Source organism: Cocleimonas sp. KMM 6892 (genome assembly GCF_035798195.1).
Taxonomy (GTDB): domain Bacteria; phylum Pseudomonadota; class Gammaproteobacteria; order Thiotrichales; family Thiotrichaceae; genus Cocleimonas; species Cocleimonas flava.
Genome location: NZ_JAPFBV010000008.1, coordinates 1 through 57,671 on the forward strand (window position 1 = coordinate 1; position 57,671 = coordinate 57,671).

General features: G+C 39.7%; 40 protein-coding genes (1 of these 40 running past the window's edge). 20 read left to right on the plus strand and 20 right to left on the minus strand.

Features of this window, described 5'->3' with window-relative positions; all coding sequences use genetic code 11:
* From OO007_RS18245 to OO007_RS18255, 3 genes are all read right to left on the minus strand, one after another.
* A partial coding sequence (locus OO007_RS18245; RefSeq protein ID WP_325809887.1) for a DUF7507 domain-containing protein occupies positions 1-2,162 on the minus strand: 2,162 nt, incomplete at its 3' end.
* 402 nt (positions 2,163-2,564) lie between these two features.
* Positions 2,565-3,065, minus strand: a complete 501-nt coding sequence (locus OO007_RS18250) for a hypothetical protein (protein WP_325809888.1) — start codon at positions 3,063-3,065, stop codon at positions 2,565-2,567.
* 236 nt (positions 3,066-3,301) lie between these two features.
* Complete coding sequence (locus OO007_RS18255; protein WP_243651591.1) at positions 3,302-3,814, minus strand: PaaI family thioesterase; 513 nt, start codon at positions 3,812-3,814, stop codon at positions 3,302-3,304.
* A 240-nt stretch (positions 3,815-4,054) separates the two neighbouring features.
* On the opposite strand from OO007_RS18255, the gene rplU reads away from it, so the two are divergent.
* From rplU to OO007_RS18295, 7 genes are all read left to right on the plus strand, one after another.
* Positions 4,055-4,783, plus strand: a complete 729-nt coding sequence (rplU, locus tag OO007_RS20290; protein WP_442784350.1) for a 50S ribosomal protein L21 — start codon at positions 4,055-4,057, stop codon at positions 4,781-4,783.
* Between the two features lie 193 nt (positions 4,784-4,976).
* Entirely contained in the window at positions 4,977-5,684 is a 708-nt protein-coding gene (locus tag OO007_RS18270) for an RDD family protein (RefSeq protein ID WP_325809889.1), read from the plus strand.
* Positions 5,684-6,700 carry a stage II sporulation protein M gene (locus OO007_RS18275; protein WP_325809890.1) on the plus strand — a complete coding sequence of 339 codons (1,017 nt, stop codon included), beginning with the start codon at positions 5,684-5,686 and terminating at the stop codon, positions 6,698-6,700. The genes OO007_RS18270 and OO007_RS18275 overlap by 1 nt, the downstream gene beginning before the upstream one ends.
* Positions 6,697-8,301 (plus strand): hypothetical protein, encoded by a 1,605-nt coding sequence (locus OO007_RS18280; protein ID WP_325809891.1) that lies wholly within the window; start codon positions 6,697-6,699, stop codon positions 8,299-8,301. Before OO007_RS18275 ends, OO007_RS18280 begins: the two co-directional genes overlap by 4 nt.
* Positions 8,294-9,640 carry a DUF4350 domain-containing protein gene (locus tag OO007_RS18285; RefSeq protein WP_325809892.1) on the plus strand — a complete coding sequence of 449 codons (1,347 nt, stop codon included), beginning with the start codon at positions 8,294-8,296 and terminating at the stop codon, positions 9,638-9,640. Before OO007_RS18280 ends, OO007_RS18285 begins: the two co-directional genes overlap by 8 nt.
* A gap of 84 nt (positions 9,641-9,724) precedes the next feature.
* On the plus strand, positions 9,725-10,702 hold the full coding sequence (locus OO007_RS18290) for an AAA family ATPase (protein WP_325809893.1): 978 nt from the start codon (positions 9,725-9,727) through the stop codon (positions 10,700-10,702).
* Between the two features lie 31 nt (positions 10,703-10,733).
* Complete coding sequence (locus OO007_RS18295) at positions 10,734-12,065, plus strand: DUF58 domain-containing protein (protein ID WP_325809894.1); 1,332 nt, start codon at positions 10,734-10,736, stop codon at positions 12,063-12,065.
* A gap of 221 nt (positions 12,066-12,286) precedes the next feature.
* Here the strand turns inward: OO007_RS18295 and OO007_RS18300 are convergent, their stop codons facing one another.
* The 4 genes from OO007_RS18300 to OO007_RS18315 form a co-directional block, all read right to left on the minus strand.
* Entirely contained in the window at positions 12,287-12,727 is a 441-nt protein-coding gene (locus OO007_RS18300) for a hypothetical protein (protein ID WP_131906205.1), read from the minus strand.
* Between the two features lie 90 nt (positions 12,728-12,817).
* Positions 12,818-14,167, minus strand: coding sequence for a 23S rRNA (uracil(1939)-C(5))-methyltransferase RlmD (gene rlmD, locus OO007_RS18305; RefSeq protein WP_325809895.1), 1,350 nt, complete (start codon positions 14,165-14,167; stop codon positions 12,818-12,820).
* A gap of 187 nt (positions 14,168-14,354) precedes the next feature.
* On the minus strand, positions 14,355-15,611 hold the full coding sequence (locus OO007_RS18310) for a hypothetical protein (protein WP_325809896.1): 1,257 nt from the start codon (positions 15,609-15,611) through the stop codon (positions 14,355-14,357).
* Between the two features lie 177 nt (positions 15,612-15,788).
* Positions 15,789-17,150 (minus strand): DUF945 family protein, encoded by a 1,362-nt coding sequence (locus OO007_RS18315; RefSeq protein ID WP_325809897.1) that lies wholly within the window; start codon positions 17,148-17,150, stop codon positions 15,789-15,791.
* 311 nt (positions 17,151-17,461) lie between these two features.
* Here OO007_RS18315 and OO007_RS18320 point away from each other — a divergent pair, with 311 nt between their 5' ends.
* From OO007_RS18320 to OO007_RS18340, 5 genes are all read left to right on the plus strand, one after another.
* Complete coding sequence (locus OO007_RS18320; protein WP_325809898.1) at positions 17,462-18,595, plus strand: hypothetical protein; 1,134 nt, start codon at positions 17,462-17,464, stop codon at positions 18,593-18,595.
* 11 nt (positions 18,596-18,606) lie between these two features.
* The gene (locus OO007_RS18325; RefSeq protein WP_325809899.1) at positions 18,607-19,110 is read left to right on the plus strand and encodes a hypothetical protein; all 504 of its coding nucleotides are present in this window, start codon (positions 18,607-18,609) and stop codon (positions 19,108-19,110) included.
* Positions 19,111-19,191: 81 nt separating this feature from the next.
* Positions 19,192-20,247 carry a hypothetical protein gene (locus tag OO007_RS18330; RefSeq protein ID WP_325809900.1) on the plus strand — a complete coding sequence of 352 codons (1,056 nt, stop codon included), beginning with the start codon at positions 19,192-19,194 and terminating at the stop codon, positions 20,245-20,247.
* A gap of 77 nt (positions 20,248-20,324) precedes the next feature.
* On the plus strand, positions 20,325-26,282 hold the full coding sequence (locus OO007_RS18335) for a DUF11 domain-containing protein (RefSeq protein WP_325809901.1): 5,958 nt from the start codon (positions 20,325-20,327) through the stop codon (positions 26,280-26,282).
* 276 nt (positions 26,283-26,558) lie between these two features.
* Positions 26,559-27,869 carry a hypothetical protein gene (locus tag OO007_RS18340; RefSeq protein ID WP_325809902.1) on the plus strand — a complete coding sequence of 437 codons (1,311 nt, stop codon included), beginning with the start codon at positions 26,559-26,561 and terminating at the stop codon, positions 27,867-27,869.
* 85 nt (positions 27,870-27,954) lie between these two features.
* Here OO007_RS18340 and murJ read toward each other — a convergent pair whose 3' ends face one another.
* Positions 27,955-29,538, minus strand: a complete 1,584-nt coding sequence (murJ, locus tag OO007_RS18345) for a murein biosynthesis integral membrane protein MurJ (RefSeq protein WP_325809903.1) — start codon at positions 29,536-29,538, stop codon at positions 27,955-27,957.
* Positions 29,539-29,619: 81 nt separating this feature from the next.
* On the minus strand, positions 29,620-30,525 hold the full coding sequence (locus OO007_RS18350; RefSeq protein WP_325809904.1) for an AraC family transcriptional regulator: 906 nt from the start codon (positions 30,523-30,525) through the stop codon (positions 29,620-29,622).
* A 275-nt stretch (positions 30,526-30,800) separates the two neighbouring features.
* Between OO007_RS18350 and OO007_RS18355 the strand changes: the two genes are divergently transcribed.
* A complete protein-coding gene (locus OO007_RS18355; RefSeq protein ID WP_325809905.1) occupies positions 30,801-31,370 on the plus strand; it encodes an RNA polymerase sigma factor in 570 nt (189 codons plus the stop codon).
* A gap of 57 nt (positions 31,371-31,427) precedes the next feature.
* On the opposite strand, the gene OO007_RS18360 is transcribed toward OO007_RS18355, so the two are convergent.
* From OO007_RS18360 to OO007_RS18385, 5 genes are all read right to left on the minus strand, one after another.
* Entirely contained in the window at positions 31,428-32,048 is a 621-nt protein-coding gene (locus OO007_RS18360) for a YigZ family protein (RefSeq protein WP_325809906.1), read from the minus strand.
* 149 nt (positions 32,049-32,197) lie between these two features.
* Positions 32,198-33,799: a DUF1501 domain-containing protein gene (locus tag OO007_RS18365; RefSeq protein ID WP_325809907.1), complete on the minus strand. Its 1,602-nt coding sequence runs from the start codon at positions 33,797-33,799 to the stop codon at positions 32,198-32,200.
* Between the two features lie 92 nt (positions 33,800-33,891).
* Positions 33,892-36,708, minus strand: a complete 2,817-nt coding sequence (locus OO007_RS18370) for a DUF1800 family protein (protein WP_442784351.1) — start codon at positions 36,706-36,708, stop codon at positions 33,892-33,894.
* Between the two features lie 231 nt (positions 36,709-36,939).
* Complete coding sequence (locus OO007_RS18380; RefSeq protein WP_325809908.1) at positions 36,940-37,635, minus strand: haloacid dehalogenase type II; 696 nt, start codon at positions 37,633-37,635, stop codon at positions 36,940-36,942.
* A gap of 146 nt (positions 37,636-37,781) precedes the next feature.
* On the minus strand, positions 37,782-38,627 hold the full coding sequence (locus OO007_RS18385) for a DUF3530 family protein (RefSeq protein WP_325809909.1): 846 nt from the start codon (positions 38,625-38,627) through the stop codon (positions 37,782-37,784).
* Positions 38,628-38,962: 335 nt separating this feature from the next.
* On the opposite strand from OO007_RS18385, the gene parE reads away from it, so the two are divergent.
* The 4 genes from parE to ung all read left to right on the plus strand — a co-directional run bounded on the left by parE (position 38,963) and on the right by ung (position 44,342).
* Positions 38,963-40,849: a DNA topoisomerase IV subunit B gene (gene parE, locus OO007_RS18390; protein WP_131906221.1), complete on the plus strand. Its 1,887-nt coding sequence runs from the start codon at positions 38,963-38,965 to the stop codon at positions 40,847-40,849.
* A gap of 106 nt (positions 40,850-40,955) precedes the next feature.
* Positions 40,956-42,629 (plus strand): cation:proton antiporter family protein, encoded by a 1,674-nt coding sequence (locus tag OO007_RS18395; protein WP_325809910.1) that lies wholly within the window; start codon positions 40,956-40,958, stop codon positions 42,627-42,629.
* Positions 42,630-42,746: 117 nt separating this feature from the next.
* On the plus strand, positions 42,747-43,586 hold the full coding sequence (locus tag OO007_RS18400; RefSeq protein ID WP_325809911.1) for an alpha/beta hydrolase: 840 nt from the start codon (positions 42,747-42,749) through the stop codon (positions 43,584-43,586).
* A gap of 60 nt (positions 43,587-43,646) precedes the next feature.
* Complete coding sequence (ung, locus tag OO007_RS18405; RefSeq protein WP_325809912.1) at positions 43,647-44,342, plus strand: uracil-DNA glycosylase; 696 nt, start codon at positions 43,647-43,649, stop codon at positions 44,340-44,342.
* Between the two features lie 105 nt (positions 44,343-44,447).
* Here the strand turns inward: ung and OO007_RS18410 are convergent, their stop codons facing one another.
* A complete protein-coding gene (locus tag OO007_RS18410) occupies positions 44,448-47,810 on the minus strand; it encodes a hypothetical protein (protein WP_325809913.1) in 3,363 nt (1,120 codons plus the stop codon).
* Positions 47,811-48,166: 356 nt separating this feature from the next.
* Between OO007_RS18410 and OO007_RS18415 the strand changes: the two genes are divergently transcribed.
* Positions 48,167-48,697 carry a DsrE family protein gene (locus OO007_RS18415; RefSeq protein WP_131906226.1) on the plus strand — a complete coding sequence of 177 codons (531 nt, stop codon included), beginning with the start codon at positions 48,167-48,169 and terminating at the stop codon, positions 48,695-48,697.
* A 74-nt stretch (positions 48,698-48,771) separates the two neighbouring features.
* Here OO007_RS18415 and OO007_RS18420 read toward each other — a convergent pair whose 3' ends face one another.
* The 5 genes from OO007_RS18420 to OO007_RS18440 all read right to left on the minus strand — a co-directional run bounded on the left by OO007_RS18420 (position 48,772) and on the right by OO007_RS18440 (position 53,838).
* Entirely contained in the window at positions 48,772-49,623 is an 852-nt protein-coding gene (locus tag OO007_RS18420; protein WP_325809914.1) for a D-amino-acid transaminase, read from the minus strand.
* Between the two features lie 46 nt (positions 49,624-49,669).
* On the minus strand, positions 49,670-50,650 hold the full coding sequence (gene dgcA / locus OO007_RS18425) for an N-acetyl-D-Glu racemase DgcA (protein WP_325809915.1): 981 nt from the start codon (positions 50,648-50,650) through the stop codon (positions 49,670-49,672).
* Positions 50,650-51,648, minus strand: coding sequence for an N-acetyltransferase DgcN (gene dgcN, locus OO007_RS18430; RefSeq protein ID WP_325809916.1), 999 nt, complete (start codon positions 51,646-51,648; stop codon positions 50,650-50,652). Before dgcN ends, dgcA begins: the two co-directional genes overlap by 1 nt.
* A gap of 390 nt (positions 51,649-52,038) precedes the next feature.
* On the minus strand, positions 52,039-52,806 hold the full coding sequence (pgeF, locus tag OO007_RS18435) for a peptidoglycan editing factor PgeF (RefSeq protein ID WP_325809917.1): 768 nt from the start codon (positions 52,804-52,806) through the stop codon (positions 52,039-52,041).
* Between the two features lie 105 nt (positions 52,807-52,911).
* A complete protein-coding gene (locus tag OO007_RS18440) occupies positions 52,912-53,838 on the minus strand; it encodes a LysR family transcriptional regulator (RefSeq protein ID WP_165874698.1) in 927 nt (308 codons plus the stop codon).
* Positions 53,839-54,046: 208 nt separating this feature from the next.
* On the opposite strand from OO007_RS18440, the gene OO007_RS18445 reads away from it, so the two are divergent.
* The gene (locus OO007_RS18445) at positions 54,047-55,507 is read left to right on the plus strand and encodes an NAD-dependent succinate-semialdehyde dehydrogenase (RefSeq protein ID WP_325809918.1); all 1,461 of its coding nucleotides are present in this window, start codon (positions 54,047-54,049) and stop codon (positions 55,505-55,507) included.
* A gap of 493 nt (positions 55,508-56,000) precedes the next feature.
* Positions 56,001-57,671, plus strand: the 5' portion of a protein-coding gene (locus OO007_RS18450; protein WP_325809919.1) for a putative bifunctional diguanylate cyclase/phosphodiesterase. The gene runs 291 nt beyond the window's last position; the window shows 1,671 of its 1,962 coding nt (coding positions 1-1,671); it begins with the start codon at positions 56,001-56,003; the stop codon falls past the right edge of the window.

Sequence of the window (57,671 nt, forward strand, 5' to 3'; positions counted from 1 at the left end):
GGCGCACTCATGCTCGGTGTATCGGAGCTCTTTGCCATCGTGTAGTTAGCCGTTTGAGAAACGCTGGTCGATGTAGAGTTATCGTTTGCCGTATCATCTTCGGTCACTGGCGTGGTGCCATCCGGACCGGTCGCACTTGGAATGGCCGTATTGGTTAGATCCGCACCCGCATCAATCTGCGTTTGGTCGATCGCACGTGTGGCCGTACAAGACGCACTTGCACCAACCGCTAAGGTCGCAATTGGACAACCTGTGAGTGTGCCACTGTCGATATTGGTATCGGCAACTGTTAGGTTGGTTAATGCGACATTACCTGTGTTTACAAAGTCAAAGGTATAAGTAATCGTTCCTGGCGCACTCATGCTCGGTGTATCGGAGCTCTTCGCCATGGTGTAGTTTGGACTCTGAGTAATAGGAGTAGCTACAGTATTATCTGCTGTGTCATCTTCTGTTACTGGATCGTTGGCTGGGTCTTCAGCAGAAGGAGTAGCCGTGTTACTAATATCTGTACCAGCATCTACTTGAGCCTGTGTAATAGTTCTTATGCCAGTACAACTTACACTGGCACCTACGGCAAGTGTAGCTATTGGACAACCAGAAAGCGTTCCGGTATCAATATCTGGATCTGTGACTGTTAAATCATTTAAAGCAACATTACCTGTATTATTAAATGTAAAAGTATAGGTCAGTGGTCCTGCTGCTGTAATAGGGCCATTAGATGTTTTTACCATATTATATGATGGTGACATCGGATCTACGACTACACGGTAATCTTCAACTTCACCGCCGGTTATAGAACCACTGTAACTAACACCTGTAGAACTACTAAATCTGAATCTTAGATAGGTATCTCCACCGGTTGCTGTATACGGTACAGGTAAAATCAAGCTTGTATTTTCAACAGTTGTACTGTTGATGAAAACATCACTCAGTAATTTTTCCCCTGGATCAGCAAAATTATCATTAATATTCAAATCCATCCAGGCACTTAAATAGCCTGTACCGAACGTTGTCACATCAATGGATACATTTTCTGAAGCTGCTACATGTTGACCATCCAGTAAAACACCGTTTCTTCTAACCGCATCTTCATCATCGTAATAAGGATCGCCCGAACTGCCATCGTTATCATCACCTAATGCATTAGTAGAAGGTTGGTTTGCAGAATCATGGTCTGCTCCCAGACCATTACCCAGGATAGTATCTAATGATATAGAATTATGACTCGCTGCTCCGTAACTAGCTGGCGCATCACCATAATCAGTGTTAGGACCTAAAATTTCTTCAGCATGCGCATCAACTAATGATAATTGTAATAAACGATAGGCTCCATTATTAGCGGTATCATAATACCCATAAGCATTATCATTTTGAAAACGAGCGTTTATTGTACTTATACTGTTTATTCCTGTTCCACCAGTCCAACTAGCCGCTGAACGACAAGAGATAACAGGTGTAGTTGGTGTATCTGCACAGTTACCGTTAGTTAAACCCTGACCTTTAAATTTAACATTATGACCACCAGCAAATGAACCTGTGCTATAGGTAACATTAGTATTGCTCGATACATAAGCAGCACCAGGACCCGTAAGATAAATATCATCTGTGTCAGTGGAACTTGTATTAGGAGAAGCAACACCGTTATGGTCCAAATCAAACCCTGTTGCTGTCACTCTGTCTATAAACACAGGTGTCGTTGTACCCTGAGCAACAATAGTTATCGTTGTATCGACAAATGCAACATCATCACCAGCGTCTTTATCACGCAGGTTAACACTAAGAATTCCACCACTGGCATACACACAGCTTCCACCACCTGTGGTTGCACCTAAAACATAGTCATTATCTTCAGAATTAACCGTTACGATAATATCTAAAGGTGTACCTTGCCATGATGCAGTAGTACCAAAACGATAAGTAGTTGGAGCAGAACCACAGTCTGTACCAGATAACACTGTTCTAGTGCCATCAAGCGCGATACTGAGTGCGTTGACTGATGTCGACCCTAGAAAAAAAGCAATGAATAACACTGATATTTTCAGAAAACCAAGAATCCATTGAATAGATTTTTTAGAATACCTTGAAGTAGATTTTTGATAATTAATCGCATTATCAAATATGGTAGTAAATAACTTATAGTTATTTAAAAACTGAAAATTCATTGTTTATGCCTATTATTTTTATTTTTTATCTAGGTTAAATTTGCCTAGTTCCGTAATACAGCGAGCTTGCCTCAGGTAAATATCACGAAAATCCCCTTAAGTGCTTGTTATAAATATACTTTTTATGCAAAATATATTTATTCACGTATACTCTGATACTAACAAGCTATACCTTAATCAGGAATGAACACTTATCGTAAAATCTAAGGATATTAATCATTTACATTTTTTATAAACATGTTCGTAGTAGTATTGTTGGACAGAAAATTAATAGTTAGTCAAAAACGGTGACTTAAAGAGGTGATTCAATTTTGAAGCCACCCCCCACCTTATGGGCACATTTTTAATGTGCTAAGTCTTTAGATGAATCTCTTATTTTTATTATATTTAAGTATTCACAAATTAATTAAAAAGGAAATTATTAGAAATTTCCGAACTACCGAACCAAAATCCATCACTTGCAGAAACAGAATACTGTGATACTGGTGGCAATTTCATGACAAAGCGTGTCTTTAATCCATCAGTAACTTGATCGTAAGTCATTGTAATTTTACCTACTTTAGCGCTTCCGACTGTTATTTCAGTTTCTTCGGAGCTTATAGTAAGACTGTCAGAAAAAACGGTGATGCCAGAGTAAGTCTCAACAACGTTATAAAAAATGGTAAAATTACCTAATCCTGCAAGACCTGAATTTTCAAAATTAGCACTCATTACTAGCCTTGGAGTTGAAGAACCATTCAAATCTACATTATTTATTCCAACGTTATAATCTACTTCAAATGCATTCACTGAAGTCGAAACAAAATAAAATGTGAGGGTTGCCATTAAGGATATAAATCTATACATATTTTTCTCCAAGATGTTTGGTAAAAAACCATTTACACAAACACATATTGTTTGCATGCAAATTACATTACTCTATTTATCTTGAAATAACCAATTTATTTACAGTATCAATTTAAATGAATAAAACGTTTATGGAGAGTTACTATTCAAACCATGTATTAAATGTAATATGGAGATATTGAAGAAATTGTTTTCAATATGATTAAAAAAAGAACGTCCCAGACTTCTGTTTATTGGCGATTACTTTAAGCCACCCCCCTACTTTCAGGCACTTTTTTTAAATCTTAATTATTTTAATTAGTTAGATTTCTTTTTACATATCCTGCTTTTCTTATCGCAACCACACATTCAACCAAGGTGCATAACTCACCAGTACTAAGATACAGACCATATTCAAATACAGGATTACTACGACCACGTTCTTCTAGTTCTTTAAAAATCTGTTCTTCTTGTTCTCTGGGGAAATCAAAACGTAGCTCCAAATCAGTAGTGCCTGGACGTTGAAAATCTACCGTCAGTTTACGCGTCCATACCTGATAATCACTAAAGACTTTAGCACAGGCTAATGGTGCAATTGGGTCTGCCAGAGATGCTTGAAAGCCGCCAAACATGCCGCCACCATGATTTTTGGAAATCCATGTCAATGGCAAAGTAATCCTGACTTTACGCCAATTATCAGACAACGATGTAACTTTAATCCGCATCATCCACCACGCAGGCCACCACTCCAATTGCTTTTCTTCAGAAAGAAAGCCAAAATATTTTTCTACAAATTTAATAGTATTAAATTGAAAAAATTTACTCACACAAACACCCTAAATTAGCCCTTATAATTAACTTGATAATCTTAGCTTAAAAAGCAAAGTGCTGAGTTAACTAAATAACCGGATTAACACACGAAAAACATATTCAATAAAAATTGATTTATTTCCCTAGATACCTTGACAACACGGGCACTTTCACGTGTAATCGCGCGCCACGGCGAAAGTACAATCTATATGGTGCTGTCGCTGCTTTTTTAACACTCGTATCGAAGGAAGAATAAAATGTACGCAGTAATCAAAACAGGTGGTAAACAATACCGTGTTGAGCCTGGAAACGTTCTTAAAGTAGAATCTTTAGACGCAGAAGTTGGCGCTACAGTTAATTTCGAAGAAGTATTAATGATCGCTGATGGTGATGATGTCACTGTTGGAACACCTACAATTGCAAGTGCAAAAGTAGTTGCTGAAGTAATTGCACATGGTCGTGCAAAGAAAGTTGAGATCGTTAAATTTAGACGTCGTAAGCATCACCAAAAACGTACTGGTCACCGCCAGAACTTTACACAAATCCAAATTCAGAACATTAATGGTAAAGGCGCTCCTGCAAAGAAAGCAAAAGCGGCAACTAAAGATACTGATGCTGAAACTACAGAAAAACCAGCTAAGAAAGCCGCTGCTAAACCTGCTGCAAAGAAAGAAACTGCAGAAAAGAAGCCAGCCGCTAAAAAAGCAGCACCAAAGAAGTCTACAGCTAAAGATGACCTAACTAAAATCGAAGGTGTAGGACCTAAAGCTGCAGAAGCATTAGTAGCAGCTGGTCTTGTGACTTTCGCTGATGTTGCTAAAGCTAAAGTACCTGCAATTCAGACTATTCTTGATGAAGCTGACGGAAAATTCGGCGCAATGAAGCCTGATACTTGGCCAAAACAAGCAAAGCTTGCAGCCGATGGAAAGTGGGATGAGCTGAAAACATTACAAGACGAATTAGATGGTGGAATCGAGAAGAAATAATTTCTTTTTAATCATTAATTTGTATCTGTTTGCATTCATTTGCAATCATAGAAAAAGCAGTTCATCTTGAACTGCTTTTTTTTGCCTGTTATTTCTAGTAAATTACTTTTCATACACTGGGATTTATCTTTATCAATCTGGATATGTTCGAGATACAATAAAATCATCAATTATCTATAAATAGAAATGATCAATGACGCTCGACACCCTTTATCAAGTTAATACGCCTGAAGGCATAAGCTTAAGACTTTCACCAGCTGGGCCTGTTGTCAGAATGCTTGCCTGGACCATCGATATTCTAATCCGTCTGGGGATTAATGCCGTCTTTTTTACGGCGTTGGCTTTTTTTGGCAAAACAGGTTTAGGTATCGCACTTATTTTATCATTTCTACTCGAATGGTTTTACCCCGTTTACTTTGAACTTTATAAAAAAGGTCAAACACCGGGTAAAAAGATGTTTAATTTATATGTGTCGATGGAAGATGCTAGCCCTATCAGCCCAGGCGCATCAATTATCAGAAACCTATTAAGATTTGTCGATTTTCTTCCCTTCTTATACGGCTTTGGTTTTATCAGCATGTTGCTTACTAAACGTTTTCAACGTCTTGGAGACCTTGTAGCGGGTACCGTAGTTCTGCATAAATCGCTTAACTACCCAACCATTGAAGAAGATAAAACCAAAGCAATTTCTCCTCCTGTTGCATTAAATCTAAGCGAGCAACAGGCACTTATTCGGTTTCAACAACGTATTCCTTACTTAACCGCTGAACGTGCAGAAGAACTCGCTCAAATTGCCACCCCATTGTTATTAAAGAATTCAACTGAAAATAGCATTGAAAACAAGCAAGCCAGCTCCCGATTATTAGGTATTGCAAACTGGATCATGGGAGCTAAGCACTAATGAGTTCAGTCAGACAATCGCAATTCATCGAAAAAAACACCGCTCTTTGGGACTCTTTTGAAAACTGGTTAGACTATCAAGACCTGTCATTCTGGAAAAAAAGAAGCAAAAAGAACAAAATTGAAGCACCAGAAGAAATAGATTTACCAAAAGTCTATCGCCAGATTTGCCATCACTTTGCCTTGGCAAATTCTCGAATGTATAACCCGGTTCTTGTCGACAAATTGAACAAGCTAGTGGTTCGTGGACATCATAAGCTATACAGCAGCAGAACTAATTTCATCGGCAATATAATGAAATATTTTGCAGTCGATTTCCCTCGCTTAGTCAGAAAAGAATGGAAAATAGTCAGCATTGCTGCAGCCCTTTTTTATGTTCCTTTTATCGCTATTATTATTGCCATCCAGTTTTTTCCTGACCTTATATACAGTGTCATGGATGGAAGCATGGTTAATAATCTGGAAGATATGTACGAACCAGAACGTAATCAGCGATTTGGCCGTGAACGAGAGTCAGATACCGATTTATACATGTTCGGTTATTATATAAAACACAATATTGGCATTGATTTTAAGATGTTTGCAGGTGGCCTGTTATTTGGTATTGGCGCCATCTTCTTCCTGGTTTTTAACGGTATCTTTCTTGGTGCGGCATTTGGTCATATGACCCATATCGGTTATATCGATAGCTTCTGGGGCTTTGTTGTTGGGCATGGCGCATTTGAGTTAAATGCCATGGTTTTATCAGGTGCTGCGGGTTTAAAACTTGCTGAGGCGCTAATCCGCCCAGGTAGAAAAACCCGAGGTCGAGCACTGATAGACAATGGAAAAATCGCTGTATTGATAATGTACGGCGTGGTCGTGATGAGTGTAATAGCTGCATTTCTGGAAGCCTTCTGGTCATCAACAGTCATGCCTGTGATGATTAAATATGTTGCCGGCGCGATACTCTGGACTGTGGTTGGTATGTATTTCTATTTTCTTGGTCGCACGAGTCGGGCTTCAATACACTCATGAATCTCAATGAAATAACAGCCAATATCCGTTTGAGAAACCCTTGGGAAGCTATTGATCTTGGGTTTTCGATGGTGCAAAAGTGGTGGCTATCCATATACCTGCCACTCGCACTTTTAACCTTTGGCATTGCATCCGTTTTATACCTTATTTTTCCAAAAGGAAATGTCTGGATTGCCAGCCTGATTTTCTGGTGGTTAAAACCTCTCTATGACCGAGTCATATTACATATTTTAAGTCATAAACTATTTAATGATGAACTCAGTACCTGGCAAGTGCTTAAAGCACTGCCTTCATTAATCTGGAATACCGGGCTATTTCAGAGCCTGACATTTAGACGATTCTCATTATCCAGAGGTTTTAACTTACCTATCTGGCAATTAGAACAGTTAAGAGGATCTCGCAGGTCCGAACGACAATCGGTATTGCATCAAATCGCACACACTTACGCCGCCTGGTTAACCATTGTGATGGTCAATATCGAAATAGTCATTGTCATTTCATTATTTGGCTTATTCATGCTTTTCCTTCCAGAGAAAACAGCCAATGATTTTTTTGTGGGGATGTTTTCAAACAAAGTAGAATACGAAAGATGGATCGATCTACTGAATTATTTATTTTATGTTTTTGCGGTCACACTGATTCATCCGTTTTATATAGGTGCGAGTTTTGCCCTGTATATCAATAGAAGAACGCAACTCGAAGCATGGGATATTGAACTGGACTTTAAAAAGCTAGCATTGCGTTTTGAAACGCTCGCTAGAAATCTAATACCCGCCCTTCTTTGTGTATTTACCTTATCTCTATTATCTACGTCATCACCTGTCGCAGCAGATGAAGCAACTAATGTTGATGCGAATTCTGAAATAGAAGTCACTGAGTTTCTATCTGATGAGAGACTTCCCGCAGAATCGTCAAAGCAAGTCATCAAAGAAACAATGCTGACCAAAGAGTTAAATGACAAGCAAACCGTCACTTACTGGGTTAGAAAAGATACCGCCAAAAAACCTAAAAATGATCCTGACAAATTTTCATTTGCAGACTTCTTCGAACCCTTTGCAAAAATAATGGGTTTCATCATTGAGTTTGCCTTATGGATATTGGTCGCTATTGTTTTATTCCTGTTATTCTATTTTCGTGATAGTTGGTTACACCTCTTCAATATCGAACGAAAAGCCAAGAAAGAAAGCTACCAAGCACCTGAAGTTATGTTCGGTATGGATGTTAGACCCGATTCGTTACCTGATGACATCATCAGTGAATCCAGGAAACTCTGGGACAATAAACAACACAGAGAGTCGTTGAGTTTATTGTACCGTGGCGCATTAATTAGACTCATTAATATTGAGCAGGTTCAACTTAAAGACAGCTTTACAGAAGGCGATGTACTGAAACATTCACAAAAGAAAATAAGTGAGGCTAAGCACCTATTTCTGGATAATCTAACCAGTAACTGGAAGATGATCGCTTATGCGCACAGACATCCTACAAATGAAGCGATGGAACAGTTATTCAATACATGGGTTAGTGATTTTGCCATTGAAAAAGTGTTATCAGATTTAGAATCAAACACTTCAAAAAAAGATGGTAGCAAAGATGAGTAAACCACTCGGAATCACTATCACTGCTTTATTCGCGTTATTACTCGGTGGCGCTATCTATGTGTTTTTAGAAACGCATGAGAAAAAAGAAAAAATCATCCACACGGGTTTATTTGGCGAAGCTAGAAGCAACCCATTATATGCCGGACGCGTCTTCCTTAAACGTATGGGTATCCCAACAGAAACCAAAACCAGCGTTCAGGGTTTTACTGGCTATCCAAGTACCGACACCGTTATCGTCATCAATTCTAAACGCACAACACTATCCGCTTATCAAACTCAGCAACTCATCAACTGGGTTAAAAGAGGCGGTCATGTGATTGCACTCGCTACGAATAAGTGGCGCTTTCACCGATCAGATAAAAGCCTGGAATCGGATGATGCTGAATCAATTGACTCCATAGAGGGTTACCAAAGTACCTCTATCGACAGTCGATTGACAGATAATATGTACAGTCCCGATCCTCTGCAAAATTACATGGGAATCAGTACCGGTAACAAAATTCAGTATGAAGACTTATCAGCTGCTGATAAAAAGCAGCTTGATCAAATTGAAGAACACCAAGAAGAAAACGATAGTGCAGATGACTCCACTGAACACCTATTCAAAATCAAATTACAGGATGCTCCAAAAGCACTAGCCATACAAAACAATTGGTTTCACCCTATTCTTGTAGACCCTTATTATCAGGATAAAACAGAAATCGTAAAACTACGTTCTTCTAATTTCATCGTGAGACAAAAAATAGAAAACGGATTAGTTACTTTAGTTTCTTCATTAGACTTCGTAGAGAATAAGCAAATTGAGAAAGCTGATCATGCAGAAATTTTCTGGCACCTGATACATGGCATCAATCAACCTATCGACCAACCTTCAAAAGTCTGGTTGATCCATAGTGACAAAATGCCACCGTTATGGGATTTGATCTGGCGAAATGCCTGGATGTTTATTATCTCTTTACTGGTACTATTTATTGCATGGTTATTACTGGCAACTCGCCGCTTTGGTCCTGCAATCCCTAAGCACGCAGAAGATCGTCGTAGCTTGACTGAACACATCAGTAGCAGTGGTTCTTTCTATTGGAAATACAACCATAAACAAGAACTTCTTGAAAGCACCCGGGATGCTATCAATCAAAAGTTAGTGCTATCACACCCTAACTGGAATCATTTAAACGAAGAGCAGCAAGTAACTCTTGTGGTTAAAGACCTGGAATTGAGTAAAGCAATTAAGGTAGACCCTAAAGATATTCATCGCGCACTTTTTTCAACATCCATTGAAAAGCCTGATGAATTTACGCAGACCATTCGCACCCTTGAAATCATTAGAAGTACGAAATAGAAACAGAAACAGAAACAGACAACTAAAACTGAAAATATAAATACTTATCAATACGATACAAACGAATTAATGAAAGGCCACAGTATGACCGAAATGACAAATATGACGCTTGAACAAGCTAGTGAATTAGCTCAACAATTAAAAACAGAAATTGGCAAAGCTGTTATTGGCCAAAAACAGGTAATACATGAAACGCTAATTGCATTGATTGCGGGTGGCAATGTATTAATTGAAGGCGTTCCTGGTCTTGGCAAAACCTTATTAGTGCGGGCTCTGGCAGCAACGTTTTCAGGTCAATTTAACCGTATTCAGTTCACCCCGGATCTGATGCCTGCTGATGTAACAGGACATACACTCTATGATCTGGACAATAAATCTTTCAGCGTTCGTAAAGGTCCTGTATTTACCAATTTACTACTTGCAGATGAAATCAATCGTGCGCCAGCCAAAACCCAATCTGCTCTATTAGAAGTAATGCAGGAACGTCAGGTGACCATTGAAGGTGAAGCGCATCCTGTGCCACTACCATTCATGACATTAGCAACACAAAACCCGCTAGAACAGGAAGGCACCTACCCTTTACCCGAAGCACAACTTGATCGTTTTCTACTAAAAATCTACATCAATTACCCACGAGATAACGAAGAAAGTTTAATGGTTGCCGCTGTGACGAATAAGCAAACTGGTAATCAACTGAATATTTCAAATGTATCAGCAGTAGCCACTCCGGCGACGATACAAGCCATGCAAGCTTTGGCAGCGGATATTGAAGTCGATAAAAGTGTTATTGAATACGCGGTAAGAATCGTTCAGGCAACACGTGATTGGCACGGTCTTAGTATTGGCTCTGGTCCCAGAGGAAGCATTGCATTAATCAGCGCTGCACGCGCTCAGGCGATGTTACATGCTCGCGATTACATTACACCTGATGATATTAAAGCAATTGCATTGCCGGCCTTACGTCACCGTGTAGCTCTTGCTCCCGAGATGGAATTAGAAGGCTATTCAACGGATCAGATATTGCAGGGTATCCTCGATAAAATCGAAGCACCTAGACAATAAAGCACTTTTTAAATCCATAGATAATAAAAACATGCTTTCTAAACTCCCAATCCCGGATCGACAAACCTTCTACTTGATAGCGGCGCTTGCTGCTATCGGTTTGATTGCAATATTCATCCCTGCGTTAACCATGTTGTGGAAGATTTCAGCAGCCATAATTGCTGTTATTCTTATTGCTGATTTGATTATTACCTTCATTTCAAACCCCAAAGATATCATCACGGTAGAACGCCACTTACCCGGATCGATACCACTGGGAGTCAGCCGTCATATTGAATTAATCATCCATAATAAAAGTAGCAAACCGCAAAACCTCGATATATTTGATCATTTTCCGAATGAAGTCCATGCAGAAGGCTTACCCGTAAATGTCAGTATTCCGGGAGAACAGCACGCAGAAATACAGTACAAAATAATTGCCAATCAAAGAGGAAAATTAATTTTTCCCAAGGTGCAAATCAAACTGCAATCGGTGTTTAAGTTTTGGCGTATAAATCAGTACTTACCAGTCAGCAGTGAAACCAATGTGTATCCAAACTTTGCGGCTATTTCTCATTATGCGCTATTAGCCACTGACAATAATTTAAGTCAGATGGGCATCATCAAAAAAAGAAGGCGTGGTGAAGGTCAGGATTTTCATCAGCTAAGAGAATATCGTGAAGGCGACGCGATGCGTCAAATTGACTGGAAAGCTACTTCCAGAGTGCAAAAACTCATCTCGCGTGAATATCAGGATGAGAAAGATCAGGAGATTATTTTCATGCTGGATTGTGGTCACCGCATGATGGCTAAAGATGATGATCTTTCGCATTTCGATCACACCTTAAACGCTTTATTACTGCTTTCCTATGTGGCTCTGCGACAAGGTGATGCTGTCGGTTTAATGACATTTTCGGGAGAAGATCAACGCTGGTTTAGTCCACGCAAAGGACAACACAATGTGCAGCAAATCCTTAACACGGTGTATGATCTTCAACCCAGCACTTCATCCCCTGATTACAGTAAAGCGGCAACGGACTTATTAATTCGTCATAAAAAACGTGCCTTGGTGATTATTTTAACCAACACCCGAGATGAAGATGGCGATGATCTGCTGCCCGCGATAAGCATTTTGAAAAAGCGCCATCTGGTATTACTCGCCAGCCTTCGTGAATCGAGTATTGCCGATATGTTAGATAAACCGATTGAAGATTTAAACGACGCGCTGGACAACTCAGCGGCGCACCATTATTTGCAGCAACGCAAGAGTACCTTTGAAGAATTAGTAAACAACGGCATTCGAGCCATGGACGTCAGTCCTGATAAGCTCACAGTGGATTTAATTAATGCGTATTTATCGATAAAAAGTAGCGGTACGTTATAAGGGAATCATATCGTTTTTAGCTTAAGTATGAATTAGACAAGGATGATAAATTAGACATGTATGATAAATGCCTAAACTAAAACCCACCCCCCTACTTTGGAGGCTTTTTTTGCTATCTTTATGGATTTATTAAATGTTATGAATCTGGCAAACAGATGGATTATTTAGTGTTGTTTGGCATGTGCTTAGCTTGTGCTTAACTAATGATTAATTAAAAAACATTAAAGCATTTGAGACAACATCAGTATTACCACAAAAGCAGCAACCGAATATGCCACTAGCTGCATCAATCGACCTTTGTGATCAATGACAGATCCCATATTGGTAATTTGATTCTTACTCGCGACTTTTACAGTTGGCACCGACATTTTTTTGCTACGAATAGAACCACGCTTAAACTTTTTATTGAATTCAGTAAAGTCTACTTCGATAGTCTCATTAATGGATGCTTTTGCTAACGCCTGCACCAAGGGTAACTCACGGTGATGAATGGGTTTCACAGAATGTAGTTGCTTACGCCAATTGAGTTTAGCCATAGCAGAAACCGAACGTTCATTGCCGTACTCATCAATCAGGAAATACTCAACTACACCTTTGCCTGAAGAAACTTCTTTAAACTTCTGTTGTTTCAAGCGATAACGAATTCGTTGTGTGTAAGTCATAAACTTGAGATTAGCAGAATACTATTTAGTGCCTAATAATTTCAGATAAGGGGCTTTTTTTTCAGCGTTAAATGTATATAAAAACGGTGTTTATCGCTCAAACACCGCTATAGATTCTACATGGGCAGTCTGCGGGAACATATCCATCACACCTGCCCCCACGAGCTTGTAGCCATGCGTATGCACCAATTCGCCGGCATCGCGTGCCAAAGTTGCAGGATGACAAGATACATAGACAATACGTTTCGCTTTTAACTTACCAAAGTACTCAATAATTTCTTTAGCGCCAGAACGCGGTGGATCCAGCAGAATGCAATCGTATTGTTTTTTCAGCCATGGCTCACTTTTTAACTCTAATTCTGTACCCATTAAATTACAGGCAAAATACTCGGTATTATCGATGCCATTAGCCTTAGCTGTTTCACGCGCACGCTTAACCATGACCAAATCACCTTCTACACCCGTCACCTGCGCCGCATTTCTTGCAATAGGCAGAGTAAAGTTACCCAAACCACAGAAAAGATCCAGAACACGTTCTGAGCCTGTGAGTTTCAATAGTTCAACCGCACGCGGCACCATTTGTGTGTTGATGCTGCTATTGACCTGAAAAAAGTCCTGAGGACCAAAGGCTACTTTGGTATCAAATGCCTTATGCTCGTAATACAAACCTGGATTCTGCCCTGCTTCAGGCCAGATTAAATGCACGGTATCCGGGCCTTTAGGCTGAAGATAGAGCTGGAAATTATGCTCTTGAGCAAAACCAATCCAAAGTTGTGTGTCTTGATCCGATAAAGGTTTTAGATGACGGATGATCAATGCCGTATCTTCATCACCCACAGCTACTTCAATCTGTGGCGTTGAATCACGCGAATCCATCTGATAGATCAACTTCTGGAAATCTTCTAGCTTCAAGCCAACCGATTCATGCAATACCACACAGCTGTTTATATCTGCTAAGAAGCCACCATGTCTTTCGCGAAAGCCAACCAGTACTTTATCTTTTTTGTAGACGAACTTGACGCCCAAACGTGCTTTACGTCGATACCCCCATGAGTCTCCCGTCATCGGTTCAAAGACTTCTGCAGGCTCTACTTTACCGAGGTGCTTAAGACCATCAAGCATGGATTGCTGTTTGTATTTTATTTGAGCTTCTGAACTAAGGTGCTGTAACGAACACCCCCCACAAATTTCATAGTGTTCACATTTAGGCTCGACACGATCGGGTGAAGCCGTTAAGACTTCTTCTATTTTACCTTCATCATGACTACGATTTTTCGAGGTATAAATAAACGTGACCTTTTCACCCGGCAACGCACCACTAACAAATACGGCTTTTCCGTCGATATGTGCGACGCCACGTCCTTCGTGACTGAGTGATTCGATTTCTGCTTCTACAGGATCTTGAGGTAAGCGTTGTTTTCTAGTGCGTCTGCGTGCCATTTGTGATTGTCCAAACGACACCCCCCCACTTTAGAGGCTTTTTTGATTACTAACTATTTCAAATAAACAGATAGCAACAAAAAAAGTGCCCATAAGTGGGGGGGTGGCATTTTATTGATTTAGGAACCGTTAATTACTGTATAGCTTAATTATAGCTCGGAATTTAGGTTCGGAATTATAGTTCGGATTAAAAAGTCGGGCATGATCCCACAAAGTTGCTATCAGATAAACCCCAACGGTTATCAAAAGGCGCATGAGGATCTGACGAAACCTTGCCTGCTTCCATCGCTTCCCAAAGTTGACGCAGATTAATATGTTTTACTGAATCATTGGGATAAATCGCCAGACCACAAAACTCGTCCAATTCCTCTAACAGTCCATCAGGCAGTTCGGGGTGAAAAATTGATCGGGCCAATACCTGTGCATTAACCTTATCTTCTTCAAGTTCTCCACCTGAATAGGCAATTTTATGAATCTCGGTGAAGAAACGATACAAACGTTTATCTCTAGAAGGCGTTGAATAATAATCATATTCAGACGCTGTCATACAACTGCGCTTTCCTTGATCTTTCAGTCGCTGAATATATGCAATACCATCATTGACATAATTCACGCGCTCTTTCGCAAAAGAACACAGGCTATGCATTAAACGCATGGTTTTCTCTTCGAGTGGCTCTTCTCTACGTTGTAATTTTTTAGAGATCACATCAGTAAAAGGGATGTACTCAAGCCCAACTTTCTGAGCAATTTGATACTGCTCATTACTATAACCGGGTTGTTGCTGAATAGGTTTAGCGATATTTCTTGGCCATTTAAATCGACGGTACCCATCGCTCATACCAACCGCATCATGTGGAATGAAGAAGGGAAATGAATACAACTGAATCATATTCTTCGGAGAGGCAGGTGTGGTTGAGCTCATGATCGCTGTTACGCCTGTATCGGTAATACCCGTCATGGCATAAGAATGCGTGCCCGGTTCTACGTATAAATCCCCTGCTTTGATCTGTGCTAATTCAATCGGGAAAGAATCATGTGGCAGACTACGCGTACCTACACGATCATTCATAAATTGTGCAAACGCTCTGAAGCGTTGATCTTCTGGTAATTTATCCCAGTTTGTCATGGTATTGCTGATGTACTTATTCTTCTTACCCAGATAATGGATTTTGAATGGCAGTTTATTTTCGTAGGCAAATACCGCACGCATTAAATAGATGGCATCAGCACAATCGTGAGGAATACGATCGTATTGTGGTCTGATCTTGCTCATAAAGAAATCAGGTTTCCATTGAGTGCTCACCCATTCCTGATACTTCAATTCCCAACTATCATTCCAGTAATTGTTTCCGGACTTCCATACTTCTGCAGAAGCCGATTTAGCCATTAATAGCATTAACAAAACAAGCGTGTACTTTAAAAAAGTAAACTGAAAAAAGCGCATTTTTATCCCCTAATAAATAAACAGCCCAGCTTTAAAACAAAGCAATTTAATTCTCTTTTTTACCGTTAAAAAAATTCTTTTTTACACCCCCCCACTTACAGAGGCTTTTTTATTATTCGGCTTTAAAAGACGGTATTAAATTGCAAACGGCAGTATAGCAATATTGAGTAGAAAGCTCTACTGCATCAATAACTTGTTCTGTTTGTACATTAATGAAAACTGTTTTTTTCGTATAGCGGTGCGTTTAGAAATATACGTATAAAGTAGATCGTCTAGCGTGACTTTCGACTCTGCTTCCAGCAAATATGAAAAACGCGTAGATTCACCCGAATTTTCTGAAGGTTTTAAATGCCCAATTAGTGTGGATACTCCACTAGAATTCGAGGCCTGAATTTCAATCTTTGGGTTATTCATATTTAGCTCATTTTTGGATGAGAAAAGAGCCTTATAAAAACTCACAGGGTATTGTTGTTGTAGGCGATGTATCTGATTTTGTAATTGCCAGATTTTATCCTGACCTTCAGGCAGTTCGCCATTTTCCTGCAGTTCCCATTGCGTTTGCATTTGCAGGTTATCTAATTCTGCTTTGGATTCCATCACCTGTAGAAAGCTTGCTTGCTGAATTCCGGAACTCTGAGCCGTTATCTGTAACTGATCAATAGGTAAATCATCACTATTTTCTGTGCTTGTTTTATTTAAGCGTGTGAAATTCAATGTAAGAAAAGTATCGATCACATCGTCTTTAAAGGTTATTTGGCTATGACCTTTAAAATCAGTAAGGATGGATTCAGATAAACGTTGAGAATTAATGCGCAATTGGGGTATCTGTATCGATGCGTTTTTATACGATACACCCGCATCTACTGATTCTATTGACGTTTTAATTGACAGATTATTTGTATCATTCACATTTGAATCTGATAACTTATCTAGATATTGAAAATTCATCAAACCATTATCAGCACTTAACTGAATAATAGGTGAAGCGTAATCTAATCGGGAAAGTTCCAATGAGCCGCGATAAGACAAGGTACTCAGATTATAAATAGCCGTTAACTTTGCATCTAACCACTCAGCGTTAAACAAGGATTCGAAACTTGATTCCTTATCAAACCCTATTATCACAACACCAGTGGGCAAATCATTGGGGAAAATATTCTGAATATTTTCCTTAGACTCTGCAGAAAAACTTTTTGGGTCGATTCGAATATACCAACGAGAGACGCCGTAATCGACCCCCTTCTTGGTTATGAATAACGGTCCATTCAGGGATTTCAGCGTTAGCACAAAATCACCCAACCAATCGTCCAGCAACGGTATATCGGAACTTACACGTACTGAAGCTGATGACCCGAGAAGGTGTTTTTTATAGTCGAGCAACTCTAAACGAAAGGGCTTTTCGCCTAACTTATCCGTTTGAATTTCCAGTACCTGACGAAAGTCTTTTTCTGCCTGAACTCCCAGGTACCAACTCATCACTGCCCATAGTAAAAAAGTTGATAAGCAGATCATCACCAAAATGGATAATAGTTTTCTCATTGATAGATATTTCTACTCTTATGTTTTGTTATGAAATAATTAAGTTACGATAAAAAAGTGTCACAAACTGACAAAAATGCGTCATTTTATCCCACTTAAGTTACTGTATTAAAATGATTTAATTCTATTTTTACATAACTCTATTAAGTTTAGATTCATCCGCAATTTGTTAGTATTGGAAAGATACAATACTTTTATTTTGAGTCATTAGAGTATTACTTTAAATAATAAAAATAATTTAGAAACAAAATCAGGATAAAAACATAGTTAAAGATCGATGTAAAAGATCAACAGTAATAAAAATAAAAATTATGCCACAAACACCACATACATTTGCCTCTAATAGCATCATAGAGAAAATAGCTCATACAGTTATACACACTAAAACTGTCATAGCTGCTGCTGTGTGCCTGCTTTATCTAGGCTCTCCTAGTATGGCAATAGCGCAAGGTGTTAACGCTGGCACAGAAATACAAAACATCGCCACTGTAACCTATGAAATAGCTGGGGAAGACCAATCTCCCATAGAGAGTACCCCTGTTGGAAACAGTAATCCCGGTGTAGGCAACGGCTCACCCACGATGTTCAGAGTAGACCGTAAAATAGATCTCACTGTAACAGGAAATAACGACGCAAATGTCGTACCTGGTGAAACTCAATCAGAAGTTACGTTTACCTTAACCAACGAAGGTAACGATTCTCAGGAGTTCGCATTAACGCCTGAAGCTGCAGTTGTCAGCGATGATTTTGATCCAGCAAACTGTAGTTATGAAGTGACTGCAATAAGCGGCACACCCTTACCGGGCGTTGTAATACCAACGACGGGTAACATCCTTTTAGGTCCTGACCAACAGGCAAGCATTGCGGTAACTTGTGATATTCCGGTGGTTTCTGGAGGCTCTCTATTAAGCTCTGGAGATACCTCATTAATATCACTTACAGCTCAGGCTGTTAAAAATTCTGATGATTCCGTAACTACTGAAACCAGCGGTGTAGATACAGCTGAAAATATAGAAACCGTTTTTGCTGATGACCAGGGAACCGATGATGCAAATCGCGATGCAAGTCATTCAGCCCGCAGAACGTATCTCGTTTCAGTCTCTGCTACGCCTCCTACTCTATCTATCGATAAAAGTATCGTTAACTTTTTAGATACCAATGGCGGCACAACGAAAACATCTGGCACAGAAGTGACGTACAAAATACTTGTTACTTCTAGCGGTACGGGCTCTATCAATAATGTAGAGATTACTGACCCTACTCCAGCGAATATGACGTATAAGCCTTCAAGCATAATTTTGAATAGTACAAGTCAGAGTGACGCTAATGATGTTGCCGACAATACAGATTTTGGTATTTCAATTGCGAATACCGCGACCATTAAACTCGGAAATATTACTGCGGGTAGCACCCAGGAAATTCAACTTACTTACACCATTAATTAAAGGAATACACAATGAATAGGTATATAAAAATAAAAAAAATAGCAGTAGGCGTTATTGCTTCTCTTTTATTACTGTCGACTCAATCATTTGCCGCACAGCAAGGACATCTCAAAGTTACGTCTAAAGCGCAAAAAATGATTGTTGTGAATAATAATGGGCAAAAAGCCTATAAATTTGTTCCTGCCACTAAAATTCTTCCTGGAGAATTAGTGCAATACAATACGTATTTTCAAAATATTGGCAATCAACCAGCTAATAACATCAATATCGTAAACCCGATTCCGAAACACACGGTTTACCTTCCAAATTCTGCCCAGGGCAAAAATACAAACATCGTATTTTCTGTTGATGGTGGAAAACACTATGGGAAAGCAGGCACGCTAAAAGTTCGCGATAAAACGGGAAAGATTGTTCCAGCAAGACCTTCGGACTACACCCATATCCAATGGCGATACAATGGAAATTTAGCGCCTAATGTTCAACAGGCAGTAGCATTCAGAGTTCGCCTGCTATAAACCCTGATCTTACATAGACAAATATTAAAAAAAATATGTGATCTTTTAAATACAAACCACAAACCTTAATAGAGAAATACAATGAAAATGAAAATAATCTCAAGTTTAATTAGTGTGGCAGTTTTATCCGCTGTTACACACCCCATTTATGCAGCAGGTACTGCGGCAGATACAGACATCAATAATACTGCTTCTATTAGTTATAACGTCGGTGGCACCGCTCAAACACCGATTGAAAGCTCAGAAACTGGTAATAGCATTGCGGGTGTTGGTGCTGGAACAGCGACAACGTTCAAAGTGGATAAAAAAATCGACTTGTCTGTAACACCTGGCTCTAATGTCAATGTGGTTCCAGGCACATCTGCACAATCTATTACTTTCACCGTAACTAATGAAGGCAACAGTACAGAAAATTTCAACTTAACTCCTTCACAAGTAACAGGTGATATCTTTGATACTTCAGCTTGTTCCGTTGCTGCTCCTGCATCACTACCAGTTTCAATTGCTGCGGACGGTACAGCAAGTGTGACGGTAAACTGTGATATCCCCGCCAGTGGTGGTGTAGTCGTTAATGGTGCAACCTCGGATATTGACTTACTTGCAGTAGTTGATGGTGTCACAGAAACAACAGTTGCAGATACAGCTGATCAAGTTGATACAGTATTTGCAGATGACATTGGTACCGCAACTGACGAGGCTATAGCTGGAACAGGAGCAGCGGGAAACAGAAACGCTGCGCACTCTGCGATTAATACTTACGTCGTTAACACTGCAGATATTACTGTTAAGAAAACATCGGAAGTAACCGAAGACCCATTTAATGGAACAACAAACCCAAAGCGTATTCCTGGTGCTACGATTGAGTACACTATTGAAGTAACAAACGCTGATGGTGCTGCAGATGCCGCAGGACTTATCATTTCTGATATTTTACCTGTTGGTACTGGTGCTGTAGGTGGTGCAACCGCTTCTACCAATGGGCTTCAATTCGTAAGTTGCTCTTCAACGGGTGATGCAACTGCAGCAGTAACGTGTAGCGAATCAGGCGGAACAGTTACTACAAGTGCCTTCACTTTACCGGGTGGATCGGGCTCAGCGTCTGTTCAAACACTTACCATTATTGCAACTGTAAAATAAGCCAGCCTATTTTATAGAAACCACACTAATCTCATCACAGATTAGTGTGGTCATTCTAATAAAAATAAGTAAAAAATATGCGGCACATCAGCAATATAGCGTCTAGCTTCAAGCGCAAGCTTCAGAGAAACAGAATTACTTCTAAGTCTTCCTTGGGTAGCTCTGTGGGCACTATATTCTCAATCTTCCTGTTATTGATATCGATAACATTTCATTCATCCGCGACTGCTGAAACGTTAATTACTAATACAGCCACGGCTAATTATTCTATAAACGGTATCGATAAAAACAAATCGAGTAGCGTGCAATTTACAACCGATAATATTGTTGTTGCTACCGGAATTACACTACAGAAAAAATCCAATATCAGTCGAGCCATTGTTGGTCAAATCATAGATTACAGTTTAATTGTTACTAATAATGCTAATGCAATTCAGGCCAATCTATCCATTGAGGATTTATTACCAACAGGTTTAGAATACCAGCAAGCTAGCGCTAAACTTAACAACTCAAGCATAAATACTAGTGACATATCACTAAACGATAATGATATTACTTTTAGTTTGGGGGATATGCCTGCAAACGCAGTCTGGACTATCACCTATAAAGCTAAGGTCACAACGACTGCTCCTTTGGGTTCAGCGATAAATCAGGCAATTGCAAGCTCAGACACCACTGAATCTTCGCCTGCACAGGCCACAGTTACTATTTATGAGCAAGTTATCGTAGTACCAGTAATACCCACCGTGCCTTTAGAGATAGAGAAGAAAGCGAACATTAACACCGCTAAGGTCGGTGATAGTATTGTCTACGCAATAAACATAAAAAATCCAAATTCCAAAAACATACCCAGTGTCACACTCACAGATATCTTGCCTGTCGGTTTGGCGTATAAAGTCGGGTCTGCAACATTAAACAATAACGCTATAACAGCAGATACTTCAGAAGGTTTACATTTTAATTTAGGGAGCATGTCATCTAATAGTGAATGGACAGTTACCTATGAAACCACTGTTACTGATGAAGTCACTTCTAGAGATTTGGAAAACTCAGTGACAGCGACTTCATCTGATACAGATGCTAACTCTAATACCAGTAAAGCATTAGTGACTGTTGTTAATGATTCTATACAAATCACGAAAACAAGCAGCGAAGAAAATGTATACGTTGGAGATATTGTCACTTACGACGTTGTTGTGAGAAACCCAGCACTGCACGATTTAAGCAATTTGATTGTAAAAGATACCCTCCCTAATGGTTTCATTTATCAATCAAATAGTTTTACATTAGATGGTCAAGCACTCTCAGATTCTGAGATTTCTTATAGTGGTAATAATTTATCCATCAATGTTGATTCACTTGCTATAGGTAGCACTATGACACTGAGTTATAAAGTGTTAATCAGTGATGCTTCTGAGAGTGGTGATGTAGTCAATCAGGTTCAGGCAAACAGTACTTTTGGGACTTCAGATATAGCGACTGCTAGTGTCAAAGTACGTACTCCATCAACCATAAATTTCTTAAAAATTAATGAAGCGGGCAATATCGAAAATATCCCCTCGAGTGCGTATAACGCTGATCAAAATGGTGGTAAAAACTGGCAAGCAATCAGTCAGATTACGTTGCCTAATGGAACAGTTATCAGTCTACCAAATCCGCAGCCTATAATTGATGCGAAAGATTATTCTGTTTCAGAACCGGTTATCATTGAAGTAATCGATAAAGACCAAAATGTTGATCCGGATAAGCTCGAAACCATTATAGTCACAGTAACTATTCCCGGTACCAACGATACTGAAATTCTATTACTCACGGAAACAAGCACCGACTCTGGAATTTTCAGAGGGGCTGTTTTAACCACGGCAGCATCTACTCAAAAACAAAATGGCGTTTTAACAATTGCAGATGGCGTTAAGATCAGCGTTTCTTATCTGGATCAGGATGATAAAACAGACACAAGTGCAACTGCGGCTTTAGTGGTCCCTGATACAAAGCTTTCACTGTCTAAGACTGTAGATAAAAGCTCCGCGTCAATTGGTGAATTAGTCAAATATACTCTGGATTTCCAAAACACCACTGGATTCAATTTATCTAATATAAAAGTGAATGACTTACTGCCACTTGGATTTCGCTACGTTTCAAACACGGCATACCTGAATGGAGAAAAAATAACAGAGGGAGTGAGCGCAAACGGACGTAAATTATTATTTAGCGTTAATAATTTAACAGCTGGCAGTACTGCAACGATTGAATACATAACAAAAATCACCGCAGGCGTACAAACCGGAAAAGCAACCAATACCGCAGTCCTTTCCAGTGGAGGCTTAACATCAAATACGGCATACGCAAGTATTGAAATTGATGACGACTTGATGCGTATTAAAAACATTTTGACCGGACGAGTCTATATCGGTTGTGATACGCATTCATCGAAAAACAAATATGTACCAAAAGTTTTGAAAGATGCCAGAATTTACTTAGAAACAGGACGCAGCGTCCTTACCGATAAAGACGGCTTTTGGCACATGGAAGGGGTTCTTCCTGGTAGTCATGTATTACAACTAGACACAGATTCATTACCAAAGGGTTACACTCCTCTACTGTGTGAAGACAATACGCGTCATGCGGGAGATGCAAAATCACAATTTGTTGATTTAACTGCTGGGTCATTATGGCAGGTTAATTTTCATGTTAAAGAAGGTCTTGATGCAAAAGAATCTACTGAAGTTGGCAGCCCTGTATCGCCTAAAGCTAAAAAGAAAGGCGCAAATCCAATAACGCTTTTTGGTGCTAATTACTTAAAATCAGCAGAACCTGGTTTTGAAATCCTCTGGCCTAGAAACAACCATGTACCAGATGTTGCATCTATTAAAGTTTTCATCAAAAGCTCACCTCAGGAAAAAATTGAAGTGTTCCTAAATGGAAAGAAAATTAGTGCACTCAACTATGATGGCAGTGACAGCAATAAAGCGCGCACCGTCAAAATTAGTCGCTGGTTAGGTATCGATATTGATACACGCATAAAAAACAATGCATTACTTGTGATTGCCAAGGACAAGTCAGGAAAAGTCGTTGCCAAAGAATCAAGAAACATTCACTTTTCTGGCATACCTGCTTCTGCCGAATACTTACCAGAAGAGTCTATATTAGTAGCTGATGGTAAAACCACACCTGTCATCGCTTTACGCATAAAAGATGAAGATGGCTACCCTATGCGCGCAAATACGCATGGCTATTTAACACTAGACAACAGTAACTACCAAATTAAGACGTTAAACGAAGCTGACCAAGATAGACTGAATATCAATGAGTCATTATCGGGTAGTTATAAATACATTGTTGAAGAAGATGGGATTGCAAGAGTAGAGCTCAACCCGACGACTCAATCAGGTGAAGTGAGATTTACTGTCAACTTTACAGAGTCTCAATCTAAAACCATTAGTGCCTGGTTGAAACCACAGTTACGTGACTGGATTTTAGTCGGTATCGCTGAAGGCACGCTGGCACACAAAACAATCACCGGAAATATGCAAACACTCGATAGTCTGGGTAAATCAGATGAGTTCTATAAGCGTGGACGCTTTGCTTTCTTTGCTAAAGGTCAGATTAAAGGAAAATACTTATTAACCGCAGCGTACGATTCGCATAAAGCAGAGAATGAAGTTGGCAGTCAATTAGCGGGTAATATCGACCCTGATGAATGGTATTCAATTTATGCTGACAATAGCAGCAGTCAATACGATGCTCCAAGCTCACGTAAACTATATCTTAAGATAGAAAAAGATAACTTCTATGCGCTTTTTGGTGACTATCAAACAGCCATGACTGTGACCGAATTAGCCAGCTATGAACGCGTATTAAATGGTATCAAAACAGAATACCGTGGGCAGCGCTTCAATGTTAAAGGCTTTATCAGTGAAACCAGCAACAACCATCAACAAGATGAAATTCAAGGTGATGGAACTTCTGGTCTTTACCGCTTAAGTGAAAACATCATCCCAAACAGTGAGTCGATTAAAATTGAAACGCGAGATCGTTTTCACTCAGACCGTATCGTTGAGACGAAACAACTGACTCGTTATCAAGACTATAGTATTGACTACGATGCTGGCACCCTATTCTTTAAATCTCCTATTGCAAGCAGAGACAGTAATTTCAATCCTAACATTATCGTCATTGATTATGATTCCGAAGAAGACACCAACAAAACCATAGTGGCTGGTGGACGCGCATCCATGAAGTCTTTCAACGATAAGCTTGAAACAGGCGCAAGTATTATTTATGAAGAAAATACCAATGGAAAAGCTGATCAGTTAGTTGCGGCTGATGCTACCTACAACATCACTAAAGATACTAAATTACATATCGAAGTGGCTGAATCGAAAACGACTGAAAGCGACTTCGAAAAAAGACAGGCGATGATTATCGAACTGGAAAAAGAAGTGGAGCAAATGGAAGCCCGTCTTTATGCAAAAAAGCATGATGAAGATTTTGGCATAAGCTCACAAACCAGTGAAAGTGGCACTGAAAAAATAGGCGCAGAAGTCACTTATCGTTTGAATGACAAGACAAGATTAACCTCTCAGCTATTGTATGAAAACAATATTGAGAACGATAACAAACGCAAATTAGCGCAAGTAGGTATAGAGCATCGATATAAAAATATCGAATTAAATGCCGGTTTGCGCCATACACAAGAAAATCTTGGCAGTAGTGATGTTAGTGATGATATCACGACTACTTCTGACGTCAGTACCCATGAAAAAATCACCACGAATACCATTATCTTAGGCGGCAGATACACAACCAAAAATGATAAAATTACGCTTCGTACTGACTTGGAAAAGAACTTCTCTTCTGATGATGGTAGCGAATTAAGCCCTGACCGTTTTGTTGTTGGTGTGGATGTGAAACTGCAACAGGGATTCACCGTCTTTGCTGAGAATGAAACCACAGACAATGGCATTGTTACAACGCATAACAACCGCGTAGGGGTGTATAAAGACCTGTGGAAAGATGCCAAAGGTAAAACAACTTACACACAAGAACGTACGGCAGAAGGCCAACGTAATTACGCTACCTTAGGGCTTAGTCAAAAACTTAAACTGACGGATAAAATCAGCGCTGATTTTAGTATTGATCGTGCAGTTACAGTAGGTGATCAAAAATTCTTCAATACCGATGAAACGACCATTCAAGGAACAGACAGTGATGACTATACAGCGTTCTCTGTAGGTTTAGGTGCAAACGAAGAAGTCTGGAGTTGGACATCTCGTGCTGAATACCGTAATGGTAAGGTTTACGACAAGGTGAATTTACTGGCCAGTGTTATTCGTCACCTTGATGATGGCAAACACCTCAGTGCTAAATTCTCCTACTACGATCAAGACAGTACCGAAGGAGATGCAGAGCAAAATATCAAACTCAGCTTAGGGTCTGCATGGCATCCGAAAGATGAGAGTTTTGTATTCTTCAGTCGCTTAGATTTAATTAGTGAAAAGGAAAATTCTATAGATGAAAGCAGTGAGTTTTCATCATCAGATACCGATACACGAAAGATCGTGCACAATATGCATTTCAATAAAATTCTTAATAAGGATGCGAAAAGAAAACTGCAATTCAGCATTCATCATGGCATCAAACATGTAAAAGATGAAAACAGCGGAGTTAAATACAGCACAACGGTTGATACAGCTACAGTTGAATTACGTAAAGACATCAACAAACGCTGGGATATCGGAGCCCATGCAGGTTACTTGCATGACTGGAAAAGCAATACCATGGAAACAGTAGCCGGTGTATCAGTCGGTGTCACTCCTGCAAAAAATACCTGGATTGAAGCAGGTTACAATTTCGAAGGTTTTGATGATGAAGATTTTGACGAAAGTAACTTCAAACGAAAAGGCCCCTATGTCGACTTTAGATATAAATTTAATCAAGATTCACTCAATCTCAATAAACCACGTTCTCACAGAAAAGATGAAAAACAAGCAGATCAAAAAGCAAACAAAGAAATCATGCTAGAAGCTGAGTAATCCATACCCTGATTCATTGGAAAAAACATCTAGGCACCCCCCACCTTTAAGCCCTTTTTTTATTTACGACGTAGAGTTAATAAAAACGGGTAAAACAATGATAAAACTGTCAATAAGTCTGTACCAAGTATCCAGAAAAACCAACAAAGCGTGTGCAATTAATATAAAATAATTGCATACAAGAGAAATAATCAACATTACCACGAAAGTATTATCGCCAACATAATAACAACTCTATGGCTACATAGTATTTACATTTAAAGATTCATACCGCTGATGTTAAAAACTTTTTTACGCTTTATCCCCACATTACTAGGCATACTGTTTAGCATTCTCGCAAATGAGTTAATGGCTGCTGGGCTGATTGTGAATGAAGCTTCAAATGGGATAAGTGGCGCAAAAGAATTCTATGAATTTATGGTTGTTGGTGACTCTGCAAACCCTACTTCTCCGGTCAATATTGATCAATGGATAGTAGATGATAACAATGGTGATTGGGGAGGAAGCATTACTGGCGTTGGTATCTCATCCGGATACATTCGATTTGATTCGCAAACTGATCCCGCCAATTGTTCTGGCTTAAACGCAATAACCCCGGGGTCTATTATCGTTGTCTATAATGGTGATGATACCAATGCAAATATACCAAGTGACGACGCCACTGATTCAAATGGAGATGGTGTTTATATATTTCCTGCTGAAGGAAGCTGCTTAAAAACCTGTGCAGGGCCTCCAAGCTCGTCCGATGCAGGCTATTCTAGTTGCAGCACTGCGGCTACGCCGAATTATTCTACAATTGCCATGCGAAATGGTGGAGATTCCGCACAATCCAGAGATGCGAGTGGCAATTTGTTTCATGGTTTTACCTATGGAGACATACCAAGTCCCTACCCAACAAACTCTTTTAATGTGTCAACGGGTAGTGGTTCAGTAAGCACATTTCTATTTTCTTGTGGCAGTTGGTATATTGGCTCAAATTTTTCAAAGATATCTGCGATTGCCGATACGCCTGGGTCTACAAACAACGCTGCTAATGAGATATTTAGAACAAATATTCAGTCTGGTAGTTTTAATTACAGCAATCTGTCAGATGCTGCAAATTGTGCTGTGTTGTCAGATCCAAGCATCAGCTTACGAAAAAGTGCCCTGACAATATCTGACCCCATAAATGGTACAAGCAACCCAAAAACCATTCCAGGTGCCTTAAAACAATACGCAATAGAAGCAACAAATGCTGGTATCGGCGTCGCTGATCTCAATTCAATTGTGGTAACTGATGCCATACCCGCCAATACCGCTTTATACGTCGATGACATTTCCGGGGTTAGTACAGGTCCAATCCGCTTTGTTGATGGATCTCCACCCAGTGGACTCAGTTACAACTATGCAGGTTTATCAAGTGCATCGGACAATCTTAGCTTTTCCAATAATGGGGGCAGCAATTATACCTATACACCAACACCAGATGCAGATGGCGTAGATGCCAATGTCACCCATATTCGTGTATCTACAACCGGTCAATTTCTGGGAACGACTGTAGCGGGTGATCCTTCATTTCAACTACTGTTTAGAGTAAGAGTAGAGTAAGAGTAAAATAAGTATATCGATAGTAACCGCTATTAGTCACCCCCCTACTTTCAGGCACTTTTTATAAAAATTACGCCTGATTAAATTACATCATTATGGTGTTTTTTCTAACACCTAATACGAAAAGTGTACCGAAATAACTCGCCATTGCGGCAACCACCAAGCCTAACAAAGTCAGTGCTTTACTGCCTAAACCAGCAGCCTGCCACCAACTTTCGGCAGGATTAAAGTAAGTAACAATCACCGCCATTGCGATTAGACCAACCGCAATACGAAGAAAGTCTTTAACCCATACTTTTTTAAACGCTTGTTGGGGTTGATAGATTTGTTGCTTACGTAATTGATAAAACAGCAAGCCAGCGTTGATATAACCCGATAATGCTGTTGCCAGTGCTAAACCGGCGTGTGGCCCGAGAATACCTGATTGATACCACGGATAGACGATTAAGGCGCTCAACACAATATTGCTAGCCATCGAAAAAATACCGATTTTTACAGGTGTCTTGGTATCTTGGCGTGAATAAAAACCAGGTGCTAAAACCTTCACTAAAATAAATGCCGGCAAACCAAACGAATAAGTCATTAAACTCATACTCGCCATTTCAACCAGTGTCCAGTCATTGACACCGTTGGCTAGTACCGTTGCCAAAATAGGTTTTGCTAGTAGCATTAACCCAAGCATTGCGGGTAATGCAATCAGTAAACCCAATCGGATACCCCAATCCAGTGTTTGACTAAATGCTTTGCCTTTTGCATTGATGTGGTCCCCCGAAAGCTTGGGCAGAATTACAATGCCAATCGCCACACCGATGATCGCTAAAGGCAGTTCTACAAAACGATCTGAGGCGTATAGCCAACTGATGCTGCCCACCGCTAGCATTGAGGCGATTGCGGTATTAATGAGTATATTGATTTGTGCGACTGACGAACCCAATAATGCCGGCACCATCAGTTTCATGATGCGTTTAACGCCTTCGTGCCCTCTTTTAAAACTGGGTTTTGGCATTAACCCTAATTTGATTAAGGTAGGTAGTTGAAAAGCGAGTTGTAAAATACCGCCAATGATCACACCCCAGGCCAACGCTTCAACAGGTTGTTCAAAATGTGGCGCCCACCAGATTACCGATGAAATTAACGCGACATTTAACAGTACAGGCGTAAATGCAGGTACGGCAAACTTCTGGAACGTGTTTAATATTGCGCTGACAAACGCAGATAATGCGATAAAGAAGATGTACGGGAAGGTGATCAATAACAGGTGTGCGGTTAAATCAGCTTGTGAGCTGTCTTTAACATTAGCCTCATCACCAAATAAAAAACCGGGTGCAAAAATGATCGCTAACAAAGGTGCTGCAATCATCCCAATGATGGTAATAATAAAGAGCACTAGCGTTAATGTGCCAGCCACATGATTGAGTAACTTCTGTAAATCTTCCTGACTTTTACTTTCTTTGTATTCTGCTAAAACCGGAATAAATGCCAGCGAAAATGCACCTTCGGCAACCATTCTGCGTAAAAGATTGGGGATGCGAAATGCAACAAAGAAGGCATCAAGCGCACCACCAGCAGGGAAAAAATGAAAGATAATCGCATCACGTGCTAGCCCAAGCACACGGGATATCATTGTCATAGCGCTTACGATAGCGCCCGAGCGGAGCATTCGACTCATTCAAATTCTCAGGTTATTTTTGTCAGGCGGAGTGTATTACGCAACCGCATTAACAACAAGACGTCACAGTAAGTTTAAAAGCTAAAGAAGCGTATTACGCGCAACTCCCGGGGTGATACCCGTAATCTGTTTAAATGCCTTTCTGAATGCGACTTCGCTGCTATAGCCAACCAGTTCTGCAATTTCCAACATCGATTTTTTACCTTCTTTTAATTCGGCATTGGCGAGTTGCATACGCCATTCACCCACATAGGTCATCGGCGGTTTACCTAATAACTCAGAGAATCGTGCAGAAAATGGCGCTCGGGATATGCCCGCTTCCATCGCCAGTTTTTCAACCGTCCACGCTTCGGCAGGATTATCATGAATCGCAGTCAGCGCACGACTAACTTGAGTATCGGTTAAAGCCGCTAATATTCCTGATTGCGGCGCACTGTCATTGATATGGGAACGCACCGCATAGATAAATAGAATTTCAGACAGTTTATCAATCACCACATCTGAACCCGTGACGGAGTTATCCGTTTCGGACTTCATCAAATCAATCAATATTTGTAAACGCGGCTCAATAACATTGCCACTGCCTTTTACTATCACCGTGTCGGGTAATGCATTGATTACAGGGTTGCGTCTAGGATCATCAAAATCAAAGTAACCACAGATTAAAGCGGTAGCGCCATCGACATCACATGAATCTACTTCAATAGGATTTGAAACGTGTTCATCTTCGTTATAAATCTCAACATCCGTGATGCTATGTTTCGAGTCTCGGGGAAATACAATCAAGTCCCCTGTATGCAGTGGAATGGATTTTTCTTGATCAGGTAAATGTAGAAAACAATTGCCCCCTGCAATTAAATGGAAGGTACTGCGCCCTGAACCGGATGTGTCTATCACCCACGACCCACAATAACTGGCATGAAAAAACACGCTGGCTTTAAATCGTAATAATCGCAATACACTACTGAGAACATCTGCATTAATCATGATTACTCCTTATTCTAAAAAAAGCCCCAGTTCTTCATAGGTTCGATTTTTTTAAAAAAATCTCACACCGCAAAGCATAAATTCCTTAGTTCACTTTAACAGCAAAATGAAAAAGTCGCTTAAAGTGGGGGGGTGCCTTAATTGAATACTGAATCGTTATTCACAATAAAAATAAACAAAAAGACGATCAGACATATTAGCGAGATTCCTGGACGTAGTTGCAAATTGAGCAAATCCCTAAAATACAATCATAGACAGATTATAAGGAACTCAAAATGAATCCACTAAATACATTACTACAAAAAGCAGCAACACAGAATCAAGCTGCCTTTCAACAACTCTATACTGAAGTGTCACCTAAATTATTTGCGTTGTGCTTACGCTTAGTCAATTACGATAATGAAGCGGCGGAAGAAATTCTTCAAGAAGCTTTTATCAAAATATGGAATAAAGCCGATAAGTTTGACGTAGAAAAAGGTAATGCAATGGCTTGGATGAGTACCATTGTTCGTAATCAAACATTTGACCGTTTACGCAGCTATAAATCACGCCCTGAATTGGTAGAAGAAACAGAATACGAAACCATCGAATACACGGCCAACGATTTACAACCAGAACAGAAGCTTCTTTACAGACAGCAAATAGCTAAATTCAAAGATATGCTGGACGAGTTACCCGCAAACCAACGCGAATGTATCACTCATTCTATTGTTTATGGACGATCACATTCTCAAATTGCAGATGAGATGAATGTTCCTTTAGGTACGGTAAAAGCCTGGTTACGAAGAAATATCAAAGTCATCCAGGATGTGATGTCAGATACTGATGCTTACGGATTACATTAATCCGTAAGTTTGTTACTTATGAGATTGATATTATTTACTATTAAGAATATTGAAACGCTATTCTGAATCTATCTCAGTACCTTTCCAACCAGCCGTTAGCGTGTATAAATCATCGACACAATCAACAGGCAAACTAACGTTAAGTGAAGCTTTATCAGAATATACGCTGGCTAAAAGAATCCCTTTTTGACTTTCAATCCAGCGCCTTAACGTCGGTTCATCGGCATAATCACATTCAATTTTAACGTCTTGATGCGGTACTTGTTCAATCAGTGTGAGTAATTCTGACGCCTGTTGCGTGGCAGTGCCATAAGCCCGAACCAGGCCACCTGCACCTAACTTGATGCCACCAAAATAGCGTATCACGACAGCTACCACATCACCGATATGCTTATGTTGTAACACATTAAGAATAGGCTTACCGGCAGTGCCGCTTGGTTCACCATCATCATTGGCGGCTGCGCTCGCCGCATTATCAGGATTACCTAGAATGTATGCCCAGCAATGATGCCTCGCATCGGGGTATTCCGCTTTGGCTTGACGGACTAATTGAATCGCTTCTTCTCTGGAGGTAGCGGGCGCAATCCAGCAAATAAATCGGCTTTTTTTGATTTCGTATTCTTCAATGACTTTGCTTTTGGGAACACGATACGATGCTATAACAGGCTTATTACACACTAACTTAAATCATCCCATGACTATTTTATAGATTTAGAATATCTAATGCGCATAGAATACAACAATAAACAGTATGCCACCCCCCTACTTTGAGGCAGTTTTTTTTAAGCATATTCGGGTATTGGTAGATTACTGATTTAAGCTCTGGATTAACTGATAAACAAATCGTTTAAATAAGCACTACTGATATCTGTGGGATTGCTAGCGAAATTAGACACATTGGGGAATATTTCTGGTATCAATGATTGCTCTAAACCAAACCACTGACAGATACTCGCATTCACTTGATCTTGTGAAGTGGTTGGAATAATACGGCCTTTATCACTGTAATCATCAGGACCATCTGGATTAAGATCAGGCAATGTACCTATCATAGTGCCACCATTAAGCGTACCTGAAGCTGGATTTCCTGAACCACCCATAACAAAGTGATGTGAACCCCAGGCATGATCAGTACCTCCACCGGCATTGATACTCAATGTACGACCAAAGTCAGACATGGAGAAAGTAGTGACTTTATCTGCATGACCTAATTCTTCCATCGCTTTCTGGAATTTCCACAAACCCAGACTCAGTTCACGTAATAGTTTTGCGTGTCCGTCAGCCTGTCTCGCGTGGGTATCGTAACCACCTAAGCCCACGAAAAATATTTGGCGCTTATAATTCCCCGTATTAAAATCATCGTTAACGCCTAAATCAATCATCTTAGCGACATTTTCCATGCGTGGTATAAAACCCGTATCAATGCCTTGTTGAAAACCTAAATCATCGGTTGAAGGCACATCGAACAAGCTCTCGCCATAAGGTCCTTTAGTACTATACGTTATGTCTTTGCGTTCCCATGTAGCGGTTAACAGGTCAAAATTATTCATTGAACGTTCGAGTAATCCTGCACTGAGTTTTTGAAAAGGATCTTTATTTTTACCAACTGCAATTAACTCTCTAAATAAATCACGTCTCTCATCGCTCCATGAACCTGCATTTAATTTCATGTCGTTAAACGAAGAAGGATTGCCCGGATTTAAAATCAACGGACTTGTTGTATCTCCTATCAATAAGCGATTATTTCCTGAATATGAAATATTTAAGCCCAGTGATGAATTATTGTTAACGCCTGCCCAGCTATCTGCAATCTTACCTGCCCAGCCAATTGCATCCAGATTGTCAGCTTGCCCTGTTTGAAGCGCTCGTTGTTGATGATTATGCGCAAATAAAAATAGCGGTAAATTAGCGGTTTTATTTTGAATCTGTTCTCGCGTTACGGGTGCTACCATATTTCCCGAATTAGCAATAATAGACAATTTATCATCGGTAACAAGTTGCGCGAACTCAGGCATTACAGCGTTTACCCCTAATGGAATTCCTTTAGCGCCAAGATCATAAAAACCTTTGGTATAAGCTGATTCTTGAGATAGGTTAACATTGTATAGATTCGAACTACCTCCACCCATTGTACCGTTATGCATGGCTGAGCTTATCGATGATAAACCAAGATCATTTTTTTGTACGGCAAGCGCAGCACGAATAGCGGCATAATCAGCATGTGTTGCATCGCTAGGTACCAGCATATTAAAACCGTCATTTCCGCCCAGCATAAAGACACAAACCAGTGCTTTGTAATCTGAAAAATCCGGCGTTGCCGCGACTGCTTGATTCATCAGCGCTAGTTGACCTACAGTACCTAAGGTACTAGAAGCACCACCCGCGGCAAGTAGCTGCATAAATTTTCGACGATTCATTTTACTAGTCATGGAAATATTTCCTGATTGTTTTAATTTTTTTATTCTTTTACTTTTACTTTTACTTTTAGAACGAATACTTTAAATAATTTTAAAAGTTGTCGTTACTTTTGCACCATATAAGCACTAGATGTAGCGATGTAGCGTATAGTTTCAGAGACTAAATAATGTGCCGCTCGTACTGTATTAGAATTATTATAAGTACCCGACGTTAACATAAAGTTGGTTAAGGCCTGTCTAAAGGTAGCGTCCATGGTGTTACCTAACATGATTTTATCAAGATGGTCTAATAACGCATTTACTGCTATTTCACGGTCTTCAATATTTCTCATATTACTAAAGTCACCATTTGTATCACCATCTAAAGCTTGTTCGAATAGCTCAAACTCACGATCGTAATTAACAATAATATTGGTACTCCAGGTCGTTTTATTTGCTGCAAATTCAGCCAGTGTTTCCTCATTTATATTATTTATCCAGTTCTTTTCATATCGTTGCATATGACTGGCTATTTTATTATGCGCACTCAATATATTGCCGTCTGTTTGTATTTGAGATTCTGGTGAAACCAGTTTGTTAACAGAAAACTCCGTGTTACTAGGGATGTAATCAGGTTGATAAAAGTTAAATACTGAACTTGATCTCAACGGGGCTTGCCCAAAATCATTACTAGGGAAACTATAGGTATAAACGCCATTTACCGTTGCACTTCTACCGTCACCTCTATCGCTATCCGCTCTGCCTTTCCAGCCATTTAATGGCGTTGCATTAAAACTTCTAAGTAATTGAGTAAAGACTAATATCGGTTCTTTGAGTTTGCCAAAATAGGCGCTTTGGTTGCTTGAATCTCTTGCTTCAGAATCAGTAAGAATAGCGTTAACAACTGCTTTTAAATCACCTTTTACGCCTGCGCCATTATCATTAAAAACACTAGCTACTCTGGCGACATACGCTGATGAAGGGTTTGACGTAACCAGATTCATAATCAGATTTTTACTGACAAATGGACCAATATTAGGATGTTGGAATATCACATCTAAAGCAGCATCTAATCCACTGCCGTCAGTGCCAGAATTTAATGCAAATGTTTTACCTAAGACCGTTACATCACCATCACCACCTTCGGCAACTTCATCTTCGTGATGTTCAGGATGAAATACCATGGGAGCAGCATAATCTGCCCTTCCCAGATTAGTCCCACCATAGTAAGTATTTCCTTTGGTATCCCAACCAGTCATTACTTTGGCTAGTTCGACGATATCTTCTTGCCCATAGGTTGGTACTTGAAGAGAACCAGAATCTGGGTAGCTATTCACATTGCCATCGCGATTTGGTGAACCATCTAAATTAAGTTCGGACAAACCAATTGTGAATAATTGAATCAATTCACGTGCATAGTTCTCATCAGGGCGTGTCGATGTTTCGGGGTTCGCTTTTTGGTTACCCTGATAAGTCAGATAAACGCCCATTGTGGCACTTCGTGAAACTTCGCCTAAAAGCGTTCGATAATTGCCAAATGCATTTTTAGCTAATATGTCATAAAAGTAAGCAAGACTATCACCGCGTTGATCTAAACGCGGATCTTTTGCAGAGACAACAATTAACTGGCTTAAGGCATAAGCGATACGTTGTCTTAATTGATCACTACCATGTCGGACATTATCCGGATGACCCAATGCATTCTCAAACCAGGTCGACATTTGATAATATTTTACATTCCAGTTAGGTAAATCTACACCTGAGTTAAAGGTATACCCGGATTGTACCCAGTCTATGGAAGGTTCAGCTAATTGTGCGACTTCTGCGGTTCTTTGTAGATGTGTTTTATGGGAATCAGATGGATTGTCATAGGCTGATGACATATCAAGCTGGTTCTCAATCCATGCGTCTACTCCTATCTTAACAACCGTGTCGATATCTTCTTCTGTAGCGCCAAAAGTAGCCTGACTTAATAAACGATAAGCGCTATTAACTGATGCTGCCCGTGATGAGTCTTCAGGGTATTCGTCTTTACTATTGATGACCCCATCAGCATCTGAATCAGATTCATCCGTACTATCACATACATCGCCCTTGCCATCATTATCAGTATCTTGTTGATTTTTATTGGGTGCTGCAGGGCAATTATCAACTGAATTTATTATTCCATCGTAATCATCATCACTGATATCCGTAGTATCACAGGCATCACCGACACCGTTATTGTCTAGGTCACTCTGATCTGTATTTGATATTGCAGGGCAATTATCATTACTGTTTAAAATACCGTCGCTATCATTGTCGCGATTGTCTGTTGTATCACAAGCATCGCCCTTACCATCATTGTCAATGTCACTTTGGTTGGGGTTTGATTTAGCCGGACAATTATCTGTTTCATTGGGGTGACCATCGGCATCATCATCACGATCATTACTCAAATCGCAAACATCACCACTGCCATCATTATCTATATCTTGTTGATCAGGGTTCGCAATACTCGGGCAATTATCTAAGTTATCTGCAATACCATCCTGATCATAATCCTGGTCAGTGACAGTCACATCTAATTGATCTAATAAACTCTGAATTTTTGCTACTGAATCAACGTCACCTTCGTTTAATTCAGCGACTTTTTCATTAATTTTTGCCAGATTTGAATTATTGACACCTTGTAAACCCGCATCGATATAATCTTGTACTTGTGGTGTTGCTGATGACCCTGCAGTTTGGGCATACTGACTTATCTTTAGCAGAGCTATCTGACTTACATCAGGTGTATCAGGAATATTTGGAGTATCAGGAGTATCAGGAGTATTTGGATCGTCCAGGGTTTCGGAGGAATCGGAGTCTAAATGTTCGTTAGTATCAGAACCGGATCCTCCACCGCCACACCCACTGAGTACCAGTACCGAAGCAAATAGAATAGGAAGTAGCTTGCCCATAGAAAACTCCATCATTATTTTTATTATTGATCAACCTCACAAACCAGACACATAAGCTAAATCAATCATAAGTATATCTAATGATTACATACAACTTAGCCATGTTCACTTCGATCAGACAAGTGGTTAGTGAATTTAATCTGTTTTCTATATTTACTTATTGCTTATATCAGGCACCCCCCTACTTTGAGCGAGATTTTTTAACAGAAAATAATAAGTTTTAACTTATGGCTATTCATCCAGTTTTCCATCCAGTTCAGTCAGGCTTTGAATAACTATAGTAGGATCGATTCCCCATGGGTCAAAAATTGCCTGTTCAGTACGTTTCACCCATGCCGCACTCATCCCTATATTTACAGCACCAATCACGTCAAACGGATTACTAGAGACTAACCAGGCGTTATCAGTAGTGGATTCAGATTGCTTCATAAAGTGATGATAAACCGAAGGATTAGGTTTAAATGTTTTTAGATCATCGACACTCACAACACCATCGAAAAAGTCTCTTATCCCTGCTGTCACCAATAACATTTCTACGGCTTCGGCACTGCCATTAGAGAAGGCATATAGTTTGTGTCCTGAATCTTTCATTGCAGTCAAACCATCGGTGACATCATCAAAAGCTGGTAAGGTTTTATAGCTTTCTAGCAATGCCTGTTTATCTGATTCAGGCAAATTCAGTCCATAAAATGCACAGGTGTATTCAAGTGCCTGCGCTGTACAAACTGAGAAGTTCTGGTATTCCTGCATTAGACCACGTCTAAAAGAGTATTCCAGTTGTTTCTCTCTCCAGGTGTTTGAGAATCCCTGAGCACTAACGCCTTCAATACCACCAACAATTTCTTCTAATTTACTCACAACGCCGTGCGTATTTATGAGTGTTCCGTATACATCAAAAGCGATACTTTTCTTTGAGCTAGCGGGCATAATTAATCCTTTTTGTGTTCTGTTTATTGTTTAAAGATGATAGTTATTTATAAAAATATTTATAAAGTAGCAATGTAACAATACAGCTTAGTCTATTTCTAGAGTAATACTGTACGTATACCCATCCTGATTAGATGACACCAAAATCAAAGACTATTCAACCACGTTGCAACAGCAGTGGTGACTTCATCTCCTTTACCTTTAAAATAATGATCCGCACCCGGCACAATCACATGAGCTGACTTTGGATTTCCTGCCATTTTAATATCAGTAAGACGACCTTCCGCCATTCTAAGCACTGCCGGATAATCTTTATCACCGTATATATCGAGCACAGGAACTTTCATTTCAGCCAATGGAAAAGGTTCTGCCATCTTTTGCTTATAATCAGTGGCACCCATACCTGCACCGATATAGCCAATCACAGACTCATCCAGTAACCCTTTTTGATTGCGAACCCAATCCATCGCCATGTGCGCGCCACAACTGTGAGCAAGAATCACTATTTTCTTTACACCCTGTTGTTTTAAATAGGTGATGCCCATATCAATTCGCGCTGCTGCTTGCGAAAATAAAGGAACGTAATCATAGTACTTAGCTGATTTTTCTAATACGGGCATTTGTAAAGATAAGGTGCGCCAGCCACTCGCTGGAAGCTGGGTTCGTAGCGGGTATATGGCATCTTCCCAATTAGGATGAAAGCCACGACCATGAAGAATGATTACCGCACCTTTCTCGCCTTTATCAGATTTATCAGATTCCTCAGCTTCAGCCTCCATATCTATCGCCATGAATGCATGGCCTTCATTGGCTGTATCCTCAAGGAAGATTACCTCTCCGTCGAGGACTGCATCTTCAACTTCAACCGCCATGCGCTTTTCGCGTTCTAGATCGGCTTTAGCGACAATGGCTTTAGCAAAAACATTAAAAGACATACTAGATAACACTAATAACATGCTGATTAATAGTGTACTTATAATCTTTCTTCTCATTGTTTCTCCTCAATACTCATGACTTGTTATGACCTTCACAGGAGTTATTTCATTTGCCTGTAAAAGTGGATATCTTGAGAATATCATAGCCACAAGCGAGGAATCTATTTCACTATCCGCAAAAAAGGGTTAAAACCTGTTAAACAGCATTGCTGAAAAGGGTGATTTTAGACAGCTCTGTTTCCTTTTTGTTCTTTACCTTTCAGTCGATTAAAGGTACTTTGTCAGTTACCGTAAGAAAGCCTGACACATCAGAAATATCTTTCTTAACATAGGGCTTAAACACTATAAAAATCCATCTCTGCAAGAGATGTTTAAAAGGGTTTGTATAAATAATGAGTAATGACTATAACGCTGAATCGATAAAAGTTTTAAGCGGGCTTGACCCTGTACGAAAAAGACCGGGCATGTACACCGAAACGACCCGTCCTAATCATCTTGCTCAGGAAGTTATTGATAATAGTGTCGATGAGGCACTCGCTGGTTTTGCCAATAAAATACACGTCACTCTGCACGCCGATGGCTCACTCTCAGTAACCGATAATGGCCGTGGTATGCCGGTTGATATTCACCCGGAAAAAGGTGTTTCTGGCGTTGAAGTAATCTTAAGTACCTTACACGCAGGTGGTAAGTTCTCAGACAAAAATTACGAGTTCTCTGGCGGTTTGCACGGTGTCGGCATCTCTGTGGTAAATGCGCTATCACTTATCCTTGAAGTCCGAATCAAACGCGATGGTAAAGAATACGAAATGGTATTCGAAAACGGCCATAAAGCATCCGAACTTGAAGTCATCAATACTGTTGGCAAAAAGAATACCGGAACATCGCTGCACTTCTGGCCCAATGGACAATACTTCGACACCGTTAAGTTTTCGGTTAGACGCCTTAAACACAACCTACGCGCGAAAGCCGTATTGTGCCCTGGCTTACACATTGCATTCACTGAAGAAGCCAAAAATGAAACCGTAGAATGGTATTACGAAGATGGTATTCAGGATTACCTACTAGAAGCCATTGACGGTTTTGAAAGATTACCGCTTGAGCCTTTTCTAGGTGAATTTAAAAGCAAAGGCGAAGCTGTCGATTGGGCATTATGCTGGTTACCCGAAGGTGGCGAACTGGTTCAGGAAAGCTATGTAAACCTGATTCCTACTTCGCAAGGTGGCACCCATACCAATGGCCTCAGAACAGGCCTGACTGATGCCTTGCGTGACTTCGCAGAATTTAGAAATCTATTACCACGTGGGCTCAAACTGGCTCCTGATGATATCTGGGATAAGCTGTGCTTTATCCTGTCTTACAAAATGCTCGATCCCCAATTTTCCGGTCAAACCAAAGAACGTTTATCTTCGCGTGCGGCAGCAGGCTTTGTTTCGGGCGTGGTGAAAGATGCGTTTAGTTTATACCTAAATCAAAACCCAACGGTTGGGGACTTGATCGCCGAGCACGTTATCAATAACGCACAAAAGCGAGCAAAAGCATCGAAAAAAGTTGTTCGTAAGAAAATAGCAACTGGCCCGGCACTTCCCGGCAAGTTAGCCGACTGTAGTTCGCAAGACCTTAATCAGACTGAAATCTTTCTGGTAGAGGGTGACTCAGCGGGTGGTTCTGCGAAACAGGCACGAAGTCGTGAGTTTCAGGCAATCATGCCATTGCGCGGTAAGATTCTAAATACCTGGGAAGTCGATTCTTCACAGGTTTTAGCTTCTAACGAAATACACGATATTTCAGTAGCAATTGGCGTCGAGCCAGATAGTCAGGACTTAAGCGAATTACGTTACGGTAAAATTTGTATTCTCGCCGATGCGGACTCGGATGGTGCGCATATCGCCACCCTGATCTGCGCCTTGTTCGTGCAACATTTTTCTACGCTGGTAGCAGCAGGTCATGTGTATATCGCAATGCCACCTTTGTACCGAATTGATATCGGCAAAAAAGTAGAATACGCACTCGATGAAGAAGAGTTAAAGGCCACACTGGATCGCATCGAAGCAGAAAAAATGACGGGCAAAATCAGTGTCACCCGCTTCAAAGGTCTGGGTGAGATGAATCCACTGCAACTTCGTGAAACCAGTATGGATCCTGATACCCGTCGTCTGGTTCAACTGACCATGCACAATCCTGAAGAAACACGTGCAGTGATGGATTTATTATTAGCCAAGAAACGCGCGCCTGATAGAAAAGCATGGTTAGAGGAAAAAGGTAATCTGGCTATTATTTAATCTAGATTACACACATAAGCTCCTGTTTTAAATCCTTAATGCTATCTGATTAATAGTAAGTACACCCCCCTACTTAGGGGCACTTTTTATAAAAATAATAAATCGTATGGATACACTTAATACATTATTTGCATCAATTAATTACCGCGATCCAGTATGGATTGCGGTTGCCTATTTGTGTGGTTTTTTGATCTGGCAAATAAAACTTCCGTCTATGGTAGGTTACCTATTAGCAGGTTTCATTCTGAGTGTGTCCGGTGCTACAGGCGGAGAATTTCTCGATGAGATGGCAGACCTAGGCGTCACGCTATTATTGTTTACCATCGGTTTAAAACTCAACATCAAACAGCTATTACGGCCTGAGATATGGGCTGTAACCACCATCCACATGGCACTTATAACCGTGATTACCGCTTTCGTACTGGTATTACTGGCTGCCGTTAAAATCCCTATATTTTCGCAAATGAGCACGCAATCAATCTTGATTGTCAGCTTTGCTCTTTCTTTTTCCAGCACCGTGTTTGCCGTTAAAGTTTTTGAAGACAAAGGCGGCATGGCATCCCAATATGGACGTATCGCTATTGGCGTATTGATCATGCAGGACATTGCTGCAGTGATCTTTCTATCAATATCTACAGCGAAGATTCCTTCTGTATGGGCCGCAGTCATGATCGGCGTGTTGGTACTGTCAAAACCGATACTTATTTTCTTATTAAAGCGCGCGGGTCATGGTGAATTACTGATTTTATATGGACTGGTGTTAGCGCTAGGCGGATCATCGTTATTTGAGTTAGTCAGTTTGAAAGGCGATCTTGGCGCACTCTTCTTTGGCTTGTTATTGGCGCAACACCCAAAGTCTGGTGAGTTGGCAAAATCACTGCTAAGTTTGAAAGAGTTATTTCTGGTTGGCTTCTTCCTCAGCATCGGCATATCGGTAGTTATTACTCAAGAAACGTTGCTTATCACACTGTTTTTATTACTGATAATTCCGATAAAAGTCATTCTATTTAACACCCTGTTCATGCGTTTTAAAGTGCGCGCCAGACCATCTACTTTGGCTTCTTTTTCACTCGGTAACTTTAGTGAGTTTGGTCTGATTGTTACTGCGATTTCGGTTAATAATCAATGGTTAGACCCTCAATGGTTGGCAATTATGGCTATGGCCGTGGTTGGATCCTTTGTGATTGCCTCACCGCTGAATGTATTCAACACCAATATTTATGATTTGATGCCTGAATTTCTACAGAAATTCGAACACAAACAGCGCCTTCCCGGAGAAGATTTGATCGTCCTTAAAAACACCCGTGTGCTCATTTGCGGCATGGGTCGTATCGGTGTCGGCGCTTATGATCAAATGCATTTGAAGTACGATGGAAATATTATTGGTATTGATTTTGATGATGCGTGCGAAGAACATGATAAAGCGGGTTTACGCAATACCATCCGCGGGGATGCCACCAGCCCTGACTTTTGGCGTAGAGTTAAAATCGAAAACGTGGATTTGTCGCTGGTAATGCTATGCATGCCAAACTATAAAAGTAATGTAAATGCTGCCATTGCTTTACGCGAATGGGGCTACAAAGGCGAAATAGCAGCGGTAACGAAATATAAAGATGAAGAACAAGAACTTCATCAGAACGGTGTGGATATCACCTTTAATATTTATGCTGAGATTGGCACCGGTTTTGCGCAACACGTACTACAGCAAAACGCCCAGTCTGAAGATGCCGCTGATCTGATATCCGAATACGCTTCAGAAACCATCGCTGAGAAAAACTGAATAATTGTTTAGTCACCCCCCTACTTTAGGGTCGTTTTTTTAGTCTGCCCCATAGATTAATCAACCAATACATTAGTCAATACATCAGTTAATACAAGAAGAGAAACCATAGTAACAATGCCTACACTTAAAACAGTCGATGAATACATCAACCTCAAACCAGTTGCTGCAGACAAGCGTCTAACTTATGGTGATGATCCCGAACAATTTGGCGATTTGTATTTACCTAAACAGTCGGAAAAACCTGTTCCTGTGATTGTATTACTTCACGGTGGTTGTTGGCGTGCTGCGCATAGTCTGTTGCAATTAGGCGAACTCTGCCGCTCAATAACTGGTTTGGGTTACGCGGTATGGAATTTAGAATACCGACGTCTAGGCAATGGAGGCGGCTGGCCAACAACCTTTACAGATGTAGCCAAAGGCACGGATTACCTAACAAGCATCGCCACAGAATACTCACTGGATTTAACACAAGTCATTACCATGGGTCATTCAGCAGGTGGACATCTGGCCTTATGGTTAGCGAATAGAACGAAGTTAACGACTGATAGCGAGTTATACACTCATAATCCTTTAAACGTCTCTGCGGTGATTTCATTAGCTGGAATACCTGACTTAGAGAGCGGAGTAACGGAAAACATCTGTCGTGGTGCCTGCCAGGAGTTAATGGGCGGATTACCGGAAGAATATCCCGAACGTTATCAACAAGGATCTCCGCATCATTTATCATTAAGTAAAAAAGGAATGAGAGACAATTTCCCGCAAATTCATTTACTGGGTGAACTTGATCCTATTGTTCCACTCGATTATCTAAAAACTGCCCTAAACCAGCAACAAGACCAATACACGCTTCAAGTGATTCCCGATATTGGTCATTTTGAAATGGTAATGCCGGATACTGTTTCATGGCCATATATAAAACGATCTTTGGAAATGCTAAATGAATCATCAAGCTAGTAATAAAGATAACTTACATAGACTACTAAACCCTTAATAAGCTAAATACAAATCCTGACGATGAATACAAATAATAAACTAGAAAAAAGCTGGTTAGACAAAATCGGTGGAGAATTTGATAAACCCTATATGCAAGAATTAAAACAATTTCTGCACAATGAGAAAGCCCAGGGGAAAAACATTCTTCCACCTGCTTCATTATGGTTTAACGCATTAAATAGCATGCCATTTGAAAAGCTCAAAGTAGTGATTCTGGGTCAGGATCCCTATCCTACAGCTGGCCATGCGCATGGACTTTGCTTTTCTGTTTTACCTGATGTTAAGCCGCTTCCTAAATCGTTATTGAATATAAACAAAGAGTTACAAAGTGATCTTGGTATTGATAATAGCCATAGCGGTTATTTACAACCCTGGGCAAATCAAGGCGTGTTATTACTCAATGCGGTACTAACCGTTGAAGAAGGCAATGCAAATGCACATCAAGGCAAAGGCTGGGAAAGGTTTACCGACTCCATCATACAAACCATTAATGAAGAAAAAGAACACGTGGTTTTTATACTCTGGGGCGCTTACGCACAGAAAAAAGGCGTATTTATCGACACCTCAAAACACCTTGTGATTAAGTCTGCTCACCCTTCTCCGTTATCCGCGTATCGTGGATTTTTTGAGAGCAAGCCTTTTTCTAGAACCAATGCATATTTAGAAGAGTTTGGTGAAACACCAATTGATTGGCAATTACCAAAAAACGGCCTGTAAGTAGGGGGGTGTCATTTTCTAACTAACATGCATTGTGATTTTGTTTTTCTTAGCGTTTCTTTCTAACTCGTCACACAAAAAGCGACTTCAATTTTATAATATAACTTATGCTTTAAAATATTGTTTAATCGCTAAAAAGAATGAAAGTCTTTCATTCTCAGCTAACGTTTTATATTTTTCATGAAAGTCAGCTTCACTCAGATTGTAATGCATAATAACTTCTTCAATCTGTATCTGTTTTTGCCCTTGATCAATGTCGTAAAAATCTTTATCCGCCATATACCAAACTAATAAATATGGTGTCACGGTAGTTTGTTTAAATTCTTCGCTAAATAAGTCTTTTGCAATACACGCTCGTATAAACAGTATTTTATCGACTGCTTCAATATCACTGCTTTTATTTATAAACGTCTGAAAATCAAAATTATCCTTTGTATAGCCTTCAAGACGATCTTCGAAAGTTGTTTCAGAATTCTCAGGCTTCGGCATCTGTTGTAAACGTTGTGCCATTTTTACGTATATTTTTTCATTACTAATATTTGACGCTCTTTCTAATACAATTGAAATTGCTGTATTTAAGTCTTCATACCCTAAGTATTCGTAAAACATATCGAACATGGGCACCAGTAAATAACTCTTCTTCCAAGTATTTTTATTCATTTCAGCTTCTTTCACAAAAAGTGACTGCCACTTACTTTTATCATTTTCTTTTGTCGTTAATATACGAAGAAATGAGAATCCAGGCTGATAAGGGTGATTATTTAGATAGTCATTTACCTTATCCCATTCCTTGTTTTTGTGAAGATCATTGATGAACTCAAGCACTCTATCCGGCTGCTTTTCAAATTGTGACATCGTATATTCGACGTGATCATCTTCTGGCAACATCGCTTTTTTTATCTGTTCTTTATGATGGATTATTCTTTGATTAAACAGTGTCGTGTTGTTCTTATTATCAATTTTAATTGGATAGGATTTTGTTTTTTGGAGTTCAGCAAAGAATAGCAGCGCACCCTTGATTAAGGGATGATCACTATCCTTCATCAATGATTGTATCTCTTCAAACCGCGCATCTTCGAGCAACCCAAAATGCATAATCCAATACAAGGCTAAATGCGGATCGTCTTTGAAATACGGTTTACCATTGTTATAGCGGGTATCAATGGCTTCAACGTTTTTCCAATAATCCATGGGACCATCACTTCTGTGCTTCCAGTTTGAAAAAGTCCACATTATCCAGAAGAAACGATAGGCAAGGTCTTTAGAAGATACATGATCTTCCTTTAAGGGTTTATCCGCTTTTACTAACTCCAATGAATAGTCATCATGGCTCATAAGATACATTCCAGTGCCATGACGTTTGTCTTCGACTATCTGATCACTCTCAATGTAATGACCAAAGTGTTCTCCGAACTCAAGTTCCTGCAATTCAAAACCCGCAAAGTTATAGTAAAGTGAATGCCAGCTTCGTAAATATCCCTTAAAGGCAGTTAAGAGTAAGTCATCATCAATCTGATCTTGATTGAGGTTATCTATTAGAAGACTTTTGTCCTGCTTCAATAGATTAAAAAGAGAATCTTCATTAACCCTATTTTTTTCATTTAAAACACCGTCAACGAATACACTTTTATTCGTTGTACTGTATTCATGATTAAATATAATTTTTTCATCCAGGACCTTTACACTATGATCTTTTGCATGAATCAGTACATCAGTCTGCAGATTACCTGCTACCTCTATAAACCATGATCTCGAAGCAGCCGGTAAATAGGTAAAATTCTTAACCAGAAAATCCTGTGCGAACAGTATGAGTGCAAAACCTTTATTTTGAACATAATTATCTACACGTACATTTCCAGCAACAATTAGAAAAGTATTGCTTTGAAAAAACGTTTCAGTTTCTGCCATCAAAGTTCCACTGACGATTAAATCACCCGTAATAAATAGCGATGTTTCGTCGGCGTTTAAGCGCAAAGATTCATCAACAATTAAATCACCCTCTATCACTTTTAAGGGTGAATACTTCATAAATGCTTTGTAGTTGTTATCGTTGAATTTTTGTTTTAAACCTGGGTGCTGTTTTAACATCGCTTCTTTTTCACATTTTTGTTCTTTATATTTTTTATTTAATGCATCTACAGATTTATAATGCTGTAAAAGCGCAGAACGATTTTTTTTATTGCTAACATCAAGATCATAGCTTTTCTGTTTTGCTAGTTCTTCCTTAAACCAGCTGTCTCGTTTTTCTTTCGACTCAAAGAAAAGTGTGTGATAAGTAAAGTCTTCTTTATCTGGACCTTCTGCCCAATGTTGCACCATATTTTCATATAAATCATAAATATGCTGGTCAATATAAACCGTATTATCGATAGACTGAGCATAAATTTCGCTTGTTTTTTTTGCTGTCAAAATTTCAATGATTTCATCTTGAGATATTTCTACAAAGCCTTTGCTCACTCTATTTCTTAAATGTTGAAATTCATCAGACATAGAATATGTCATCACACTGTTGTCCCGATAATGACTTCTAAACCCACCAAGTTTGCAAGAACCAACAATGTAACCGTTTATTTTACGATTCTGTAATACGAAGTAATTAATTTTTGATTTTGAAATTGATTCCGCGCTCTTTTTAATCCAGAAATATAGCCGCCCTTCTTCAATATCCGTTTCATCAAACGGTTTAAATTCACTTTGAGGTATCGGAAGCTTAAGCTCTGAAATGTCTTGAGAGAGGTATGATTCTGTTTTGACTAAATGTTCAAAGATAATGCCTTCTGGATTGGGTCTAATCTCTTCATGCTCATCAATTTTTTTGACTTCGCTGGCAAACGATTCAAAAGTATATGATTTAGTTTCTTTTACCTCTAACACAGAGCTTATTGCTTGTTCTGAGGTTTCTTGATTGGGATACCACAAGGTATAAAAGTCTTCATAGATAAAAGTATTATTTTTTATCTGATCTTTACTGACCTTAATCGCTGTTTCATAAACTTCATAACGCAAGGACTGGTTTTTTCCTGTTTCAACCGTATAAATTGCTTTTGCACTATCGGGGTAATAATCTACATAAGGAACACCTGCGGTTATCTCTGATATATATTGATCTTCTTCATAGTAATACTCATCAGTCCCTAAGAAAATCTCCGAGTACCCGGTTGAAAAGGCAGTTTCAACAAACTTATCTAGCTCATTATAAAGCTGCTCTTTAGAAGCTGATTTTATTAAATTAATGGGAGTGATTTTTTCGAAGTTCAGAGGTGATACCTGGAAAGGCACATTGGGTATCAACGTTACTGTATAACTTTCTTTGTTTTGTTTATGTGATTCCTGTTTCTGTGACCTATATTTCTGTGGCTTAGTAACAAGAAGCACCTTGTATAAACTCTCTTTTTGATTGGTGAAAAAGTAATTTGTATCTGTTGAAATATTTTCTATAAAATCTAACTTTTTGTCTTCGTGGGTCATTTAGTACCTTTACAATCAACTTATAAAATTTGATAGATTACATGTACGTTTTACTCTATCTCTTTATTAAATAAATAGTAACTCTTAATTCAGTTAACTTATTGAAATACCTCAATTAACTAAAAATATCTAAAAACCCCCTATAAGTGGGGGGGGTGTATTAATTTTACTGGATACTAAAAAATCACAATGGCTTATAACAAATTAGAGAAAAAACATCTAAAACACTCATTCATGCGTACAGACTTCAATGCTATTGTTGATTGTTATCTACTAAAAACTCATAAAGTAATAATCTAACGGTTTCTTTATTCAAGTATATTCTGATAAATTTCAGAAAAACTCAGGAAGGTATAATGCTAAAAACTCATAAACTTAAAGTTATTTTCTTATTTACGTTCTCATTGTTAAGCGCACTTTTTATCGCATCTACGAATGTTTTTGCTAACAATGATAAGACAACGAGTGTTACTCAGGATAGCTTGCAAATTGCTGAAATACTCAGCCATACAAAATCACCAGACGGCATAGTCTTTGAATTGATTGGAAGTGAAAATAATGACTATCTTCCGAATGCATTAGAAAAAATTGAGGACTACAAAAAACAGCTTCAAGCCAAGTTTCCTGAGCTTGATATTGCGGTTGTTTCACATGGCGCAGAACAATTTAAATTGACCAAAAACAAAGCCAGTAAATCAAAGAAATCACATACACTGGTTCAACGATTGGTAGCGGCAGATGTGCCTGTTTATATTTGCGAAACCCACGCTAGTTGGCGCGGCGTTACACCAGAGGATTTTCCAGAGTACATTACCCCTACTCCACAAGGCCCAACGCAAATCAGACAATACCAGGAACTGGGATATACCTTGGTGGTAGTTGAATAACTGCAACACCCAATAAAAAAGCCACTTGTTTAAAAGTGGCTTTTTTCTGATCAGATAAATTTCTAATCTGGCTATTAAGAAGCTTTGAGTGCTTCTTCCATATAGATTCCACGCAACTTCTGTGCAATCGGCCCTGGTGTACCATCACCGATTTTCTGTTCATCGATTGATACTACAGGCGTTACAAAAGTCGTTGCTGAGGTCACGAATGCTTCAGCAGCAGCCAAGGCTTCATCTACTGTGAATGATCTTTCCTCGATTTTTATGCCTTCTTCTTCTGCCAGTCTTAGTGCTGCTTTACGTGTAATACCAGCAAGAATTTCATTGCCTAAATGACGCGTAACAACCGTTCCTTCTTGTGTCACAATATACGCATTGCTTGAACTGCCTTCGGTTACAAAGCCATCTTCTACTAGCCATGCATCATCAGCACCTGCTGCTTTAGCCTGCATTTTTGCCATGCTCGCGGCTAGTAATGAAACGGTTTTAATATCACGACGCTGCCAACGTATATCGGGCGAAGTAATAACGGTTATACCCACTTTAGCCTGCGGGCTCTCCAGTAAATTCTTCTTCTGGGTAAACATCACTAAAGAGGGTTTTGTATTGGCTGGATAGGTAAAGTCGCGATCTGCTGCACCGCGAGTAACTTGCAAATAAACCAAACCTTCTTCAATGCCATTTTTTTCAATCAATGTTTTTTGAATGGTTTCGATCTCTTCGGCAGATGCTGGGTGCTGCATTTCCAATTCATCCAATGAGCGCTTTAAACGCCCCATGTGACCTTCATTATCAATTAGCTTGCCATTTAATACCGAAGATACTTCGTATACGGCATCGGCAAATAGAAATCCCCTGTCAAATACTGAAATTTTAGCGTCTTCTTCAGGCAGGAATTCACCGTTTACATAAACAATTCTACTCATTTTATTCTTCCTAATTAACTAGCCATGAGAGACCAGTATGTATTCTCTAACCCCAGAGCTCAGGCACTGGTGGATATAATTCGCTCTTATCAAAGCGTAATGGATTTTCTCTATCTTTTGCTAAAAGCAACGGTCCATCGAGATCTACAATAGCGGTATTTTGTGCTACTAAAATCGCAGGCGCCATCGCAAGAGAAGTCGCCAACATACAACCGACCATGATAGTTAAACCGTTTGCTTCAGCTTCCTCTTTCAAGGCAAATGCTTCTGTTAAACCACCGGTTTTATCAAGCTTGATATTGATCATGTCGTATTTGCCGATAATATCTTTTAACGACTCTCTATCATGACAGGACTCATCAGCACACAGAGCAATCGGTCTATCCAGTGTTTTCAGAATCTCATCATCACCCGCAGGGAATGGTTGTTCGATCATTTCAACACCCATTTCATGCAGCTTAGGCACAAGCTCCTGATAGGTTTCTGCTGTCCAACCTTCATTTGCATCGACGATTAAACGAGAATTAGGCGCACCAAGACGAACTGCCTGAACACGCTGAATATCTCCTTCGCCACCAAGTTTGAGCTTCAACAAGGGTCGATCAGCATTCTTCGCTGCTGATTCCCGCATTTTCTCAGGTGTTTCTAGTGATAAAGTGTAGGCCGTTGTCAGGTTTTGCATATCCGCGATACCTGCAATATTCCAGGCACGCGTATTTTTCTGCTTCGCTTCCAAATCCCAAAAAGCACAATCCAGCGCATTTCTTGCTGCGCCTGAGGCTAATTTGCTTTGCAGTGCAGCTCTGTCTAAACCATTCTTTAGTTCATCTTCTAATGACATAATGAGTTCGATAACAGAATCAATCGACTCGCCATAGCGTGCATAAGGTACGCACTCTCCACGACCCGTATGCTTGCCATCGCTTAACTCAACGACAACCACATCCACTTTTGTTTTACTGCCTCGGGAGATAGTAAAACTGCCTTCGATAGGAAAGGACTCAGATCTAGCAGATAGAGAAATCATTACACTAACTGCTCAACAATACGTGAAACTCCGTGACGTACAGGGTCAACCGCAACCAAACCATGCTCTTTTTCAATTTTAGCCAGATACTCTGTGGCTTCTTCATCAGATAATTTAGATGTGTTCACTGAGATACCCACAAACCTGGCGTCTTTATTGGTCAGTTTTGCCGCGCGTAAACACGCATCCATGCATTCATCTAATTCTGGTAAGCCGAAAGTCGGAAGGCCGCGCATATGAGTGCGTGTGGGCTCATGACATAAGACCAACGCATCTGGTTGAGAACCATGAATCAGTCCCATCGTTACACCAGAATAAGACGCATGGAATAATGATCCCTGCCCTTCGATAACATCCCAATGGTCTGCATCATTCTCTGGTGCCAATGTTTCAACAGCACCCGCTATAAAATCAGCAATAACCGCATCGATAGATACACCTTCTCCAGTAATTAAAATACCAGTCTGACCTGTTGCTCTAAAGTCTGCTTTAGCGCCTTGAGCTCGTAATTCTTTTTCTATCGCCAATGCGGTATACATTTTTCCACAAGAACAATCTGTTCCTACAGGCAATAGTCTTTTACCGGTTCGTTTAACCCCAACTGCTACAGGATAGGTTGCCGTTGGATGACGAACATCGAATAATGTACGACCATACTTTTCTGCATCACTGACTAACACTGGAATGTCATTAAGCTTATTGTGCAAGCCAGCGGCAACATCCAAACCTTTTGATAAGGCTTCGCGTAACACTTCAATCCATAAGTCAGAAATAACACCACCACGATTAGCAACACCAATGACCAGAGTTTTAACACCTGCTTCTATGGCATCATCAATACTCATATCGGTCAAACCAAGGTCAGCATTACAGCCTTCCATTCTGAATTGCCCTATGGCATTTTCAGGGCGCCAGTCACAAATGCCTTGAGCTACTTTGGCAGCAAGTGGGTCTGCAGCATCACCAAGAAATAATAAGTAAGGGGTTTGTATATGCATAGTTTGAATCTCATTATAATCGTTTAAGTGTATTAACTACGTATCTCGACAACTAAATACACATTGGTATTTTGAGGCACATGGTGCCCAAGAAGAGGCTTGATTGAAGTTATCGTTTTATCTCTCCAAATATTAGTAAAATATTTGCAGAATCATCTTGTGTTTTACAGTCAATTAAACGCCCTAATCAGAATATAATTTCGCCAGACTAATCAAAAACAGAATATTTTAGTGAACATTAATCTCATCGGCATATTTCTTAAGAGATCATAGCTATGATGAAAACTGACTAATCCTTGTCATGTAAACGATGCGCTTGTGAATTAAATGGTTATTCAGAGACTGAAAAACCATCTATTTATTTAAGCAATGGATGTAAGCGATAACGCCTCAAGTCAAACAAATGAGCGAAATTTGTCGACCATATTCTTTTAAACCTTGATGCGTATTTCGACGAAAACTAAAAAACTCGTCTTCTAACTCGTAAGTATCTAAGCCTAAATTTTCACCCTGTATTTGGCTACGTTTGCATTGTTCTAACAAATATGAAGGTAAATCAAAGTAAAATTTATCCTGCTCTTCTTTGATAAACTGATCTGTAGCAAAGCCACTGAGTGATTGAAGTTGCAGAAGAAAGTCGTCACGAACTTCATAAGATTTCTGATGGATAGTAGGTCCGATGCAGGCGTGAATATTTTCTCTGTTTGCGCCGATAGCACACATACTTTCAACCATACTTTCGATGATTCCAGAAACTGAGCCTTTCCAACCTGAATGCGCTGCACCGATAACACCCGCTGATTTATCGGCAAACAATACGGGGGCACAATCGGCACCCAAGACACTCAGTGCCATGCCTTTTTCTCTGGTTACAAGCCCATCACCCGGATGGTAGTCATCTGAGCTTTTCTTATCGATGGTATACACTTTGGTACTGTGTATCTGATTAAGCCCAAATAGTTGAGACTCTTGCAATCCAAGTGCTGCTATCGCTCGCCAACGGTTTTCTATGACATTATCCAGAGAATCAGCAGATGCAGGGCCACAATTAAGTGAATCATAAATACCCGATGACACCCCCCCACTTTTAGTGAAAAAGCCGTGTTTAACTCGGGGAATAGCGGACAATTCGCTGCTTTGTTTATACTTTACTTCCATCAAACTCAACCTTGATTTTTGGTTTAACAATCTTCTTTATTGTTACTATTTTAGTTATACGAATGCCGATGTCTACTTTCGTTTCTAGCCAACGTAATCTCTTACTTAGTCCTGTAATGCGCCATATAATGCAGCAATCAAATGCGCCTTGGGATCAGCTGTTCGCTCTATTAAACCTGTCGTTAACCGCATTGGATTGGTGCCTAATGTAAATGTTCGAATATTACGTGGCCTAAGATTTTCGTGCGGGCTCTGGATCGAAAGACTATTGGTGATTTTTTTCTTGCCACCGACTGCACCTTTAATTTCATGTTCCACAATATTAGATGGAACAATGGCTACACCTAAACCACAAGAAACCATTTCCCAGATCGAACCAATATGATCCGTTTCAACTGCCGTTTTAACTTTAATGCCTAAATCTTTGATCTCGGTATTGATTAGTTCACCCAACCAACTTGTTCGTTTGAAACGTATGTAGGGATTATTCTCTAATACTTCTATAGCGGTTTTTCCCTTCGCTTTCTTTTGCGCTATCACCACTAACTCTTCTGAAGCAAACGGATTCCAACTCATACCAGTCGGTAATTTTGTCGGTTCACTGACGATGGCTGCATCTAATACGCCGCGATAAACGCTCCGGGATAATTCATCGGATAAGCCCGTTGTGACACTCACAAATAAATTAGGATGTTCTGATAATAATTGCTTTAAAGCGACTGGAACCAGTGTTCTTTGAACCGATGCATGAGCGCCTAACTGAAGAGACCCTGATAGTTGCTCTTTACTCATTTCTCCCAAATCATTACAGAGACGTAATATTTCTCGGGATTTTTGCGCCAGGGCAATTGCTTTTGCCGTAGGTAAAGGAGGTCTTTTACTACGATCAAATAAGACTTCTCCAAACTCCGCTTCCAAGGCTTTTATTTGAAGACTGATTGCTGATTGAGTAAGTCCCAGGGCATCACCAGCGGCTGCAAATCCACCAAAATCTAGAATATTAACTAATGTTTTAAGTTGACGAATTTCCATGGATTCCTGCTGTAAACAATGAATTAAAATACCATTATAGTAAATATTTTTAATTATATGTTTAAAAAACATTCGTTTGACTAATATTAATAGCAATACTACGCTTATTGTTTAGTAATTTATTGCGCCTTTTTATGGATAAATACAGTTAAACTTTATACATAAAAACAACCATTCACTTAAGCATAAACCCAACCACGAGATCACTATGAAATTAAACGATAACAGCTTATTTCGCCAACAAGCCTATGTAAACGGAAACTGGATTGATGCTGATGACGGTAAAACTTTTGAAGTAACAAATCCTGCCACCAATGAAGTAATCGGCACTGTTCCTGACTTAGGAGCTGCAGAAACTAAACGTGCGATTGAAGCCGCTAATGAAGCATGGCCAGCATGGCGAGCTAAAACTGCCGCAGAAAGATCTGCTATTTTAGAAACCTGGTTTAATCTCATTATGGAAAACCAGGCTGATTTGGCTGCTTTAATGACCTTGGAACAAGGCAAATCAATTGCAGAATCAACCGGTGAAGTCGCTTATGGCGCATCATTCATCAAATGGTTCGCAGAAGAATGTAAACGTGTTTACGGTGATACTATCCCTTCAAAAAACACCGACCAGCGCATTGTTGTAACTAAAGAACCTATTGGTGTTTGTGCGGCTATTACGCCCTGGAACTTCCCAAATGCAATGATCACCCGTAAAGCCGCGCCTGCATTTGGTGCCGGTTGTCCGATGGTAGTAAAACCCGCCGAAGCCACACCTTTTTCTGCGCTTGCACTAGCAGAATTAGCTGAACGTGCAGGAATACCAGCAGGTATTTTTAGTGTCGTGACAGCCTCTCAAGGTAAAGATGTTGGCGAGGAAATGACGACTAATCCTATCGTAAGAAAAGTAACGTTTACCGGCTCTACAGCAGTTGGAAAAATACTGATGAAACAATGTTCAAGTACTCTGAAGAAAATGTCTTTAGAGCTGGGTGGTAATGCCCCATTTATTGTTTTTGAAGATGCAGACTTAGAGGCCGCTGTAGAAGGTTTGATGGTTTCTAAATATCGTAACAGTGGACAGACCTGTGTCTGCACGAATCGCACCATCGTTCATGAAAGTGTTTACGATGAATTTGCTGCAAAACTAGCGGCTAAAGTTGGTGAACTTAAAGTTGGAGATGGCTTTGAAGAAGGCGTTAATCAAGGTCCATTAATCAATATGGCAGCGGTAGAAAAAGTCGAAGACCACATTAGTGATGCTGTAGAAAAAGGCGCTAAAGTACTTGTGGGTGGCAAACGCCACGAATTAGGCAAGACCTTCTTTGAGCCCACTCTGCTTGCCAATGTGACCACTGATATGAAAGTCACCTACGAAGAAACATTCGGACCTGTTGCTCCACTGTTTAGCTTTAAAACAGAAGCAGAAGCGATTCAAATGGCTAATGATACTGAATTTGGATTGGCAGCTTACTTTTTCTCACGCGATATCGGACGTTCTTGGCGAGTATCTGAAGCCTTAGAATATGGCATGGTTGGAGTGAACTCTGGTCTGATTTCAACAGAAGTGGCTCCATTCGGTGGTGTTAAAGAGTCTGGCTTGGGCCGTGAAGGTTCTAAATTTGGACTTGATGAATACCTCGAAACCAAATACATCTGTATGGCTGGCGTATCATCATAATCCTTTTTGTAAGAATACGTTTTTATTAGATTGATAGATTAATCAGCCCCTTAACATTCGAAAAAAGCTGAGCGAATAAAAACAAAAAGGATTAAATCGATCTGTATTGATATAGATCGATAATAGAAAAGGTTGCCACAATGGCAACCTTTTTTACGTTTACGTACTACGAATGACAAACAATCCATTCATTTCAGTAAACTTTTGCATTGAGATTAGATATTAGGCACCCCCCTACTTTGAGGGCTTTTTTTTATTGGCTATTTTAAATTGTTTTCTTAGTATAACTAAAAAAATCATACACCCAGATTTACCTCAAAAATCTATATTTATTACACCATATTTCTATTAAATATTTTTATAGTAAATACACGTCATTTATTGTGTAGAGCACGGTATACCGTACATCATTAATTTATTTTGCATGCAATTATTGTGTGTTACTATTTATACATCTTCATATGACAAAATTCTAACAATAAACATAACATTGATGCATAAACTCTTATCCAAAAGATTCAAAGGTATTTTACCTTTAGGCTTTGCAATGATCATCAGCTTGATGATCTTGACGTCATTGGTTGCTGTGTCGCAAATAAAACAAAGAGCAGACACCATGCTTAGCTCTATTCAACAACATTCAATTAACAATAAACAACTGAGAAACATGTCTCATGCCGAGACATCAAGATCGACTATTTTAGTCAGCATGGTAGAGACTAATGACTCATTCCTGCTTGATGAATTATTTTTTGATTTGAATGCTCAAACAACAAAGTTTAATGCAGCACGTGAAATTTTAATGATGCAGGAAATGAACAGCACATTAAAAGAGATGCTAGAACAACAGCGCAAACTATCTCTGATATACGAACCATTGTTGAATGAAATCTACAGCCTATTGCTAGATAAGAAGAAAATCCCTGCATCTGATCTCATCATTCAACAAATTTTACCACGACAAAAAGCAGTGCTTGATCTATTTAAAGACATGGCAGATTTTCAATACGATATTGAAACCGAAGCGAATCTGGAATCTAAAAACAACAATCATCAAGTACTTACCAATGTCATCATTTTTGATATTACCAGTATCATAATTAGTATCTTTTTAACCAGATTCATACTGAGAAAACAAAAAGAACAAGATAAAAAACTCGCTTATCTTGCCTCTACGGATATTCTTACAGAATTACCAAACCGTTCGAATCTGATCAGTAATATTACTCATCATATTACTAATAATCCTGTTAGACCATTTGCTGTCATCTTCTTTGATATTGATTACTTCAAGAGTATCAATGACAACTATGGACATGAGGTTGGCGACGAAATACTCAAGGAATTTGCCAATAAAATAAACTGGTTCATCAAGCCACAGGATGTTTTATCGCGATTTGGTGGAGATGAGTTCGTCTTACTATTGCGCAGCATCAGGAGTGAACAGGAAGCGATTGATCTGGTGACTAAACTATCCAATGAATTAGACACCGCTATTACCATCAATGAAAATGAGATTTTCATGTCTGCAAGTATCGGCGCAAGTCTTTACCCTCAGGATGGTAATGATGCAAAAACATTACTGACCAATGCAGATATCGCGATGTATTCGGCGAAACAATTAGGTAGAAATTGTTTTCAGTTTTTCTCCAAGCAAACCAGCGACCGCCTGGAAAAAGAGCATGCGATGTGCCATGCCTTACATTCTGTGCTTAAAAATGGCAATAAGGACAACCAGTTATGCCTACAGTACCAACCGCTATTAAACATCAAAAGCGGTGATACAACAGAATGTGAAGCCTTGTTACGTTGGAAAAACCATAAAGGTGAGAGCATCGCGGCTGATGAGTTTATTCCGTTAGCCGAGAAAACAAATCTAATCGAAAAACTCAATCTGTTTGTAATTGATGAAGCCTGCAAGCAACAAAGCATATGGCAACAATCGAAGAATATAAACATGCGCATCAATATTAACTTATCAGGCAATAAGATTATATTTTCCAAGTTGCTAAAACGATTTATTGAGAACGTTAACCACTACAATCTAAACCCTAATTTGTTTGGTATCGAATTAACGGAAAGAACCATCCATGAAGTGTCGAAAGATACGATCAAAGATCTTGAACAAATGAGAGAGAAAGGCGTAAAGATTTCTATTGATGAC

Bases quoted from the DNA above. Each gene is read 5' to 3' on its own strand.
- OO007_RS18285 (WP_325809892.1), top strand. From the start codon at position 8,294: ATGAGTAAACCACTCGGAATCACTATCACTGCTTTATTCGCGTTATTA.
- OO007_RS18280 (WP_325809891.1), top strand. From the start codon at position 6,697: ATGAATCTCAATGAAATAACAGCCAATATCCGTTTGAGAAACCCTTGG.
- OO007_RS18400 (WP_325809911.1), top strand. From the start codon at position 42,747: ATGCCTACACTTAAAACAGTCGATGAATACATCAACCTCAAACCAGTT.
- OO007_RS18310 (WP_325809896.1), bottom strand. From the start codon at position 15,611: ATGCGCTTTTTTCAGTTTACTTTTTTAAAGTACACGCTTGTTTTGTTA.
- OO007_RS18340 (WP_325809902.1), top strand. From the start codon at position 26,559: ATGTTAAAAACTTTTTTACGCTTTATCCCCACATTACTAGGCATACTG.
- OO007_RS18355 (WP_325809905.1), top strand. From the start codon at position 30,801: ATGAATCCACTAAATACATTACTACAAAAAGCAGCAACACAGAATCAA.
- OO007_RS18370 (WP_442784351.1), bottom strand. From the start codon at position 36,708: ATGGGCAAGCTACTTCCTATTCTATTTGCTTCGGTACTGGTACTCAGT.
- OO007_RS18385 (WP_325809909.1), bottom strand. From the start codon at position 38,627: ATGAGAAGAAAGATTATAAGTACACTATTAATCAGCATGTTATTAGTG.
- OO007_RS18275 (WP_325809890.1), top strand. From the start codon at position 5,684: ATGAGTTCAGTCAGACAATCGCAATTCATCGAAAAAAACACCGCTCTT.
- dgcA (WP_325809915.1), bottom strand. From the start codon at position 50,650: ATGATTTCTCTATCTGCTAGATCTGAGTCCTTTCCTATCGAAGGCAGT.
- OO007_RS18315 (WP_325809897.1), bottom strand. From the start codon at position 17,150: ATGAGAAAACTATTATCCATTTTGGTGATGATCTGCTTATCAACTTTT.
- OO007_RS18415 (WP_131906226.1), top strand. From the start codon at position 48,167: ATGCTAAAAACTCATAAACTTAAAGTTATTTTCTTATTTACGTTCTCA.
- ung (WP_325809912.1), top strand. From the start codon at position 43,647: ATGAATACAAATAATAAACTAGAAAAAAGCTGGTTAGACAAAATCGGT.
- OO007_RS18380 (WP_325809908.1), bottom strand. From the start codon at position 37,635: ATGCCCGCTAGCTCAAAGAAAAGTATCGCTTTTGATGTATACGGAACA.
- OO007_RS18420 (WP_325809914.1), bottom strand. From the start codon at position 49,623: ATGAGTAGAATTGTTTATGTAAACGGTGAATTCCTGCCTGAAGAAGAC.
- OO007_RS18395 (WP_325809910.1), top strand. From the start codon at position 40,956: ATGGATACACTTAATACATTATTTGCATCAATTAATTACCGCGATCCA.
- OO007_RS18440 (WP_165874698.1), bottom strand. From the start codon at position 53,838: ATGGAAATTCGTCAACTTAAAACATTAGTTAATATTCTAGATTTTGGT.
- OO007_RS18300 (WP_131906205.1), bottom strand. From the start codon at position 12,727: ATGACTTACACACAACGAATTCGTTATCGCTTGAAACAACAGAAGTTT.
- OO007_RS18270 (WP_325809889.1), top strand. From the start codon at position 4,977: ATGACGCTCGACACCCTTTATCAAGTTAATACGCCTGAAGGCATAAGC.
- OO007_RS18330 (WP_325809900.1), top strand. From the start codon at position 19,192: ATGAAAATGAAAATAATCTCAAGTTTAATTAGTGTGGCAGTTTTATCC.
- OO007_RS18320 (WP_325809898.1), top strand. From the start codon at position 17,462: ATGCCACAAACACCACATACATTTGCCTCTAATAGCATCATAGAGAAA.
- OO007_RS18335 (WP_325809901.1), top strand. From the start codon at position 20,325: ATGCGGCACATCAGCAATATAGCGTCTAGCTTCAAGCGCAAGCTTCAG.
- OO007_RS18295 (WP_325809894.1), top strand. From the start codon at position 10,734: ATGCTTTCTAAACTCCCAATCCCGGATCGACAAACCTTCTACTTGATA.
- OO007_RS18250 (WP_325809888.1), bottom strand. From the start codon at position 3,065: ATGCAAACAATATGTGTTTGTGTAAATGGTTTTTTACCAAACATCTTG.
- OO007_RS18325 (WP_325809899.1), top strand. From the start codon at position 18,607: ATGAATAGGTATATAAAAATAAAAAAAATAGCAGTAGGCGTTATTGCT.
- rplU (WP_442784350.1), top strand. From the start codon at position 4,055: ATGTACGCAGTAATCAAAACAGGTGGTAAACAATACCGTGTTGAGCCT.
- OO007_RS18365 (WP_325809907.1), bottom strand. From the start codon at position 33,799: ATGACTAGTAAAATGAATCGTCGAAAATTTATGCAGCTACTTGCCGCG.
- rlmD (WP_325809895.1), bottom strand. From the start codon at position 14,167: ATGGCACGCAGACGCACTAGAAAACAACGCTTACCTCAAGATCCTGTA.
- pgeF (WP_325809917.1), bottom strand. From the start codon at position 52,806: ATGGAAGTAAAGTATAAACAAAGCAGCGAATTGTCCGCTATTCCCCGA.
- dgcN (WP_325809916.1), bottom strand. From the start codon at position 51,648: ATGCATATACAAACCCCTTACTTATTATTTCTTGGTGATGCTGCAGAC.
- OO007_RS18290 (WP_325809893.1), top strand. From the start codon at position 9,725: ATGACCGAAATGACAAATATGACGCTTGAACAAGCTAGTGAATTAGCT.
- OO007_RS18350 (WP_325809904.1), bottom strand. From the start codon at position 30,525: ATGATTAATGCAGATGTTCTCAGTAGTGTATTGCGATTATTACGATTT.
- murJ (WP_325809903.1), bottom strand. From the start codon at position 29,538: ATGAGTCGAATGCTCCGCTCGGGCGCTATCGTAAGCGCTATGACAATG.
- OO007_RS18445 (WP_325809918.1), top strand. From the start codon at position 54,047: ATGAAATTAAACGATAACAGCTTATTTCGCCAACAAGCCTATGTAAAC.
- OO007_RS18410 (WP_325809913.1), bottom strand. From the start codon at position 47,810: ATGACCCACGAAGACAAAAAGTTAGATTTTATAGAAAATATTTCAACA.
- parE (WP_131906221.1), top strand. From the start codon at position 38,963: ATGAGTAATGACTATAACGCTGAATCGATAAAAGTTTTAAGCGGGCTT.